Below are 55,710 nucleotides of genomic sequence, written 5' to 3'. Positions count from 1 at the left end.
GGAGAACAAGCCGGCCGCCGCGAAACTGGTCGTCGGCGACGTGGCCGATCCCGACGCGGTGCGCCACGCCATCGAAGGGGTGGACGGCGTGTTCCATCTGGCCGCCGTCGCCTCGGTCCAGCGCTCGCGCGAGTTGTGGGCCGAGACCCACCGCACGAACCTGCTCGGCACCGTCACGGTGTTCGAGGCGGCGCGCGACGCCCGCAACGGCGGGGCGGTGCCGGTGGTCTACGCCTCCTCGGCCGCCGTCTACGGCGACAACCCGGCGACGCCGCTGGGCGAGGAACTGACGCCCCGCCCGCTCTCGGCCTATGGCGTGGACAAGCTCGGCTGCGAGATGCACGCGAAGATCGCCTGGACGATCCAGGGCGTGCCGGCGATGGGCTTCCGCTTCTTCAACGTCTACGGGCCGCGTCAGGATCCGCTGTCGCCCTACTCCGGGGTGATCTCGATCTTCGCCCGCCGCGTCGCACGCGGCGAGGACGTGGAGATCCACGGCGACGGCCAGCAGGTGCGCGATTTCGTCTTCGTCGGCGACGTGGTGCGGATCCTGGCGCTGGCGATGGAGCGGCGCTGGTGCGGCGCCCCGGTCTACAACCTCTGCACCGGGCGGGCGACCTCGCTCGCCATGCTGCTGGAGGTGTTGCAGGAGCTGTGCGGCGCCCGCGTCCAGCGCCGCCACACCCCGACGCGGGCCGGCGACATCCGGGTGTCGATCGGCGACCCGTCGCTGATGCGCGGCACCTTCGACACCGTTTGCCAGATCGGGCTGCTGCAAGGGCTGAGCGCGACCCTGACCGGTCGCATGCCGTAAGCCCAGGCGGCATTGCGCCCGAATCTCCCCAGCCCGAATCTCCATTGAGCGCCGCGTCCGCGACGGTCATAACATCGCCCGATATGCAAGGGGTGGGACGCGCGCATGGCGGGACGGTGGGGTAATTCCGGCGGGGGATCGCGCAAGCGGTCGCTGACGCTGCGCGGGCTGTTCACGGTGCTGGCGATCCTCGCCGCCCTGGCGGTGGCGGAGCGGCTGCACATCCTGCCCGCCGGCACGCTGGAACGCCTGCTGGGACAGGAGGAGAAGAAGGGCCGCAACGCCCGCGTCCACACCCCTCCGCCGGTCGTCGCGCGGGCGTCGGACCGCATCGACTTCGACAAGACGCAACGCCTGCTCGACGGCATCCGGGTCGAGGAGGAGAAGCGCGGGGGCTACGAGCGCGAAGAGTGGCCGCATTGGCTGGCCCTCGACCGCGGCTGCCTGAACGCGCGGGAACAGGTGCTGATCCGTGATTCGCGACGCCCGGCCAAGCTGTCCGACAAGGGCTGCGCGGTGGCGTCCGGGGAATGGATCGATCCCTACACCGGCGACCGCATCACCGACCCGAACCTCGTGGACATCGACCACCGGGTCCCGCTGGAGGAGACCTACGCAAGCGGCGGCCATGCCTGGAGCCGCGACCGCCGGGCGGCCTACGCCAACGATCTGACCGACCCGCTGACCCTGCTGGCGGCGAGCCGCGAGGCCAACCGGGCCAAGGGCTCCAAGGGACCGGAGGACTGGCTCCCGCCCAAGCGGGACGGCATCTGCCTGTACGTCGCCGACTGGATCGCCGTGAAGGCGCGCTGGGAGTTGACCATGGACGAGCGCGAGCGCGTCACGGTGGGCAACATCCTGGCCGATTGCCGCGCCTCGGCGCGGTGAGGCGGAACAGAACGCGCAAACTCTCTTTCACCACACTGTGAGTGCGGCAATACAGGATCGGTACGAAGAGAAATATCGTTTCTATTGTTCATAGCATAAATTTCCAACGCCCCGGATGAAGAATTTTCTGAAAATCCCAGCCCCTTAATATTTGAGAATTGAAAAGCAATAGGGTTTTTCTCTCTCATCTTGGCGCTGGAATCGTCAAAATTGTTAAGTGTTTCTTTATCCGCTTCGTATTTTGATTAGGGGAATCAATGCCTCAAATCAGGACACGTCGATGCTGTCGTTTCGCAAGGTTCAAGACACCCGCCCGAACGAGGAAATGGCGCTGCTGGGCCGTTACGCCGGCGTCGGCCTGTGGGATGCGGTCATCCACAACGGCGATCCGATGCACCCGCAAAGCCGTTGGCGCTGGTCGCAGGAGTTCCGCCGCCTGGTGGGCTTCGACCGCGAGGACACGGCCGGCTTCCCCGACCGGGTCGGCTCCTGGGCCGACCGCCTGCACCCCGACGACGCCCAGCCGACCTTCGACGCCTTCGGCGCCTGCCTGAACGACCGCAGCGGCCGCACCGGCTACAACGTCGATTACCGGCTGAAGATGAAGGACGGCAACTACCGCTGGTTTCGCGCCATCGGCGGGGTGGCGCGCGACGCCAGCGGTCTGGCCCTACGGGCCTGCGGCTCGCTGATCGACATCGATTCGGAACGGAACGAGCTGGAGCGCGCGAAGCTGCTCGACCGGTTCTCCGGCGTCGGTCTGTGGGACGCGGTCATCCACAACGGCGACCCGATGCACGCGCGCAGCCATTGGCGTTGGTCCCCGGAAATCCGCCGCCTGATCGGCTTCGATCCCAACGACATGGTCGGCTTCCCCGATCTGGTCGGGTCCTGGGCCGACCGCCTGCACCCCGACGACGCCCAGCCGACCTTCGACGCCTTCGGCGCCTGCCTGAACGACCGCAGCGGCCGCACCGGCTACGACGTCGTCTACCGTCTGAGGATGCGGGACGGCGGCTTCCGCTGGTTCCGCGCCATTGGCGGGGTGGCGCGCGACGCCAACGGTCTGGCCCTGCGGGTCTGCGGCTCGCTGATCGACATCGACGCGCAGAAGCAGGCGGAGGTGCGGCAGACCGAGGCCGAAGGCGAGCGCCGCCAGATGGTGAGCGCCCTGGCGCAATCGCTCGACAGCGAGGTGGCGACCGCCGCCGACCGCGCCACCGCCAACGCGCAGACCGTCGCCGCCGCGACCGAGGAGCTGTCGGCCTCGATCACCGACATCAGCGCGCGCGCGACCGAGGCGTCGGGCGCCTCGGCGAAGGCGTCGGACGAGACCACGCGGACCAACGCCGCCGTCGAGGCCCTGGTGAACTCCGCCGAGCGCATCGGCGCGATCACCAAGCTGATCAACTCCATCGCCTCGCAGACCAACCTGCTGGCGCTGAACGCCACCATCGAGGCCGCGCGGGCGGGCGAGGCCGGGCGCGGCTTCGCCGTGGTCGCCAACGAGGTCAAGTCGCTGGCCCAGCAGAGCGGCAGCGCCGCCGACGACATCGCCGCCCAGATCGCCGCCGTCCAGCAGGAGGCGCTGCACGCCGTCGACGCGATCCGCCGCATCGGCACCATCGTCGCGGACGTCCAGCAGATTTCGATGACGATCGCGACGGCGGTGTCCCAGCAGGAATCCGCCACCAAGGAGATCGCGGTCAGCGTGACGCGGGTCGTGCGCGACATCGAGGTCGTCTCCCACAGCATCACCTCGACCTCGGAGCGGCTGCGGCGCTGATTCCCTTTTCCAGACGGCGGCGGTTGCGGGTCCTTGGTCGATGCCACCCCGCAACCGCCGCCGCTTGCCTGAAATTGTTCACAAATAAGTGTCGCAGCAACGCTTTAGAGTGGCCGGACGGCAGCCGGCCGAGCCCTCCAGACGACGTTGAGCGACCATGACGACCATCGCACCGGGATTCCTGCACACCGACGGCGGCCAGATCGTCGACAGCGCCGGCCGGAACATCAAGCTGACCGGCGTCAACTGGTTCGGGGCCGAGGGCTACGCCTTCGCGCCGCAAGGGCTGTGGATGGACAGCTACCAGAACCACATGAACAAGATGCAGGCGCTTGGCTTCAACGTCATCCGCCTGCCCTTCTCCGACGCCATGCTCGACGCCGGCCGCATGCCGACCGGCATCGATTATTCGAAGAACCCGGACCTCAAGGGCCTGACCTCGCTCCAGGTCTTCGACAAGATCATCGATTACGCCGGCAAGACCGGCATGAAGATCATCCTCGACCATCACCGTTCCGGCGACGGCGCGTCCTCCAACGAGAACGGGCTCTGGTACACCAGCCAGTATCCGGAATCGAAAATGATCGAGAACTGGAAGATGCTGGCCCAGCGTTACGCCGGCAAGGACGCGGTGATCGGCGCCGACCTGCACAACGAACCGCACGGACAGGCCAGTTGGGGCACCGGCGGCGCGGCCACCGATTGGGCGCGCGCCGCCGAGCGGATCGGCAACGCCATCCAGACGGTCAACAAGGACTGGCTGATGATCGTCGAGGGTGTCGAGATCGTCAACAACCAGTGGTACTGGTGGGGCGGCAACCTGCTCGGCCTGCCGAAATACGAGGTGAATTTCGACACGCCGAACAAGCTGGTCTATTCGGTCCACGACTACGGCCCGTCGCTGCACATGATGGACTGGTTCAAGGCTTCCGACTTCCCGAACAACATGCCGGCGAAGTGGGACCAGATGTGGGGCAATCTGATCAAGAACGATCAGCACCCGGTTTTGGTCGGCGAGTTCGGCAGCCGCATGGAAACCGCCATCGACAAGGCCTGGATGCCCAAGCTGATCCAGTACATGAACGGCGACTTCGACGGCAACGGCACCATCGACCTCGCCAAGGGCGACCAGGGGGCGAGCTGGACCTACTGGGCCTGGAGCCCCGGTTCGGGCGACACCGGCGGCATCATGACCAGCGACTGGCAGGTGGACACCACCAAGTACAACGCCATCAAAGCCGGCCTGTTCACCGGATCGACAGCGGCACCGGCGCCAACGCCGACAACGACGCCGGTGCCGATCCCGACGGAGACGCCGGCCACTCCGGCGCCCGCCGCGCCGTCCTCGCCAAGCGTCGCCGCGCCGGTGGCGAAGCCCTTCGACGCCCTCGCCTATGTCGCCAGCCACGCCGACCTGTCGGCGGGGTTCGGCGCCGACGCGGCGGCGGGCACGCGGCATTACCAACAGTACGGCCACGCCGAGGGGCGCACGGTCAGCTTCGACCCGCTGGCCTACACCGCGTCCTACCACGACCTGATCGCCGGGTTGGGCACCGACCACGACGCCGCCTCGCGCCACTTCATCGAACATGGCCGGGTCGAAGGCCGCGCCACCGTCTTCGACGCCTACAATTACCTTGCAGCCAACCGCGACCTCAGCAGCGCCTTCGGCGCCGACGCGGAGGCCGGGGCAGCGCACTACATCCGCCACGGCGTGCTCGAAGGGCGGGCGGCGAACGGCTTCGACACGCTGCGCTACGTGGCGAGCAACGCCGACCTGATCGACGCCTTCGGAACCGACGCGCGGGCGGCCGAGATCCATTACCTGACCCACGGCATCGCCGAGGGGCGCTCGGCGACCGCCTTCGACCCGCTCGCCTATCTCAACGCCCACGCCGATCTGCACGCCGCCTTCGGCAGCGACCGCGCGGCGGCGACGCTGCACTACGTCCAGCACGGCAAGGCGGAAGGGCGGGTCTCGGCGCCCGGTCTGGAAATCGCGGCGCTGGAACACCACGACGCCGGCGTGGAGGCGTGGGGCTGAACGACAGCGCACCCGGCCCCGCCCCGACCCTGAACGATCCTTTCGCGCAGCCGGAGGACAAACCCCCGGCTCCGCGACGTTCCTACAGAAAGCGAACGGGAGTTACCGTTCGATTTCCTTGTTCCAGCGCTGGTTCCAGTCCGGGCGCTTCTCGTTGATGACGTCCCAGTCCACCGTCACGGCGTTCTTCATGTAGCCCTGGAACTTGCCCATCGCGTCGGCGACCTCGGCCGGGGCCTGCACCTTGGTGTTGGCCGGGATCTGCGCGCCGAACTTCAGCGCGGCGAGCTGCGCCTCCTGGCTCAGCAGATAGGCGGCGAGCTTCTGGGCGGACTCGTTGTCGGGGTTCTTGGCGACGACGCATTCGCCGACCATCAGCACGACCGAGCCTTCCTTGGGCTGGGCGTATTCCACCGGAATGCCCTTTTCCTTCAGGCTGCCGACGCCGGTCGGGGTCAGCGGGAAGATCGCAGCCTCGCCGGTCTGCACCATCTCGGCGATCTTGGCCGAGCTGGGGATGTATTCCAGCACGTTCGGGCCGATGGTCTTGCGCCACGTGGTGAAGCCCGGATCGACGTTGGCCTCGGTGCCGCCCTGGACGCGGTTGTACATCAGGAAGGCGTGCAGGCCGAAGCTGCTGCTGGCCGCCGACTGGACGACGATCTTGCCCTTGTATTTGGGATCGGCCAGATCCATCCACGAGGTCGGGGCGGCCCAGCCCTTCTCGTCGAACATCTTCTTGTTGTAGGCCAGCCCCGTCATGCCCATGTTGACGCCGACCGCCATGTCGCCCTTCATGCGCGAGGATGGGTAGACCTCGTCCAGCACCGACGTGGTGTCCATCTTCTGGCACAGACCCATGCCGATGGCGCGGTACATCAGCCCGTCGTCGAGGAAGACGACGTGCATCTGCGGGTTGTCCTTCTGCGCCTGCAGCTTGGCGAGAATGTCGGAGGACGTGCCGGGAACCACCACCACCTTGATGCCGGTCGCCTTTTCGAAGGCGGGGAAGACGTTCTCGGTGTAGGTCTTCTCCATCGTGCCGCCGTTCATGCCGATGTAGACCGTCTTGGTCTGGGCGGCGGCGGGGCTGGAGAGCGCCAAGCCGGCGGCCAGACCGATGACGGCGGTGGCGGCGGCGGTGGCGACACCGGTGAAAGACAGCGAACGCGGGATGGGCATGCTCGTCCTCCTGGGGGTTTAAGGCGGGATTTTTTAAGGCGTGGTGATGGTGGTGGGCGGGAAACGGTCGATGCGGAAGGCGTCCAGCGGGGCCGAGGAGCGGCCGTCGCGGATCAGTTCGGCCAAGGCCTCCCCCACCGCCGGTCCGATCTGGAACCCGGCGCCGGAAAAGCCGAAGGCGTGGAACAGGTTGGGCGTGGTCCGGCTGGGGCCGATCACCGGATTGCGGTCGGGCGTGTAGCCCTCCACCCCGGTCCAGCAGCGGATGACGTGGGCGTGGCGGATCTGGGGGAACAGCTCCGCCGCGTCGTGCATCAGCGACAGCATGGCGTCGCGTTGCGGGCGGGCGCGGTCGGGGTCCAGCGCGAAGCCGCGCCCGCCGCCCACCACCATGTTGCCGCGCGGCACCTGCCGCCCGTAGACGCCGCCGCCCTCCACCCCGATGTTGACGTCGAGGAAACGCGGCAGCGGCTCCGTCACCGCCATGTTGGGGTGCAGGGAGACCAGCGGCACCGGCTCGCCGAAGGCGTCGGCGACGCGGCGCGACCACGCGCCCGCCGTGTTCAGCAGATGGGTCGCGCGGACCTCAAGCCCCTCGCCGCTCAACAGGACGAAGCGGCCGGCGTCGTCGCGCTCGACCCGGTCGACCGGGGTCTGCTCGCGCACCACGGCGCCCAGCGCCGCCGCCGCGCGGGCGAAGGCCGGCGAGACGAGGCGCGGGTTGGCGTGCCCGTCCTCCGGGCAGAGCGAGCCGCCCAGCGCCCGGTCGCCCAGCGCCGGGAAGCGGCGGCGGAACGCCTCGCCCTCGACGATCTCCAGGTCCAGCCCGAAGCCGGCGCTGCGCTCGCGGTAGTCGATCAGCGCCTGGAGGTCGGGGGCGCTGCGCGCCAGCTTCAGATGGCCGGAGCGGATGTATTCGGCGTCGGTACCGATCAACTCGGGCAGCCGGCCCCAGATTGCGTGGGCGCGCTGGGACAGCGGCAACTGCTCCAGCGGGCGGCCCTGGCGACGGACCCCGCCGAAATTGACGCCGCTGGCCTTGGCGCCGCACCAGTCGCGCTCCAGCAGCGTGACCGACAGGCCCATCCTGCGCAGGAACAGCGCCGCCGAGCCGCCGACGATGCCGCCGCCGACGATGGCGACGTCGCAGTCGAGGATCTCCCTCATGATGCGGCCTCGTCGCTCGGTCGGCCGGCGGCGACCGGCAGCGGTTTGATCGGGGGCTGGGCGCGCAGGCGGCCGACATCGCCGGGGCCGGCGTTGAGCGCGCGCGCCAGCAGTTCGGTGGTCGCGGCGCCGCACATGCGGCCCTGGCAGCGGCCCATGCCGGCGCGGGTCAGCGCCTTGGCACGGTTGATCTCGCGGGCCTGCCCGCTGGTCGCGACCGCGCGCAGGGTGCCGGCGGAGACGCCCTCGCAGCGGCAGACCATGGTGTCGTCGGCGATGGAACTGGCCCAGTCCTCGGGGAACGGGAAGGCGGCGGACAGCGCCCGGCGGAAGGCGGCGACGCGGGCGAGGCGCCGGTCGAGCACGGCGACGCGGTCCGCCTCGACGGGCAGGCCGGCGTCCTCCAGCAGGGCGAGCGCCGCGCGCTCCCCCCCCAGTTCGGCCGCGTCGGCCCCGGCGATGCCGCCGCCGTCCCCGGCGATGTAGACGCCCGGCACCGAGCTGCGCCCCGCCGCGTCGCGCTCGGGCAGCCACGCCCGGTCCATCTCGTTGAAGCGGAAGCGGCAGCCGGCGAGATCGGCGAGCTGGGTTTCCGAGCGCAGGTTCAGGCCGAAGGCCACGGCGTCGCAGACCGTGCGCTCCTCCCGCCCGTTGCGGCTCCAGACCAGCGCCTCGACCCGTTCGGTCCCCTCGGCGCGCAGCGGGCGGACGTTGTTGTGGATCGGCACGCCATGGGCGCGCAGCCAGCCGACGAAGAGCAGGCCCTTGGCCAGCGTCGCCGGGTCGCGCAGCATGCCGGGCGCGGCGCGGAGTTGTCCGTCGAAGGGCGCGGTGTCGAACACGCCGGCCACCGCGACCCCCGCCTTGAGATACTGGTAGGCCACCAGATAGAGCAGCGGCCCCGTGCCGAGGAAGGCCACCCGCCGGCCCACCGCGCAGCCCTGGAACTTCAGCGCGACCTGCGAGCCGCCCAGCGTGAAGACGCCCGGCAGGGTCCAGCCGGGGAAGGGCAGCACGCGGTCGGTCGCCCCGGTCGCCAGGATCAGGTGGGAGAAGGGCAGCGTCTCGGACACGCCGTCGCCCAGCAGGTCGAGCGCGCGGTCCTCGCAGTTCCACGCCAGCGTGCGCGGCTTGTAATCGACCCGGTCGCGGATCGCCGCCATGGCCTGGTGCACGGCGTCGGCCTTCCCGGCCTCAAAGCCGTAGAGCGCCGACTTCGGCCGCGTGAAGCCGCCGTCGGGCGGCTGGCGGTAGATCTGGCCGCCCCAGCGCGCGGCCTCGTCGACCACGGTCGGCCGCAGCCCGGCGGCGACCAGCCGCTCCGCCGCGCGGATGCCGGCCGGACCGGCGCCGACGATGACGGGACGCAAGCCGCTCACGATTCCGCCTCCCCCTGCCCCGGTCCGCCCTGGTCCCATTCGCCCCGGCTGACCAGCCGCATGCCGTCCTCGATGAAGGTGCCGCAGGAGCGCAGGCGTTCGCCCTCCTCGGTCCGCACCCAGCAATCCTGGCAGGCGCCCATCAGGCAGAAGCCGGCGCGCGGGGTGTCGGCGAATTCCGAGCGGCGCAGACGGTCGCCGTTGGTCAGCATGGCGGTCAGGACGGTGTCCCCCTCCAGCGCCTCGACCGGAATCCCGTCGAGCGTGAAGCGGACGACGCGCCGGCCCTGCTCGGCCACACGCTGCAACAAAGCCATGGCGAATGCTCTCCGAACGGGCCGGCGCGCCGTAGCGGGCGCCGGTCCAGGGTTCATTTCTGGCCGACCAGGATGCGGTCCAGGCCGTAGACGCGGTCGAGCAGCAGCACCGCGACCACCGTGATCCCGATGATGATCGCCGAGACCGCCGCCATCATCGGGTCGATGGATTCGGTCGCGTACATGTACATCCGCACCGGCAGCGTCACCGTGGACGGCGAGGTGATGAAGATGGACATGGTCAGCTCGTCGAAGCTGTTGATGAAGGCGATCAGCCAGCCGCCGGTGACGCCGGGCAGGATCATCGGCAGGGTGACGCGGCGGAAGACCGTCGCCTCGCTCGCCCCCAGCGAATAGGCCGCGTGCTCGACGCTGCGGTCGAAGCCGGTGATGGCGGCGATCAGCAGGCGCATGACGTAGGGGGTGACGATGACGATGTGGGCGGCGACCAGCCAGCCGAAGCTTCCTGTCGCGCCCACCAGCGCGAACAGCCGCAGCATGGCGACGCCCAGCACCAGATGGGGGATGATCAGCGGCGACAGGAACAGGCCGTTGAGGAAGCCCCGTCCGGGAAACTCCCAGCGCGTGATGGCGAGCGACGCCGGGACCGCCAGGGCGACGGCCAGCGTCGCCGACAGCAGCGCCAGCCACAGGCTGTTCCAGAAGGACTGGACGAAGTCCGGGTGATGGAACACCGCCTCGAACCAGCGCAGCGAGAGCCCCCGCGTCGGCAGCGACAGCGTGTTTTCCGGGGTGAAGGCGACGAGGCAGACGATCACCAGGGGCGCCAGCATGAACAGGACGACCAGGGTGTGGAAGAACAGCGCGACGGGTCCGTTTCGGGTCATGATGGCCTCACCCCAGCCGGCGGCGGTAATGACCTTCCACCACGCGGTGGTAGGTCAGCATGACGACGAGGTTCGCGGCCAGCAGCAGCACCGCGACCGTCGCCCCCATGGGCCAGTTGAGGTCGCTGAGATACTGGTCGTAGACCACCGTCGCGACCATCTTCAGCCGCCGCCCGCCGAGCAGCCCCGGAATGGCGAAGGCGCTGGCGCTGAGACCGAAGACGATCAGGCTTCCCGACAGGATGCCGGGCAGGATCTGCGGGGCCACGACGCGGACGATGGCGGTGGCGCGCGAGGCGCCGAAGGACAGCGCCGCCTGCTCCACCGCCGGGTCGAGCTTCTGCAGCGAGGTCCAGACCGGGATGATCATGAAGGGCAGCATGACGTGGACCAGGGCCACGATCACGGTCCATTCCGTGTAGAGCATCCGCACCCGGCCGATGCCCAGCGCCACCAGCGCCGCGTTGATCGGCCCCTCCGGCCCCAGCAGCATGCTCCAGCCGAAGGCGCGCACGACGACCGAGACCAACAGCGGCGCCAGCACCACCAGCAGGAACACCGAGCGCCACGGGTTGCGCATGCGGCTGAGGATGTAGGCCTCCGGCACGCCGACGATCACGCAGATCGCCGTGGCGAGCGCGGCGACCCGAAAGGTGCGCAGGAAGATTTCCAGGTAATACTCGTCGGTCAGCACCGCGAGGTAATGGCCGACCGTGAACCCATGGGTGCGGCCGGTCGCGTGCTCGAACTCGTTGAAGGAGAGCAGCGCGGTCAGCAGCAGCGGCGTCAGGATCAGCGACGCGAACAGCAGCGCCGCCGGGGCCGAGAGGATCAGCGGGGTGGAGCGCCGGGCGCCGGGGCCGGTCGCCTCCATCACTCCGCCTCCAGCGCCGGATCGGGCGCCTCGGCCATGACGCCGCGATGGACGCGCACCACCGAGGGCGACCAGTCGATGCCGACCGGCATGTCCACGTCGAGCGGCGCCGAACCGTCGTTCGGCGTCACCGCCATCAGCGTGCCGAGCGGCCCGTCGATGTGGTAGAGCCACTGACTGCCCAGGAAATAGCGCACCGACACCCGGCCCGGCAGCCGCCCCTGCCCCGCCCCGGCCAGCCGCAGCTTTTCCGGACGGATGCAGAGCGTCAGCGTCTCGCCGAGCGCCACGCCGGGCGCCTCGACCTCCACCGGCACCCCGGCCAGCGACACCGAGGCGTAACCCCCGTTGACCGTCTGGACGGTGCCCGGCAGCATGTTGGTCTTGCCGACGAAGCGCGAGATGAACTCGGTCTCCGGGTGCTCGTAGATGCGGTAGGGCTCGTCGATCTGGGTGATCCGCCCGGCCTCCATCACCACGACTCGGTCGCTGATCGAGAAGGCTTCCGCCTGGTCGTGCGTGACCATCACCGTGGTGGTGCCGACCTTGCGCTGGATGTCGCGCAGCTCGAACTGCATCGCCTCGCGCAGCTTGGCGTCGAGGTTGGACAGCGGCTCGTCGAGCAGCAGCACCGGCGGGCGGATGACGATGGCGCGGGCGAGCGCCACGCGCTGGCGCTGACCGCCCGACAATTCGCGGGGGTAGCGCCCGGCGTAGGCCGACAGATGCACCAGCCCCAGCGCCTCCTCGACCCGGTCCTTGCGGTCGGATTTGGGGACGCGCTGCATCTCCAGCCCGAAGCTGACGTTGTCGTACACCGTCATGTGCGGGAACAGCGCGTAGCTCTGGAAAACGATGCCGAGGCCGCGCGAGTTGGCCTTGGCGTGGGTAATGTCGCGGCCGTCCAGACGGATGGAGCCGGCGGTGACGTCGACGAAGCCGGCGATCATCTGGAGGGTCGTCGTCTTGCCGCAGCCCGACGGCCCCAGCAGCGACACGAACTCCCCCTTCTCCACCGACAAGGTGACGTCGCTGACGGCGTTCAAGGTGCCGTAGCGTTTCGTGATGTCTCTCAATTCGAGGAACGACACCGGGGTTACTCCCTCTTGCGACGTTAGGCCTCAACCTGTTGGCCCGATGGTTCCGTGTGTGACCGTTTGGCGTCAATCGTCATTTCCACGGAGAGAAAACAATTTGAGAAAGTTTCCGATATGCGGAATAGATGAGCGCCACGGACGCCACGGCTTTTAACGGGACCAACTCCATGACGGTTGATGACGCAGGCGCGAAATCCAGCCTGCAACGCGGCCTCGCCATCCTGCGCCTGCTGGCCGACGGCAACGAGACGGGCGCGCGGCTGACCGACATCGCCCGCGCGCTGAACCTGACCCCGCCCACGGTCCACCGCATCCTGAAGACCCTGGTCGAGGAGGGCATGGTGGAGGCCGACAAGGGATCCAAGCGCTACCGGCTGGGAATCGACCTGTTCGCCATGGCGGCGCGGGCCGGCAACCCGAACAACCTGCGCGACATCTGCCGTCCGATCATGCTGCGGCTGTCGGCGACGCTGCGCGACACGATCTTCCTGATGGTGCGCAGCGGCTTCGACGCCGTGTGCCTGGACCGTAGCGAGGGGCCGTTCCCGATCCGCTCCTTCACCGGCGACATCGGCGGCCGGGTGACGCTGGGAATCGGCCAGGGCAGCCTCGCCATCCTCGCCTTCCTGCCCGAGGAGGAGCGCGAGGAGGTCATCCGCTTCAACCTGCCGCGCATGCAAGGCGTGGGCATCCTGGACGAGGTCTATCTGCGCACGGAGATCGCGCGGGTGCGGGACGTGGGCTACGCCAGCCGGTCGACCGGGCTGCTGCCGGGCATGTCCGGCGTGGCCGTCCCGGTGCTCGACCGCCAGGGCCACGCGGTGGCGGCGCTCAGCGTCGGCACCATCAACGAGCGGCTGAACGAGGAACGGCTTCCCGTGGTGGTGGACATCCTGCGGCGCGAGGCCGCCGGGGTCTGCCGGCAACTGAACCCCTTCGACCCGGTCCTGCGCCGCCCGGCGGCCATCCTGGGCAGCGGCGCGGCGTAACGCTGGGGCGGCAGGGGATGGTCTTTTACGGCAATCGGCGCTCGACCGTGCACGGTCACATGTTCGACCGGAAGCAGGATAACGCGAGCGCCATGGCCGTGTTCGATAGCTGGAATTTGGGAAACTGTCGGACTGAAGGGCGCGCACATCACGTGCACGGGAAGTTTCCGCATGGAATTATAAAATGAAGATTTCCAATGGTTTGGCGTACCAAACGCGCGCATTCGGAGTGCGCCGAAAGCCGACGCTCCAGCTTCAGAACATCCGTTGTTTATCAGAGGATTGAGTTGGCTGGGGCGGGAGGGATCGAACCTCCGAATGTCGGTACCAAAAACCGATGCCTTACCGCTTGGCGACGCCCCAACCGTCGTGGCGATGCATGATCGCCCGAAGGAGCGGCACCATAAACGGAGAGGCCGCCGAGTGCAACAGGCTCCTTGCCAAATTTTTTCGTTTCAGCGCCCTTCCCGTCGCCACGCCATCAGCATCGCGCCCAGAACCAGCGCCAGCACGGCGCCGACCGGCAGCAGGGGCACGTCGACCACGCCCGTGACGGTGAAATCGCCGTTGGCGCGCAGGCCGATCCAGCCGCTGCCGGTCTGCTCGCGGTCGGGGCGTGTGCGGCGCACCTCCACTCCTGGACGGGGGCCGTCCGCCGTGTCGGCGATCCAATGGACGCCGCCGCCGGTCGCCTTGGTCACCGGGGCCATGCGGTCGCCGGTGGTGCGCACGTCGGCCAGTTCCGGCGGGTTCACCGCCCCCACCACGGCCAACGCGGTCCGCTCGCCGTCCGAGACGCGGTAGATGCCGGGGGCGTTCGCCGTCACGGTCGCGACGGCGCGGCCGGTCTTGTCGTCGGTCAGGGTCAGGGCCGTCGTCTCGTCCGACGGCGTGGTCAGGGTCACCGGGCGCGGGTCGGGCTCCAGGGAACGGCGCTCCACCGTGATGCGGTTGCCGTCGACGCGGGCGCGCAGGTCGTTCTCCTCGAGCTCCGGCTCCTTCATCAGCCAATGGGCCAGACGACGCAGCAGCTCGGCCTGCGGGCCACCGCCCTCGAAGCCACGGCTCCACAGCCAGATCTGGTCCGACGCCAACTGCGCGACGCGGCCCTTGCCGACGCGGTCCAGCACCAGCAGAGGGCGCTGGTCGGCGCCCTGCATCACCACCGCGCCGCCGTTCGGCGTGACCTCGACCTGATGGAACCAGCGGCCCCATTGCGGGTCGCCGTCCACCCGGTCGCCGGGCAGGCCGGCCGTCACCGGGTGGCGGCGACCGGTCTCCGTGATCGTCGGTCGGAAGGGACGGTCGATGGTCTGGCCGGTCGGCGCCGCCGGCAGGATCGAACCCAACGGCGTGCGGTAGAGCGACAAGGGCGAGGCGTAGCCCTGGCCCGAGGTCTCCAGCAGGGCGCCGCCCTTGCGGACATACTCGGCGATGTTCTCCAGATACATCTGCGGCAGCACGCCGCGCCGGCGGTAGCGGTCGAAGATGATCAGGTCGAACTCGTCGAGCTTCACCTCGAACAGCTCGCGGATCGGGAAGGCGATCAGCGACAGCTCGCGAATCGGGGTGCCGTCCTGCTTTTCGGGCGGGCGCAGGATGGTGAAATGGACCAGATCGACCGAGGGGTCGGCCTTCAGCAGGTTGCGCCACGTCCGCTCGCCGGCGTGCGGCTCGCCCGACACCAGAAGCACCCGCAGCCGGTCGCGCACGCCGTTCACCACCACGGCGGCGCGGTTGTTGGACAGGGTCAACTCCTGCCTGGCCGCCTCGACCTCCAATTCCAGCACGTTCTGGCCGCCGTGGTTGACCGGCAGCTCGATGCGGAAGTCGCGCCCGACGGGGACGCGGACGCTGCGCGGGGCGCCGCCGTCCTGGCGCAGCGTCACCGCCGCGTCGGGGGATTGACGGCCCGGCATGTCGTCGACCCGGATCGTCAGCTCCACCGGCTTGCCGACGAGGCCGTAGCTCGGCGCCTGGACCACGGCGATGCGTCGGTCGCCCTCGTCGCGGTCGCCGGTGAGCAGCGTGTGGATCGGGCCGATCTCGGCCAGCTTGGCAACGTTCTCCGGAACGTCGTGGATCTGTCCGTCGGTGATCAGGACCGCGCCGGCCATGCGGCGGCGGGGCACGTCGGCCATCGCGCGGTTCAGCGCGTCGAACAGATGGGTCTCGTTGATGGCCCCGGCCTCGCCCGCGCCGTCCCCGGCGCGCACGACGCGCAGTTCCAGATCGTCGAACGCCTTCAACCGCTCCGTCAGCTCCGCCAGCGCCTGTTCGGCGCGGCTCCGGCGGTTGCCGATGGCTTGGCTCGGCGAGTCGTCCACCACCACCACCGCGACGTCCTTGATTGGCTCGCGCTTTTCCTGAACCAGCGAGGGGTTCATCAGCGCCAGCGCCAGGACCAGCACCGCCAGCAGGCGCAGGGCCACGCCGCGCGCCCGGCGGATGGCGGCGACCAGAACCACCAGCGCCGCGACGCCCAGCAGAGGCGCGAGCAGCGCCCAGGGCAGCAGCGGCGCCAGCGCGATGGAGGTGCCGGAGAGAAGATCGACGGGCATCTACTGTCCAAGCCTTTCCAGGATGGCGGGCACATGGACCTGATCGGCCTTGTAGTTGCCGGTCAGCGCGTACATCACGAGGTTGACCCCGAAACGATAGGCCATTTCCCGCTGCCGTTCGCCGCCCGGAACGACCGCGAACAGCGGCTGGCCGGTGCGGCCGACGGCCCAGGCCGAGGCCCAGTCGTTGCCGCCCACCACCACGGGGGAGACGCCGTCGTTGGCGGAACCCTCGCGCGCCTCGATCCACAGCTCGCCGCCGGCCGATCGGCCGGGAAAGTCCGTCAGCAGATAGAAGGACTTGCGCAGCACGTGGTCGGGCGGCACAGGGGCCAGCGGTGGAATGTCGATACCGTCCACCAGCCGTTGCAGCACCGCCGATCCGCCGCCGGGCGCCTGGTCGCGGGTGTCGAACAGGATGGTGCCGCCGCCGCGCAGATACTCGTTCACACGGGTGCGGGCCTGATCGGACAGGGTCGGCTGGCGGTCGGACACCGGCCAGTAGAGCAAGGGGAAGAAGGCCAGTTCGTCGCGTTCGGGATCGACGCCGACGGCGCCCATCGTCTCGACCGCCGTGCGCAGGTTCAGCATGGCGACGAGGCCCTCCAGCCCGGCCTGGGCCGCCTCGTCCACGCCGCTGTCGCCGGTCCGGACATGGGCGAGGAAGGTTTCCGCCGTGACCTTCACCGCCTGCTCGTCGTCGGCGGCGCGCGCCGGTCCGGGGGCGGACAGGGCCAACGCCACCAGCAGCGCGGCGGCCCCCGCCCCGGCGCTGCGGCGCAGGGAGGGGCGGCTCAGCAGGCCGCGCAGGGCCAGCGCGATCAGCAGGTCGACGGTCAGCAGCGCGAGCGCCAGACCCAGCAGAGTCGGTTTCAACGGCACCTCCCCCCGGCCGTCGTAGCCGGAACGGGCGACGCCGCCGGGCAGGGCGCCCAGCGGCTCGATCTTCGTGACGGCGGACGACAGGTTCAACGCGCGGCGGGCGTCGTCGGTCCCGTAGAAACCCGGCGGGTGGCGCGGGCCGATCACCGAGGCGGTGGCGTTGCCGGGGATCGGGAAGGCGGTCGGCGGCGGCGGGACCAGCCGGCCGGTGCCGTCCAGCACCTCGACGGGATCGAGCGCGGCGGCCGACGCGGCGCCGGTCACCCCGCCGCTGAGCGCGACCAGACGGCGCAGCATGTCGACGAACAGGCCGGACAGCGGCAGGTTCGACCAGTCCGGGCTGGCGGTGGTGTGGACCAGCACGATCCAGCCGTCGCCGCGCTTCTCCGAGGTCACCAGCGGCGTGCCGTCGGCCAGCCGCGCCCAGGTGCGGTCGGCCAGATCCAGCGCCGGTTCGGCCAGCACCTGCCGGTTGACCTGCACGTCGGGCGGAATCGCCAGCCCCTCGAAGGGGGATTTCGCGGCGAAGGGCTGGAGCTTGGCCGGCTCGGACCAGGACAGGGCGCCGCCCAACGCGCGGTCGCCGATGCGCAGCCGCACCGGCACCAGTTGATCGGCGTGCTGGGCCAGACGCGGGCCGGCGAAGCGCAGCAGGACGCCGCCCTTGCGCACCCACTCCTCGACGCCCTGCGCCTCGCTGGCCGTCAGGGCTCCGATGTCGGACAGGATCAGCACGGCGAGGTCGCGCTTGAGCAGGTCCAGCGTGCCGCCACGCCGCACCTCGTTGAAGGGCGACAGCGCGCGGTCGAGGTAATAGAGATCGGAGAGGAGCGGCTGGCTCTCGCCCTCCGGACGGCCGGAAACGAGGCCGACCGGGCGGCGGCGCCAGCGCTCGTCGAGCAGGATGGTCGCCCCGGCGGTGGTGTCGCCCTCCACCCGCAGGCTGGCGGCGTCGTTGCGCAGTTCGGTCGGCACGTCGAGGCGGATTTCGCGGGTCGTCTGTCCCGGCTCGAAGGCGACGGTCTGGCGGGTCAGCAGCCGGCCGTCGGCGGCGGCGAGGCGCACCGTCACCGGCTCGGGACGCGAGGCGTCGGCGCGGGTCACGCGGGCGGTCAGCGCGGTGCCCTCGGTGGCCGGGGGAAGCAGGAGATGCGGGGGCTTCGCGACGGAGTCGTCGAGGATCTCGGCCGAGCCCAGACGTTGCAACCCCTCGGCCAGCGCACGGGCGGAGCGGTCGCCGAGGCCGTCGGTCAGCCACACCGCGTGGACGGAACCCTGGGCGGCGCGGGATGAGAGGCCGCGCACGGCCTCCAGCGCGGCGGCGCGGTCGGTCGGCCAGGGCAGCGGCTCCATGGCCTGGGCGAGGCGGCGGGCCTCCGGGGCCGGCAAGGTGGGCGACGGCTGGGGCTTCTCGCCGCCGGCCGGCGGGGCGGTGGCCAGCAGGATGACCGGACGGGACTGGCGGTCGGCCTGGGCGATCAGTTCGTCCATGGCGCGCTTGCGGGCGGGCCAGTCACGGCCGGCGGCCCAGCCGTTGTCCACGACCAGCAGCAGCGGGCCGCCGCCGGGCAGCGCGGCGCGCGGGTTCAGCAGCGGGCCGGACAGGGCGAGGATGACCAGGGCGGCCACGATCAGGCGCAGCAGCAGCAGCCACCACGGCGTGCGGGCGGGGGTTTCCTCGGGCGCGACGAGGTCGCGCAGCAGCCGGATGGCGGGGAAGCGCACCGTGCGCGGGGCCGGCGGCGTGACGCGCAGCAGCCACCACAGCACCGGCAGCGCGGCCAGCGCGGTCAGGACCCAGGGGGCGGCGAAAGCGATCGGTGCGAAGCCCAGCATTGGCGCGGATCTTAATGGGAGGAAGGGGAAGGACAGGAGGAGAGCGCGTCGCCCCCTCCCCAACCCTCCCCCGCTTCGCGGGAGAGGGGGCCAGGAGCTTTGCGGAAGTGCGGCGGCAATCCCCTCTCCCGCCAAAGGCGGGGGAGGGTCAGGGAGGGGGCAGGGCGCCGCCCGGTCACACCGGCTCCTGCGCCATGGCGCCCCACAGGCCCAGCAACGCGGTCTGCGGCGGACGGTCGGTGCGGTGCGTCGCGAAGCTCCAGCCCGCCGTCCGGGCGAGCGCCGCCAAGCCGTCGCGCTGCGCCTGCAAACGCTCGCGGTAGGCCTCGCGCACCGCCTCGACGCGGGGAACCAGCAAACCGTTCTCGCCCTCCAGCCCCTCGAAGGCGACGCGGCCGTCGTAGGGCAAGGTTTCCTCCGCCGGGTCGAGCACCTGCACCAGATGACCGCGCAGGCCGCGCCCGGTCAGCCCGGCGACGGCGGCGTGGATCTCCGGCAGGGGTGACAGCAGGTCGCCGAACAGCACCACCTGCGCGTGGCGCGGCAGAGCCTCCACCTGGGGCAGCGGTTCGGGCGCGGCGGCGGCGCGCGGGTCGGTCATCAGCCGGGCCAGCCGGTCGATCACCGTCTTGCCGTGGTCGGGCCGCACCCCGGAGTTCAGCAGCGCCACCCGCTCGCCGCCGCGCGCCAGCAGCACGGCGGTCGCCAGCGTCAGCAGGTCGGCGCGCTCGCGCTTGGTCGGCAATTCGGGCGCCGAGCGGAAATCCATCGAGGCCGAGCGGTCGCGCCACAGCCAGACGCTCTGCGCCGCCTCCCACTCGTTCTCGCGGACGTAGACCGGCTGGGTCTTGGCCGATTGCCGCCAGTCGATCATCGACGGCGCGTCGCCCGGCTGGTAGCGGCGGAACTGCCAGAAGGTCTCCCCCAAGCCCACCCGGCGCCGGCCGTGGACGCCCTGCGCGACGGTCGAGGCCACCCGCTCCGCCGCGACCAGCAGCGGCGGCAGAGCAGCGGCCAGATCCTCCGCCCGGTGGCGGGCCAGCAGCGACGGGGTTCCGGGGGCGGGGCTGCGCGGCATCGGCGGATCCGCGTCAGGCCAGCGGGGCGCAGAGGCGGTCGATGACGTCGTCCAGCGTCACCCCATCGGCCCTGGCGGCGAAGTTCAGCGCCATGCGGTGCTTCAGGATCGGCTTGGCGAGCGCCACCACATCATCCAGCGACGGCGCCAGCCGGCCGTCCAGCACAGCGCGCGCGCGGGCGGCCAGCATCAGCGCCTGGCTGGCGCGCGGCCCCGGTCCCCAGGCGACGTGGCGCCGGACCTCGACCAGATCGGAGCTTTCCGGCCGACCGCGCCGCACGAGATCGAGGATGCCGTCGACCACGCCTTCGCCCACCGGCACGCGGCGGACCAGACGCTGGGCGGTCTGGAGGTCGGCGGCGGACAGCACGGTCACCGCGCGCTCGTCGGAGGATCCGGTGGTGGCGATCATCATCCGGCGCTCGGCGTCGCGGTCGGGGTATTCGACGTCGATCTGCATCAGGAAGCGGTCGAGCTGGGCCTCGGGCAGCGGGTAGGTGCCCTCCTGCTCCAGCGGGTTCTGCGTCGCCAGCACGTGGAAGGGCTGGGGCAGCGCGTGGTACTGGCCGGCGACCGAGACGCGGTGTTCCTGCATCGCCTGCAACAGCGCCGACTGGGTGCGCGGGCTGGCGCGGTTGATCTCGTCGGCCATCAGCAGTTGGCTGAACACCGGGCCGGGCAGGAAGCGGAAGGAGCGGCGGCCGTTCTCGCCCTCCTCCAGCACCTCCGAACCCAGGATGTCGGCGGGCATCAGGTCGGGCGTGCACTGGATGCGCTTCTCGGCCAAGCCCAGCACGGTGCCCAGCGTCTCCACCAGCCGCGTCTTGGCGAGGCCCGGCACGCCGATCAGCAGGACGTGGCCGCCGGCCAGCAGTGTGACCAGCGTGCGGTCCACGACCTCCTGCTGACCGAAGATGATGCGGCCGATCCGGTCGCGGACGAGGCCCAGGCGGTCGCCCAGGGCTTCGATCTCCGCCATCAGCTGGTGGGGGTCCTCGGGCGTCGGGGAAAGGCCCCGCAGGGTGTCCTGTGCGCTCAAGGTCTTTTGCTCCCCTGTTTTCGAGCCTGTTCGAGGCGGGATCGGATGACCAACTCTAGTGGACCTAGCCGCCGAGTGTGGCGAAAATACGTAAACGACGAACGCGGGAACCGGGACGATGTCCATGAAGGTCGGTGGCGCAAGCGCAAATGACAAGCACCCAGATGGCGGGGGCGGACCGGAGCGTTCCGGCGGTTCCTCCCCTTTTCCGCGTCCTCATCCGGAAGAGGAATCCTACGACATACGCATTGCGCGTGACGGCACCTGGTTCCACAATGGCGATCCGATCCGCCGGATCGAGTTGGCGAAGCTGTTCTCCACCGTCCTCAAACGGGACGATTCGGGCGATTACTGGCTGATCACCCCGGTCGAGCGCGGCCGGATCGTGGTCGAGGATTCGCCCTTCGTCGCCGTGGAGATGACGGTGTCGGGCAGCGGCGCCGACCAGATCCTGTCCTTCCGCACCAATTTGGACCATTGGGTCCAGGCCGGGCCGGAGCATCCGATCCGCGTCGCCGACCACCCTGAAACCGGAGAGCCGTCCCCCTATATTGAGATCAAGAGCCGGCTGGAGGCGCGCATTCTGCGGCCCGTGTTCTACGACATGGTCGAACGCGGAGAGACGCGCCGCACCGAGGCCGGCGAGACCGAGGTGGGTGTATGGAGCAACAAGGTTTTCTTCGCGCTGGGCAGGCTGCTTGGCGACTGACCCTGGAGGACGTCCGGCGGCGGTTCCCCGCCAGCAGCCCCGATTTCCTGCACTTGGCCACCGACCCTCCGGCCTCCGTCACGGCCAAAATCCGTGGGGACCACGACCTCAATCCCGGCTTCGAACCGCCGCCCGACGCCTTGCGCGAGGCCGCCGTGCTGGTGCCGCTGGTGGACCGGCCGGACGGGCCGACGGTGATCTTCACCCAGCGCACCGCCACCCTGACCGCCCACGCCGGGCAGATCAGCTTCCCCGGCGGCCGGATGGAGCCGGAGGACGACGGCCCGGAGGACACGGCGCTGCGCGAGACCGCCGAGGAGATCGGGCTGGAGCGCGGGCGGATCGAGATCGTCGGGCGGCTCGACACCTATGTGACGCGGACCGGCTTCCGGGTGACTCCGGTGGTCGGCGTGGTGACGCCGCCCTTCATCCTCACCCCCGACCCGATCGAGGTGGCCGAGGTGTTCGAGGTGCCGCTGTCCTTCATCCTCGACCCCGCCAACCCGCAGCGCCACAGCCGGGAGTTTCTCGGCAAGCCGCGCTTCTTCTACGCCTTCCCCTACCAGCAGCGCTACATCTGGGGGGCGACCGCCGGGATGCTGGTCAACCTGCGCGACGTGCTGGGCGGGACGCTGGACCGCACGGCCGAACAGGGAAGCGGAACGGGCTGAGCGCGGTGTTTCCTTTGCCCCGCCCGGAGCGGATCGGGTAGCGTCGCGCCATGACGATCGCCGCCCGCCTCGCCCCGCAGCCCTGGATGACCGCGCCAGAGAGCCAAGCCGTCTTTGCCGCCCTTGCCGCCGGTGGGGCCGACGCGCGCTTCGTCGGCGGCTGCGTGCGCGACGCGTGGCTCGGCCGGCCGGTGAAGGACATCGACGTCGCCACCCATGCGCCGCCGGAACGGGTGATGGCATTGCTCGACGCCGCCGGGCTGCGCGCGATTCCGACCGGCGTCGCCCACGGCACGGTAACCGCGCTGTCCGGCGGCAAGCCTTATGAGATCACCACGCTCCGCCGCGACGTGGAGAGCTTCGGCCGCCACGCGCGGGTCGAGTTCACCGACGACTGGGTGGAGGACGCGGCCCGGCGCGACCTGACCATGAACGCGTTGAACTGCACGCTGGACGGGCTGGTCCGCGACCCGTTCGGCGGGCTGGCCGACATGGCGGCGGGGCGGGTGCGCTTCGTCGGCGACGCCCGGCGGCGGATCGCGGAGGACGTGCTGCGGCTGCTGCGCTTCTTCCGCTTCCACGCCCATTACGGGCGCGGCGCGCCCGATCCTGAGGCGCTGGCGGCCTGCGTGGAACTGGCGCCGCGCCTGCCGACCCTGTCGGGCGAGCGGGTGCGCGGCGAACTGTTCCGCCTGCTGACCGCGCCGGACGCGGCCGGGGTCTGGCAACTGATGATCGACCGGGGGGTGATGGCGCATCTGCTGCCCATGGCGACGGCGACCGCCCGCCTGGACCGGTTGGCGCGGCTCGAGCACGATCTCGGGACCGAGGCCGTTCCCGACCCGACGCGCCGCCTCGCCGCCGTGCTGGAAGCGGACCGGACGGGCGCGCTCGCGGTGGCGGACACCCTGCGCCTGTCCAACACGGAACGCGACCGGCTGGCCGCCCTGGTGGAGCCGCCGGTTCCCGTGTCACCGTCCGACGATGCGGTGAAGCGGCGGCAGGCGCTCTACCGCATCGGCGACGCCGCCCTGTACCGCGACCTTGTGCTGATGGCGGCGGTCGAAAGCGGCGGACCGTTGGATCTGACCGCCCTGCGCGCGGCCCTCGCCACCGCCGGGGATCTGCCGGATCTGCGGCTGCCCGTCGCCGGGCGGGATTTGCTCGCGTTGGGCGTCCCGCACGGGCCGGGCCTCGGCCAACGGCTCAAGGAGATCGAGGCGTGGTGGATCGCCGAGGATTTCCGGCCGGGACGGGAGGCCTGCCTGGACAGGGTTGCGAAGGTCCAGCCGCGCGTGCCCCCACCCCATCCCTCCCCCGCTGGGCGGGGGAGGGTTTAGGGAGGGGGCGAACGTCCCCCTCCCCTTTGCCTCACGAACTGGCGAACAGGAAGTTGGCGGCGGTCAACGTGGTGTGGTCCACGCCGATCAGGCGCATCGAGCTGGCGGCGCCGAAGTCCAGCGTCGTGTCGAGGCCGTCCTGCGTTGCGTGGCTCATGACGACGGCGAAGCTGGAATAGCCGCCGATCGTGTGCAGGTCGAGCACGTCTCCGCCCGTCCCCGCCTTGAAGTCGCCGATGCAGTCCCAGCCGTCGGCGGCACCCTGCGCGAAGACATCGACACCGGCACCGCCGTCCATGTAATCGTTCCCGGCGCCGCCGGTGATGGTGTCGTTCCCGCTGCCGCCGCTCAGGTAATCGCGCCCCGAGGTACCGGCCAGAACCTGCCCGGCCCCGGACGAGCCGCCGCCGGTCCCGCCGCCCGATCCGGATCCCGTGCCCGGCTCCGAACCGGTGCCGCCCCCCGCTCCGGAACCACTGCCGAAGACGAAGTTGGCCGTGGTGAGCGACGCCTTGGACACGCCGGCCAGACGCACCCCGTCCGTCGCGCTGAAGTTGAAGACGGTGTCCGCGCCCTCCTGCGTCGCGGTGGCCAGGGCCTTGCCCAGGTCGGACAACCCCGACCAGCCCTGCAGATTCAGCACGTCGCCGCCGCTGCCGGCTTGGAAGTCGCCGACGTAGTCCCAGCCGTCGCCGCCCTTGAACAGGAAGCTGTCGCTGCCCGCGCCGCCCTCCATGTAGTCGTTGCCGCCGTTGCTGGCGATCACGTCGTTGCCGGCGCCGCCGATCAGGTAATCGCGGGCCGCCGTGCCGGTCAGGGTCTGGCCGGGCGTGCTTCCGCCCCCCGTCGAGCCGCCCCCGGTGGAGCCGCCGCCCGTGCTTCCGCCACCGCTGCCTCCGCCTTGGCCGAGCGTCACGGTGGTTCCGGCGACGTGGATGTCCGAGGCGGTGAAGCCGCCGGCCAGCCGCAGGGTGACGTCGGCGCCCGCCGCCTGGTCCATGCCGATGTGGACCAGGGTGACGCCGTTCACCGTCTCCGCCTGGACCTGCCCGGCCAGCAGCTGCGCGCCCGTGCCGCTGCCGACGCTGCCGGACAGGTTGGCCCCGGCGATGGCGAAGGCGTCCCCCGTGGTGGCGCCGGTGATTCCGGTGAAGCCGTTGGCCTGGGCGGCCGTCATCGTCACCGTGTGGTGCCGGCTGCCGGACAGGGCCAGCGTTTCCACGCTGGTCAGCGTCATCCGCGAGATGTCGATCTGCGGGGTGCCGGGGCTGACCTTGCCTTCGGCGTCGGTGACGCTGTCGGAGTTGATGCTCAGCGTGTCGGTGCCGGCGCCGCCGTCGAAGCGGACCGTCCCTGCCTCGGTCTGGTTGGCGATGAAGTAGACGTCGTTGCCGCCGCCGCCGCTGATGCTGTCGGACTGGGTCTCCGAAAAGCCGCCGGACTGCACCTCGCCGGCGTAGAAGCTGTCGTTGCCGCTGCCGCCGATCATGGTGTCGGCGCCCCAGTCGCCGAACAGCACGTTGTCGCCCTCGCCGCCGTTGACCAGATCGTCGCCCGCCCCGCCGCCGATGGTGTCGTTGCCGGCCTCGCCGAACAACTGGTCGTTGTCGACCCGGCCGAACATCAGATCGTTGCCGCCGCCGCCATGGACGGTGTCGTTGCCGACGCCGCTTTCCAGCGTGTCGTTGCCGGCGCCGCCATACTCCAGATCGTCGCCGCCATGCCCCCAGAACCAGACTCCGCTGTCGTTGCCGATCAGCACGTCGGCCTGCTCCGACCCGATCCAGCGCTGGATGTTGACGAAGCGGTCGCCGGCCGCCTCGCCGGTGCTGTTGCCGGGGGTCTTCAGGTCCAGCGTCAGGCCGGCGGTGGCGTTCTCGTAGGTCACCACGTTGAAGCCGGAGCCGCCGACCAGGGAATCGGCGCCGAGACCGCCGTTCAGCGTGTCACCCAGCAGCCCGCCCGGATTGCCGCCGCCGATCAGCGTGTCGTTGCCCGCCCCGCCGACCAGCGAGTCGGTGCCGGTGCCGCCGACGATGGAGTCGTTGCCGCCCAGCCCGTCGATGGTGTTGCCGGCGTTGTCGCCGGTCAGCGTATCGTTCCCCGCCGAGGCCGTCCCCCGGTAGGCCAGCCGGTGCGGCCAGTCCTCCGCTCCGGCGAAGGGGAGCCCGGCGGTCGCCAACCCCGTGGTCATCGGCCCGGCGGTCACGTCCAGAATCCAGGAGCCGCCAAGATCGGCGTGCCCCACCGGGTGGCTGGCGGCGGCGACACGGGCGCCGGTGGCCGCCGCCAGCCGGTCGAGGAAGCGGCGACCGCTCTCGCCGGCCCCAACGTCGCAGGCATGAATCCGGATCTCCGTCCCCGACGCGTTCGGCCAGATGCGGTCGAGCACCGAGCCGGCGTCGAGGGGGCTCGCCCCCAGCCGGACAACGCCCGGCGCGCCATGCGCGACCAGATGCACCGCCGCCGGCCCTTCGGCCAGGGCTTCGGCCAACAAAGCGTGGGAATCGTCGCGTTCCGTGACCCGCACCACGCGCGAGCCGGCGGACTGCCGGCCGAGCAGGACATCGATGTCTTTCAAATCGGCATCGACGAGAATGACTGTGTGCATGGATGCCCCTCTCTGGGGATTTGGACGGTTGGCAAAGACCGTCCCTCATGTACCCCTTTGCAAGACCCCCACAATTCTCGATAAGGCGATAACACGGTCGAAGGCGGCGAACACACCGCCGGTGCCATTCGGCCTGCCTTCTTTTCCTGACGCTCCGAGCGGTGTGTTTCGAGATACTGGGGATTACTGCGCGAACCAGGGTAGAAACGCCTTGCGCGCTGGCGAAATCTTTCGGAGGGGATTGGACCATCGCAACCACCCCGATCTTTCGGGTATCTCTCGCCAACAGCGCGAAAAGAGGGGGTAGATCGGCCCCTGCCCGGTCGGACGTGCATCATCCCGCCCCCCTGCCGGTCCCACGCCGATCATAGGCTTGAACGCCCTTGGCGGGTTCGGCGAGGCGCTGCAAACAGGGTGGAGTGTGGAGCGCAGCCGGAAGCACACGGCCCCATGCAGGGCCGCCAGTACTCCCGGACATGGCTGCGGAGGTCAGGCCCGCGCGGCGGCGTTCTCGATGCCGAGCGCCTGCAGAGCGGTCGCCACGATATGACGGGCGGTAAGGCCGGCGGTCTCGTACTGCTTGGCCGGCGATTCGTGGTCGAGGTAGAGGTCCGGCAGTACCATCGGCCGGATCTTCAGCCCGCCGTCGAGCAGGCCGGAGGTCGCCAGGAAGTGCAGCACGAAGCTGCCGAAGCCGCCGACCGAGCCCTCCTCGATGGTGATCAGCACCTCGTGCTCCAGGGCGAGGCGGCGGACCAACTCCTCGTCCAGCGGCTTGGCGAAGCGGGCGTCGGCCAGCGTGGTGGACAGGCCGCGCGCGCCCAGCTCCGCCGCCGCCTTGCGGGCCTCGGCCAGACGGCCGCCATAGCTGAGGATGGCGACCTTGGTGCCTTCCTGAAGGATGCGCCCCTTGCCCAGCGGCAGGACGGAGCCGCGTTCCGGCATCTCCAGCCCCACCCCCTCGCCGCGCGGGTAGCGCAGCGCCGAGGCGCGGTCGTCGATGGCCGCCTGGGTGGCGACCATGTGCATCAGGTCGACCTCGTCCGCCGCCGCCATCAGCACGATGTCGGGCAGGCAGCCGAGATAGGCGACGTCGAAGGATCCGGCGTGGGTCGCCCCGTCCGCCCCCACCAGCCCGGCGCGGTCGAGCGCGAAGCGCACCGGCAGGTGCTGCAGCACCACGTCGTGGATGACCTGGTCGTAGGCGCGCTGGAGGAAGGTCGAGTAGATCGCCACGAAAGGCTTGAACCCCTCCGTCGCCATGCCGGCGGCAAAGGTCACCGCGTGCTGCTCGGCGATGCCGACGTCGAAGCAGCGCTCGGGGAAGCGCTCGGCGAACAGGTCGAGCCCGGTGCCGGACGGCATCGCGGCGTTGATGGCGACGATGGTCGGGTCGGCCTCGGCCTCCGCGATCAGCGACTGGGCGAAGACGCGGGTGAAGGTCGGGGCGTTGGATTTCGGCTTGGACTGGGCGCCGGTCACCACGTCGAACTTGGCGACCGCGTGCAGCTTGTCGGCCGAGGCCTCCGCCGGGGCGTAGCCCTTGCCCTTCTTGGTGACGACGTGGATCAGCACCGGCTTCCCGTCGTCGGCGTCGCGCACGTTCTGGAGCACCGGCAGCAGGTGGTCCAGGTTGTGGCCGTCGATCGGGCCGATGTAGTAGAAGCCCAGCTCCTCGAACAGCGTGCCGCCGGTGACCATGCCGCGCGCGTACTCCTCCGCCCGACGGGCGGCGTTGCGCAGCGGGCGCGGCAGCTGGTCGGCGATCTCCTTGGCGAGATGGCGCAGGCTGAGATAGGGCTTGGACGAGATCAGCCGCGACAGGTAGGCGCTCATGGCGCCGACCGGCGGGGCGATCGACATGTCGTTGTCGTTCAGAACCACGATCAGCCGCGACTTGGCCGAGGCGGCGTTGTTCATCGCCTCGTAGGCCATGCCGGCGCTCATGGCGCCGTCGCCGATCACCGCGATGACGTTCTTGCGCTCGCCCTTCAGCCCGCTCGCCACCGCCATGCCAAGACCGGCGGAGATCGAGGTGGAGCTGTGGCCGGCGCCGAAGGGGTCGTACTCGCTCTCCGTCCGCTTGGTGAAGCCGCTCAAGCCGCCGCCCATCCGCAGGGTGCGGATGCGGTCGCGCCGCCCGGTCAGGATCTTGTGCGGGTAGCACTGGTGCCCGACGTCCCAGATCAGCCGGTCGCCCGGCGTGTCGAAGACGTAGTGCAGCGCCACCGTCAGCTCGACCACCCCCAGCCCGGCGCCGAGATGGCCGCCGGTCACCGACACGGCGTCCACGGTCTCGGTGCGCAGCTCGTCGGCGAACTGGCGGAGCTGTTCGGGCTTGAGAGCCCTCAGCTTGGCGGGCGTCGGACAAAGGTCGAGCAGCGGGGTCTTGGTGGCGGTCACGTCTTGCGGATCCTCGTGCTCAAGTCAGGCGTGCTCGGGTCAGGCGCGCCGCGCGACGACGAAGTCGGCGACGGCCTTCAACATATCGGCACGCCCCTCGAAAATGTCCAAGTGCGCCGACGCCTGCGAGGCGAGTATTTCCGCCTGGGAGCGGGCGCGGTCCCGGCCGAGGATCGACACGAAGGTCGCCTTGCCGGCCTGGGCGTCGCGGCCAACGGTCTTGCCGGTCTCGGCCTCCGTCCCCTCGACGTCCAGCAGGTCGTCGACGATCTGGAAGGCGAGGCCGAGGTCGTGGGCGTAGGCGCGGAGCGCCGCGCGCTGGGGCGGGGCGGCCTTGCCGAGGATGCCGCCGGCCTCGCAGGAGAAGGCGATCATCTCGCCGGTCTTCATGCGTTGCAGCCGCGTGGTGGTGCCGAGGTCGAAGGTCTCGTGCTCGGCGATCAGGTCGAGCATCTGGCCGCCGACCATGCCGTGCCCGCCCGCCGCCTTGGCGAGCGCGGTCACCAATTGGCAGCGGATGTTGGGATCCTCGTGGGTGGCGTGATCGGCCAGAACCTCGAAGGCGAAGGTCAGCAGCCCGTCGCCGGCCAGGATGGCGGTGGCCTCGTCGAACTGGCGGTGGCAGGTCGGGCGGCCGCGCCGCAGTTCGCCGTCGTCCATCGCCGGCAGGTCGTCGTGGACCAGCGAATAGCTGTGGACCATCTCCACCGCCGCCGCGACGCGGATGGCGCAGTCGGGGTTGACCCCGAACAGGTCGGCCGACTTCATCACCAGGAAGGGCCGCAGCCGCTTGCCGCCGTTCAGGCTGCCGTAGCGCATGGCGTCGAACAGCCGCGCCTCGGCCAGGTCGGTGGAGGGCAGCAGCCGGCCGATGGTGTCTTCCACGGCGCGGGCGGTGTCGGTCATGGCGGCCTTCAGGGCCGCTTTCAAATCGCTCTGCACGTCAGTCGATCCGGGCGGGTTCGCTGCCGATGGAACCGTCGGCGCTTACGGTGATGCGGTCGATCTTGGCCTGGGCCTCGCGCAGCTTGGCTTCGCAATGGCGCTTCAGGGCGGTCCCGCGTTCGTAGGACGAAATGGCGTCGTCCAGCTTGCCGCGACCCTCTTCGAGCTGGCGAACGATCCGCTCCAGCTCGGCCAGGGCATCCTCGAAGCTGAGGGCGGCGATGTCGGTCGGGATGGGCGTGGCGGCGATGGATGACGGAGGCATGGATGGCGGAACCGTGGTGGACGTCCAAGTCCGCGAAGTTAGGCCCGGCCTTCGCCGCGCGCAAGAGCCGTGGCACCCCGCCTCCCCCGCCCTTGCGGCCTATGCGGTCGGTCGGGACGGGCGGAGGGCGGTGCTCAGCAGTACATCAGCTCGCGCACATGGGCCGCGCTGGCCGAGGCCAGCGCGCGCAGGTTGTATCCGCCTTCCAGCACCGAAACGATGCGGGCGCCGCAATGGGTGCGGGCCAGTTCGCCCAGCTTGCGGGTGGCCCAGACGAAATCGTCGTCGATCAGATGCAGCGACGCCATCGGATCGCGGGAATGGGCGTCGAAGCCGGCCGAGATGATCAGCAGATCGGGCCTGAAGTGGTCGATGGCCGGCAGGATGACGTGGGTCATCGCGTGGCGGAACTCCGGCGACCCCGCCATCGCCGGCAGGGGCGCGTTGACGCAGTTGCCGTACTCGCCCTTCTCGCCCGCGTCGCCGGTGCCGGGGTAGAGCGGCGACTGGTGGGTCGAGCAATAAAGCATGTCCGGGTCGAACTGGAAGATGTCCTGGGTGCCGTTGCCGTGGTGGACGTCGAAATCGACCACCGCCACCCGCTGCAACCCGTGGGCGGCGCGCGCGTGGTAGGCGCCGACGGCGGCGTTGTTGAACAGGCAGAAGCCCATCGGCTTCTCGCGCTCGGCGTGGTGACCGGGCGGACGGACGGCGCAGAAGGCGTTGCGCGACTGGCCGCTCGCCACGGAATCGACGGCCGCCACCACCGCGCCGGCCGCGCGCAGCGCCGCCTCCCCCGAGCCGGGCGAGACCACGGTGTCGCCGTCGATGCCGGCGTGGTCGGCGGCGGGAATCGCCGCCATCACCCGGTCGATGTGCGCCTGCGGGTGCGCGCGCAGCAGCTGCTCGACCGTGGCGCGCGGCGCCTCCTGCCGTTCGAGCATGTGGAACTCTTCGGTCTCCAGCGCCGCCAGCACGGCGCGCAGGCGGTCGGAGCATTCCGGATGGCCGAGACCGGTGTCGTGGTCCAGGCAGGCCGCGTGCGTGAACAGGGTGGTGAACATGGCGGTTTTCGGTCGTTTTTCGTTGGCGTTCAGGACGTTTCCCGTCACCATTCTTTCCGGATCGCTCCGGAATGTACAGGCCGATTCCAGGACGATTCGTCACAGCCAACCATCCGCATCTTCACGTATGCAGGGGTTGTTCAGACCAGCCTTTCGATCACGAACCGGTAGATCCCGTCCGCCTCGGCGCTCGACCGCAGGCGGCTGCCGGTGGCCTCGCAGAAGGCGGGGAAATCCCGCAACGCGCCGGGGTCGGTCGCCTCCACCGTCAAGGTGTCGCCGACGGCGATGGCCTTCAGCATCTTGCGCGCCCGCAAGACCGGCAACGGGCACTGCAAGCCCTTGGCGTTCAACGGATGATCGGTCATGGCGGAATGCTAGCCGACCCGTTCCCGGCTGTCCATGGCCGGGCGGAAGCCGGTCTGGGCGCCAAACATCAACCGCCGGATTTCCACAGGTGGACAAAAGCGTTCACGCATGAATAAGATCGCGTACGAACTATTTTGTGTCCCCGCCCTCGCGGCGGCCGGCGTGTTTGGAACGAAAACGGACGGGGCAACGGAAACGCGATGAAGATCGAGGATTTGCAAGCCAACGCCCGCCGCGCCAGCACGCTGCTGAAGGCCATGTGCAACGAGCGCCGCCTCCTGATCCTGTGCCACCTCAGCCAGGGCGAACGCTCGGTCGGCGAGTTGGAGGAGTTGGTCGGGCTCAGCCAGTCGGCCCTGTCGCAGCATCTGGCCCGGTTGCGCCGCGACAAGCTGGTCCGCACCCGCCGCAGCGCCCAGAACATCTACTACTCGCTGAACGGCCACGAAGCCCAGACCATCATGGCGACCCTTCACGGCCTCTACTGCGAGACGGCGGAGGGAGACGCCACCGACGCGCCGTCCCAACACCAACCCGCATCCGCCGTCGCCTGACCGGCTTCCGGACTTCCGATCGGACGGCCGGGGTCAGGCCTTCCGGCGGAACAGCAGCGCCGCGGCGCCCAGCGCCAGCCAGCCCAGCATGAGGGACGTGCCGCCGAGCGGCGCCGTCATGGCGAACGGCAGGGGGCCGCTCGCGACCAGGGCGTAGAGCGTCCCGCTGAACAGCAGAATCCCGGCGACGAACAGCCAGCCCGCCAGCCGCAAGGCCAGCCGGGCCACGCCCTCGGCGCGGCCCGCCAGCACCACCACGCCGATCAGCGCCAGCGCGTGCCACATCTGATACTGGCCGGCCAGCCGGAACAGCTCCTGGGCGTGGGGATCGCCGGCCAGACCGTGACTGGCGTAGGCGCCGCCGCCGACCGCGACCACACCGTTCAGCGCGGCGAAGACGATCCACCCACGGTCGATCACGTTCATGCCTAATCCCGTCTTTCCGTCGTCATAGGGGCCGACCCGGCCAATTGGCCCGTCCCTTGCTGATAATGGCTCGCAGGGCCGGAATTGGCGGCGCCACTGTGCGACGCCGGGACCGGCTGTGCAACCTGCTTTGCATTTTGCCAAAGGCCAGCCATGGACGGTGACATTTTGCATCCTGGAACCGTCGAGACGGGGCATCCCCCCGCCTCTCCCGCCTTGGCCCCCGCCCTGTCGCGGCTGGCCGGGCGCGCGGCCGACGGCGACCGGCTGATGGGCTGGGCGCGCGGGCGCGGCGGGCGCCTGCTGGTGGTGGACGACAGCGCGACCAACCGTCTGGTGATCGGCGGGCTGCTGGTCCGGGCCGGATTCTCCGTGGAGTTGGCCCAGGGCGGGGCGGAGGCGGTGGCCGCCGTCGCCACCGCCCCCATCCCGCACGAGGCCGTGCTGATGGACCTGTCCATGCCCGAGGTCGACGGGCTGTCGGCGACCGCGACCATCCGCTCCCTGGGCGGGGAGCGCGGCCGGATCCCGATCATCGCCGTCACCGCCAACGCCCAGCCGGAAGACCGTGACCGCTGCCTGGACGCGGGCATGAACGACTACGTCACCAAGCCGGTGCGCCGCAGCGACCTGCTGGCGGCGCTGGAACGCTGGCTGCCCCTCGCGCCCTCCTCTCAGAACGACGAATTGGGTTCCTGAAGGAACGCGGTCTCCTCCGCCGTGCTCTCGCGGCCCAGCACGGTGTTGCGGTGCGGGAAACGCCCGAAACGCTGGATGATCTCCCGGTGCCGCTCGGCGTAGCGCACCGTCTCCTCCGTGCCGACGCGCTCGGAGAACAGGGCCACGGAGCGGTCTTGGCTGGCCAAGTCCTCGTGATGCTCGAAGGGCAGGTACAGGAAGATGCGCTCATCCTCCGTGCATTCCAGGTCGAAGCCGCCGGCCAGCGCGTGGTCGGCCACCGCGCGGGCCTTGTCGTCGGTGGCGTAGGCGCGCGGGCTGTCGCGGAACATGTTGCGCGGCACCTGATCCAGCAGGATGCACAGCGCCAGACAGCCGTCGACGTCCTCCATCCAATGATCGAGATCGCCGCGCGCCGCCGCCGCGTGATGCGGGCCCAGCGTGTCGGCGACCGCCCGGTCGAAGCTGTCGGAACGGCGGAACCAATAGGGCTTCATCGCCTCGTCGAACCAGAAATCCACGATCTCGTCGATCAGTGTGTCCACCATCGCGGTCAACGCCCCTCTCTCCCGTTCGCCCGACGACACGATCCCCCGAACGAAACAGGGCGCCCGCGAGGGGCGCCCTGTCCAGTCGAAAATCACCCGTGAGGCTTAAGCCTCGGCACCGCTCAGTGCAGGGTGCTCCACATCTTGCGCTTGACCGCGTACATCAGCCCGGCCAGCACGATCAGGAACAGGATCACCTTGACGCCCATCTGCTTGCGCGCGTCCAGGTGGGGTTCCGCCGCGAAGGTCAGGAAGGTCGCGATGTCGTGCGCCTGCTGTTCCACCGTGGCCTTCGTGCCGTCGGCGAAGGTCACGCCGTCGGGCATCAGGATGTTCGGCATGCCGACCTGATGGCCGGGGAAGTACTTGTTGTAGTTCATGCCCGGCATCACGGTGACGCCGGCCGGCGCCTCCTCGAAACCGGTCAGGAAGGCGTGAATGTAATCCTCGCCGCCGACCCGGGCCTTGGCCATCAGCGACAGGTCCGGCGGCAGGGCGCCGCCGTTGGCCGCGCGGGCCGCCTGGTCGTTGGGGAAGGGCGACGGGAAGCGGTCGGCCGGAACACCCGGACGCATGAACATCTCGCCCGCGTCGTTCGGACCGGCCTGGACCTCGTAGCCGGAGGCCAGGGCCTTCAGCTCGTCTTCCGTGAAGCCGATGCCGGCCAGCGTGCGGATCGGCACCAGATGCATGGCGTGGCAGGTCGAGCAGACTTCCTTGTAGATCTGGAAGCCGCGCTGGGCCGACGCCTTGTCGATGGTGCCGAAGATACCGGCGTGCGGCCAGCTCTGCTTCGGGATGTGGACCCCTTCAGCCGCCTGCGCGGCCCCGGCGATGCCGAGAGCCAGCGCCGCCGAGAGGATGGCAGTCTTCAACGCGCGCATCAGGCCTTCTCCATCGGCTTCGCGTGGGCGCCCGCGGCGATGTGGCCGCCGCCCTTCAGAACGGACTCGCTGATGCTGTTGGGAAGCGGCCGGGGCCGCTCGATCTTGCCCAGCACCGGCAGCAGGACCAGGAAGTGGAAGAAGTAGTAGAAGGTGCCGACCCGCGCGATGATCAGCCAAGCGCCTTCGGCCGGCATGGCGCCAGCGTAGCCCAGCACCATCGCGTCGACCGCCAGGATCCAGAAGAACTGGCGGTAGATCGGACGGAACTTGCAGCTCCGCACCTTCGACGTGTCGAGCCAGGGCAGCACGATCAGCAGGGCGATCGAGCCGAACATGGCGATGACGCCGCCCAGCTTGTCGGGAATGGCGCGCAGGATGGCGTAGAAGGGCAGGAAGTACCACTCCGGCACGATGTGCGCCGGCGTCACCAGCGGGTTCGCCGGGATGTAGTTGTCCGGATGGCCCATGTAGTTCGGCATGAAGAACACGAAGGCCGCGAACACGATGAAGAACACGACGACCGCGAAGCCGTCCTTGATCGTCACGTAGGGGTTGAACGGCACCGTGTCCTGCGGGCCCTTGGGCTCGATGCCCAGCGGGTTGTTCGAGCCGCAGACGTGCAGGGCCGCCGTGTGCAGGATCACCAGACCCAGCAGCACGAAGGGCAGCAGGAAGTGCAGCGCGAAGAAGCGGTTCAGCGTCGGGTTGTCGACCGAGAAGCCGCCCCACAGCAGCGTGACGATGGGGTCGCCGACGATCGGGAAGGCCGAGAACAGGTTCGTGATGACGGTGGCGCCCCAGAAGCTCATCTGGCCCCACGGCAGCACGTAGCCCATGAAGGCGGTGCCCATCATGACGAGGAAGATGATCACGCCCAGGATCCACAGGATCTCGCGCGGCGCCTTGTAGGAGCCGTAGTAGAGGCCGCGGAACATGTGGATGTAGACGGCGATGAAGAACATCGACGCGCCGTTGGCGTGGACGTAGCGCAGCAGCCAGCCGTAGTTCACGTCGCGCATGATGCGCTCGACGGAATCGAAGGCCAGCGAGGTGTGCGACGAGTACTGCATCGCCAGGAACAGGCCGGTGGCGATCATCACCACCAGCATGATGCCGGCAATCGCGCCGAACGCCCACAGGTAGTTGACGTTCCGGGGCATCGGGTAGTGGTTGTACTCGTGATCCAGCATCGTGAAGATCGGCAGACGGCTGTCGATCCAGTTCACGACCGGATTCTTGAATTTAGAGGCTTGAGCCTGAGCCATTCTCGGGGTCTCCAGAACCTTGGGGCCGCTCAACCGAGCCGGATCTTCGTATCGCCGGTGAAGGCGTACGTCGGAACGACGAGATTGGCCGGGGCCGGACCCTTGCGGATGCGCCCAGCGGTGTCGTAGTGCGAGCCGTGGCAGGGGCAGAACCAGCCATCGAAGTCGCCGCGCGGATCGGTGACCTTCTGCCCCAGCGGCACGCAGCCGAGATGGGTGCAGATGCCGATGACGATCAGCCATTCCGGCTTCTTGACGCGGGCGTCGTCGGCCACCGGATCGCGCAGGTCGCCGAGGTTGACCGCCTTGGCCTCCTCGATCTCCTTGGCGTTGCGGTGGCGGACGAAGACGGGCTTGCCACGCCAGGTCACGGTGATCGCCTGGCCTTCCGCGACGGGGGCCAGGTCGACGTCGATGGACGCCAGCGCCAGCGTGTCGCGGGCCGGGTTCATGCTGTCGATGAAGGGCCAGGCCGCCGAGGCGGCTCCGACGACGCCAACCGCACCGGTGGCAAGATACAGAAAGTCGCGACGGGTGGCACCGTCGCCGGAGGCCGCGTGGCCACCCGTACCGGGCGGATGCGTGGTCTGAGCCATAAGCCTGTTTCTCCTCAAGGCATGCCCGGCGCGCGCGGCGGCGCCGGACGACCGATATGGACCGTTCTGTAGCACGACTGGACGGGCCTGTCCGCCGGGTGGATGAACCTCGGGCACGCCACGTCGCTCCGGAGTGGGTAGCTCCGGTCTTTCGGGGTGCGGTATACCGTCGCGCCGCCCTCTTGAAAAGTGTTTGTCGGCGGACATGATGTCGCGTTTCGCAACGCAGCATTAGTTTGTGTGCATAACCAAGGAATTTCCACGGGGTCCGTCATGCGTCTCGTCCTCTTCGAACCCGACATTCCACAGAACGCCGGCACGCTGATGCGGCTGGCGGCGGGGCTCGGCGTGCCCCTTGACCTGATCGAGCCCTGCGGATTCGTTCTGGACGACCGCCGGCTGCGGCGGGCCGGCATGGACTATCTCGACCATCTCGACTGGGTGCGCCACAGCTCCTGGGATTCCTACGCCGCCGGCCCGCAGGCCGGGCGTCTGGTGCTGCTGACGACGCGGGGCGCGGTTCCGTACACGGCGTTCGCCTTCGCCCCCGACGACCGCATCCTGGTCGGACGGGAAAGCGCCGGGGTTCCCGACGCGGTCCACGCCGCCGCCGACGCCCGGCTGGTGATCCCGCTGCGCCCGCCGGCCCGCTCCTTGAACGTTGCGATCAGCGCCGCGATGGTGTTGGGTGAGGCTCTGCGACAGACCGCCGCACTTGGATTCGCTCCCGCCAGTGCCCCATGATGAGTGCCCCATGACCGCCAGCGCGCCCGCCAGCCCCGACTCCAGCGTGACCGCCGATCCGGTGGAGGACCGAAAGGCCCTCGCCACCGCCTGGTTCGCCAGCCTGCGCGACCGCATCTGCGCCGCCTTCGAGGGGCTGGAGGACGAGTTGACCGGCACCCACGCCGATCTCCCCCCCGGCCGCTTCGAGCGCAAGACCTGGGCCCGCCCCGACCATGGCGGCGGCGAGGGCGGCGGCGGCACCATGTCGGTGATGAAGGGCCGGGTGTTCGAGAAGGTCGGGGTCAACATCTCGGTGGTGCACGGGGTCTTCAGCCCGGAATTCCGCGCCACCATCCCCGGCGCGGCGGAGACGGGGGAATTCTGGGCGGCGGGGATCAGCCTCGTGGCGCACATGCGCTCGCCGCTGGTGCCGGCGACCCACATGAACACCCGCCACATCGTCACCACCAAGGGCTGGTTCGGCGGCGGCGCCGACCTGACGCCGATGATGGAGGACGAGCGCGACACGGCCGATTTCCACGCCGGCCTGAAGGCGGCCTGCGACCGTCACGACCCGGCCTATTACCCGCGCTACAAGGAGTGGTGCGACCGTTACTTCTTCCTGCCCCACCGGAACGAGGCGCGGGGCGTCGGCGGGATCTTCTACGACGGGCTCGATTCCGGGAACTGGGACGCCGATTTCGCCTTCACCCGCGACGTCGGGACGGGGTTCCTCGACAGCTACGCGGATCTGGTGCGCCGCCACATGAACCGCCCCTGGACGGCCGAGCAGCGCGAGCACCAGTTGGTCCGGCGCGGGCGCTACGTGGAGTTCAACCTGCTCTACGACCGCGGCACGACCTTCGGCCTGAAGACCGGCGGCAACACCGAGGCCATCCTGATGAGCCTGCCGCCCGAAGTGAAGTGGCCGTGAGCGTCGCGGTGGGATGGGCGCCCTACCGCGCCAGTTCCACCCGGTTGCGGCCAGCCTTCTTGGCGGCGTAGAGCGCGTCGTCGGCGCGGCGGAGCGCCGCGTCGATGCCGTCGGCCCCCACCCCCGAGACGCCGATGCTGGCGGTGATGCGGAACGGCTCCGGGGCGTGTTCGACGGTCATCGCCTCGATGGCCTGCCGCAGGCGGTCGGCGATCCCCACCGCGACGTAGGCGTTGGTCTCCGGCAGCAGCACCACGAACTCCTCGCCGCCGAAGCGGCCGAGCAAATCGTTCGGGCGCAGGACCATGCCGCAGCATTCCACCAAACGTTTCAGCGCCTCGTCGCCCCCGGCGTGGCCGCGCGTGTCGTTGACCGACTTGAAATGGTCGATGTCCAGCAGCAGCACCGACAGCGAGCGCTGGCGCCGCTCGGTGTCGGCCGCCGCCGCCTCGGCGCGCTCCAGGAAGGAGCGGCGGTTGGCGGCCCCGGTCAGCGGATCGGTCTCGGCCAGCCGGATGATCCTGTTGCGCAGCTCGACGATCCGGGCGCCGGCCCGCACCCGCGCCACCAGCTCGGCCGGGACCAGCGGCTTGCGGATGAAGTCGTCGGCCCCGCCGTCCAGCGCCTGGATCAGGCTGTTCTGGTCGCTCCGCCCCGTCACCAGGATCAGGTGGCCGTAGGCGGTCCGGGGATGCTCCTTGAGCTGGCGGATGACCTCCATGCCGGTCAGCCGGGGCATCTCCCAGTCGATGACGGCGATGTCGAAGCCGTCCCGGAACGCGATCTCCAGGGCCTCGGCGCCGTCCTGGGCAAGGATCGGCTCGTAGCCCATGTCCCTTACCCAGCTCGACACCATCATCCGCGTGACGATGGTGTCGTCGGCGATCAGGACACGCATCCCACCCCCCGTTCCCATGAAACCCTTACGTTGAGTGCCACGCCTCTGGTTAAGGTGGAATGAAAAATGGCGGACCCTGCGCTCTTGCCGCCCACCCACGCCGCCGGATACACACGGTGGGAGACGCCCTCTCCCACCCGCGCGGCTCCATGGACGATCTCGACCGGCACCTCATCGACCTGCTGACGCTGAACGCGCGGACCAGCACGGCGGCGCTCGGCCGGGCGCTGGGGCTGTCGCGCTCCACCGTGCAGGACCGCATCGCGCGTCTGGAGCGCCAGGGCGCCATCGCCGGCTACACGGTCAAGCTGGGCGACGCGGCCCCCCGGCGCGGGGTGTCGGCGCTGGTGATGATCAGCGTCAACGCCAAGCTGGCCGACCGCGTCGTCCACGCCCTGCGCAAGATGCCGGAGCTGACCCGCCTGCACAGCATCAGCGGCCAGTACGACCTCTGCGCCACCGTCGCCACCGACACCCACGACGCGATGGACGCGGCGCTCGACGCCATCGGCCGGCTGGCGGGGGTGGAGAAGACGATGTCCTCAATCCTGCTGTCCACCAAGATGGAGCGTTGAGGCGATCCACCGGTCTTCTCGAAGGCGTTCCCCCCTCCGGCGGCAGCCCTTCCGGCGCGCGATGGGCACAAACCGGCCTTCCCGCTGTTGCTTCCCCATGAACCACGACGGATGGGGATCATGACCGAGCTTGCGGAAGACCTTCACCCCTTGAATGACAACCGGCGCCAGGGCGGCGCCTTTCCGCCGGTGCGGCCCGAAATCCAGGAGACGCTGACCGAGGCCGGCTTCCGGCCGATGGAGGTCGGCGAGGGTCGTCTCGCCTGGTACCGCCGGGGCGAGGATGGCGGCCACGCGCTGGTGTCGCATCACAGCGGGCTGGACGGCGATCCGGCCACGACGGACTGGATCGTCGGTCAATACGGCGAGCGCGGCGGCTATGTCGAGGTGGGGGGGCTGTCGCTGTCCCGCGCTCTGGTCGGGGCGGACACGCTGCCGGTGCCGGTCCGGCCCGACGGCTCGCTGGTCGAAGCGCTCTACCCCTCCCTGCAACAGGCGCTCGATGATCTGGGATGATAGCCGTTCGGCGACCACCCCTCCCTATGGGTGATGACCAAGGTCGGAATGGACAAAGGGACGGGGGGTCGCGAAAGCTTTCCCGTCATCCTTCCTCCCTTCAGAGATCAGGCAACCGTCGATGGAATCCGCCCCGCCGAAGCCCTTGCGCATCCTGCTCGTCGAGGACGAGCCGCTGGTCGCCATGGCGATTGAGGATTCGCTCGAAACCCAGAACGTCGGCGTCGTCGGCCCCGCCGGCACGGTGGCGGAGGCTTTGGCGCTGATCGACCAGGGCGGCATCGACGCCGCCCTGCTGGACGTGACCCTGCGCGGCGAACGGGTCGACCCCGTGGCCGACGCGCTGAGCGAACGGAACATCCCCTTCGTCTTCACCACCGGCCACGGCGCCGCCGGCTTGCCCAAGGCGCATCAGGGCCGCCCTGTGCTGTCCAAGCCCTTCCGCGAGGTCGAGATGACGGACGCCATCGACCGCCATCTGCGCTGATCCCTCAAGGCCGTCCCGTCAGCCCGGCCGGCCGTCCACGCGCGGGGCCAGCAGGACCGGCGCGTAGGCCACCAGATACAGCGCGAAGGCGACGACCCAGGCCAGCCCGGCGCCTTGCAGGGCGGGCCACATCCACTCGCCCGGCAGCAGCGGCGCCGCCACGCGGGCCAGCGCCGCGACGGTCAGCAGCAGATAGGCCGCGACCGTCACCGGCGTCACCACCAGCGCCCGCCCGGTGTGGCCCAGCGAAGCCCGGCTCATCACCGCCAGGATCAGGGTGGAGAACGCCCCGGCGGTCAGCGCGTGGGTGGCCGAGGAGGCCGGAAGCTCGGTGACGGCGGACAGCGCCTTCAACAGCAGGGCCGCCGGGATCCACAGGTAGCCGAGGTGGAGCACCCAGAGGATCGGCGACCGCCACGCCAGCCAGCCGCGCCAGCCGAACAGCCGCACGCCATGCGCCAGCGCCGCTGCCAGGGCCAGCGCGCCGAGCGTCAGGCCCGCCGGCAGTACCAATTCCCCCAGCACCAGCGCGGCGGTCGACAGCAGCGCCGCCTTCTCCACCCAGGGCCAGGACCGGACGGCGGCGCCGCGCGGCCCCAGGCCGTTGCGGGTGAAGGCCGGCAGGATGCGCCCGCCGATCACCGTGACCATCATCAGAACGACGCCCAGCCCCAGGGTGAGGCCCGGCTCGATTCCGTTCCCGAGCACCCCCAGCCATTCCAGATGGATCAGCAGGTTGGCGAGCGTCAGCAGGCCGAGCAGCACGAGGAAGGCGCTGTTCCGCGCCTTGCCGGCGGCGAAGAGCGGCCCGGCCAGCGCCACGCCCAGGGCCGGCAGGAAGGCGAGGTCGAGCAGCGCCGCCACGGGCTCCGACACCCCCGACCAGGGGAAGACCGCGACCCGCCCGGCCAGCCACAGCGCGGTCAGGGCGACCAGCGGCGCGCCGGAGCGCGCCTTGGTCCCGGTCCAACTCGGCACGGCGGTGAGCAGGAAGCCGGCGACGGCCGCCACCACGGTGCCGAACAGCATCTCGTGGCCGTGCCACGCGGCGGCGCCGACCGGGCCGGCCGGCCAAGCGCCGGTGATCAGGATGCCCAGCCACGCGGCGATCAGGCCGCAGCCGGTCACCCCGGACAGCAGGAAGAAGGGGCGGAACCCGTACTGGAACAGCACGGGCGTGGGACAGCGGGCGGGCCGCGCCGCAAGGTCGGGGGAGGAGGTCATGGGCAGCATCTCCGGTTCGATGCCGCCGATCCTGCGGCAGGACGGGGAAGGACGCCTTGACAATAGTCAAGCGTCTATCAGGCCCGCCCCTGCACCGCCATGCCCGCCAAACCGGCACCCGCCCGCACCGACGCCAGCGTCAGGGCGTGCCAATACAACGCCAGCAGCGCCGCCGGCATGCCGCCCTCCTCATGACCCGGCATCGGCAGCACCGCCGCCGCGTGGGCCAGCGACGCCGTCGCCGCGTTGACGCTGCGGGTGGCGGCCTCGCCGATCAGCCCGAGGGTCTGGTTCAGCGCCGCCGCGTCGAAGCGGAGCAAGGCCGGCGCCACCGTCATCTGCGCCTCGCCGCCGCGCAGCCGCCCGACCGCGACGTAGACGTCCAGCAGATCCGCCCGGTCCTCCGGCCGCAGCAGCGCCGCGACCACCCGGTTGCCGGTCAGCGGGCCGGTGCCGTCGAATTCGTACATTGCCGCCCGCTCGCTCTGGCGCGTGGCGGCGAGTTGGATCACGCGGGCGGTCAGCGGCTCGCCGGCCCGGCGGTTGGCCTCGTCGAACAGCTCGGGGTGGCCGCCGCTCTCGCTCAGCACCACCAGCGGCGCGTCGGTCGCCGCCGCCGTCGCCAGCAGCCGCGCCAGGAAGGCGAAGGGATCGCCGCCATCCGCCGGAGCCTCCTCCTGCAGCAGGCCGGCGCCCCGGCGCAGCATGGCCTCGGCAAAGCTGATGTCGATGTCCATGGGCGCCTCTTCCGTTTCCCGACTCCGCTTGTTTTAGGACGAGCGGGCGCCGTGGCTCAATGATAACCGAAGCTGCCCGTCACCTTGCCGCGGAACACCCAGTAGGAATAGGCGGTGTAGCCCAGGATCGACGGGATCAGGAAGGCCATGCCGACCAGCAGGAAGACCTGCGTCTCCGGCGGCGAGGCCGCCTGCCACACCGTCACCGAGGGCGGGATCAGGTTCGGCCACAGGCTGATGGCCAGCCCTAGATAGGACAGCGCGAACAGCGCCATCGACAGCAGGAAGGGCGCCACCTCTCGCCCGTTGTCGAGCGCCCGCCACAGCGCCACCGCCAGCACCGCCGTCACCAGCGGCACCGGCGACAGCAGGATCAGGTTCGGCATGGAGAACCAGCGCTGCGCGATGTCCGGCAGCAGGAAGGGCGTCCACAGGCTGACCGCCGCCACCCCGACCAGCACCACGACCATCAGCCGCCGCGCCACGCGGAAGCACCAGTCCTGCAACCGCCCGATGGTCCGCCAGATCAGCCAGGTCGCCCCCAGCAGCGCGTAGCCGACGACCAGCGCCGCGCCGCAGAACAGGCTGAAGGGCGTCAGCCAATGCAGCATGGTCCCGGCGAAGTCGCGCCCCTGCACCGGGATGCCCTGCACGAAGGAGCCCAGCACCACCCCCTGCGCGAAGGTCGCCAGCACCGACCCGGCGAAGAAGGAGCGGTTCCACCAATAGCGCCGCGCCCGCGCCTTGAAGCGGAACTCGAAGGCGACGCCCCGGAAGATCAGGGCGACCAGCATGACCAGCAGCGGGATGTACATGGCCGGTAGCAGCACCGCGTAGGCGATGGGAAAGGCGGCGAACAGCCCCGCCCCGCCCAGCACCAGCCACGTCTCGTTGAAGTCCCAGACCGGCGCCACGCTGTTCATCATGGTGTCGCGGTCCTCCTCGCGCGGGGCGAAGGGGTAGAGGATGCCGACGCCCAGGTCGAACCCGTCCATCAGCACGTACATGAACACCGCGAAGCCGACGATGCCGACCCAGGCGAGCGTCAGGAGGCTACCTTCCATGGCGGGTCACTCCGGGTTGGTGATGGTGTGGGCGGGCGTCTCGGCCCCGGACATCGGCCGCATGCCGTGCCCGGCGCCCTCGGCCATCGGCGGCTCGCGGTTCACCGCCGGGCCGATGCCCAGCAGGCGGATCAGGTAGTAGGTCCCCGCCCCGTAGATGATCGTGTAGGCGACCACGAAGGTCAGCAGCGAGGCCAGCGCCGCCTCCCCGCTCAGCGACGGGGTCAGCGCGTCGGCGGTGCGCAGATGGCCGTAGACGACCCAGGGCTGCCGCCCGACCTCGGTCGTGAACCAGCCGGCCAGGATGGCGACGAAGCCGATGGGCATGCAGCCGACCAGCATCCACTGGAACCACCGCGTCTGGAACAGCGCGCCGCGCAGGCGCAGCACGACGTGGATCGCGGCGACCGCCAGCATCACCATGCCGATGCCGACCATGACCCGGAAGGTCCAGAAGACCAGGCGCGGGTCGGGGCGCTCATTCGGTGGGAACTGCTTCAGGCCGGGGACGACGCCGTTGAGATCATGTTTCAGGATCAGGCTCGACAGCCCCTCGATGCCCAGCTCCCAGCGGTTGGATTCGGTGGCGGGGTCGGGGATGGCGAAGAGGATCAGCGGGGCGCGCGGCCCGCCCTCCCAATGGCCTTCCATGGCGGCGATCTTGGCCGGCTGGTGCTCCAGCGTGTTCAGCCCGTGCAGGTCGCCAAGGAAGATTTGCAGCGGCGCCAGCACCGTGATCATCGCCAGCGCCATCTTCAGGCCGAGGCGCGCGTGCTCGTGGTACTTGTGCTTCAGCAGGTACCACGCGCTGATGCCCGCCACGACGAAGCTGGTGGTCAGGAACATCGCCGTCAGCATGTGGGCGAGGCGGTAGGGGAAGGACGGGTTGAACACCACCTGCCACCAGTCGGTGACGAAGTAGCGCCCGTCGCGGATCTCGAAGCCGGCCGGGGTGTGCATCCAGCTGTTGGCCGAGAGGATCCAGAAGGAGGACAGCACCGTCCCCAGCGCCACGAGGCAGGCCGCCATCAGGTGGATGCCCCGCGGCACCCGGTCGCGCCCGAACAGCAGGATGCCGAGGAAGGCGGCCTCCAGGAAGAAGGCGGTCACCACCTCGTACTGGATCAGGGGGCCGAGCACGTTGCCGACGGTGTCGGACCAGCGGCTCCAGTTGGTGCCGAACTGGTAGGACATGACGATCCCCGACACCACCCCCAGCCCGAAGGACAGGGCGAAGATGCGCGTCCAGAACTCCGACAGGCTGCGGTAGATCCATTTCCCGGTGCCGACCCACAAGCCTTCCAGCAGCGCGATCCAGCAGGCCAGCCCGACCGTGAAGCTCGGGAACAGGATGTGGAACGAGATGGTGAAGGCGAACTGGATGCGCGACAGGATCAGCGGATCGAGTTCCATGGCCACGTCCCTTGTTCGGCGCGCGTCTTTCGGCGCGCGTTTCCAGGCGCGCCGGGCGGCTGCCGGGCGCTTGCTCCCCACAACACCGTGACCGTGGCCGTTGTTCCCGGACCGTGTCCGTCCGATCAGTGCGGCGGATAGACGCTGGTGATGCCCGAGATGATGGTCTGGGCGGCCAGCGCCGCCAGCACGATGCCCAGCACCCGGCTGACCGTGTGGATGACGGTGCGGCCCAGCACCCGCCGCACCACGTCGGCGCCCAGCAGGATCAGCGCCACCCCGCCGATGACCGTCGCCGCCGCCCCCAGCACCGCGACCTGGCCCGCCACCGTGCCGCCCGCCCGGTCCATCAGCAGCAGGATCGAGGTGATCGCCCCCGGCCCGGCGATCAGCGGCACCGCCAGCGGGAAGACGGCGACGTCGTGGGCGTCCTCGTCGGTCATCGCCTCGCCGGTGTCGCGCTCCTTGCGCTCGGAGCGCCGGCCGAACAGCATCTCGAAGGCGATCCAGAACAGCAGCGCCCCGCCGGCGATGCGGAAGGCCGGCATCTCGATGGACAGCGTCTCCAGCACCACCTTGCCGAAATAGGCGAAGAAGACCAGCACGACGAAGGCGATGGCGGTGCCGCGCAGCGCGATGATGCGCTTGTGGCGGGTGTCGAAGCCGCGCGTCAGCGCGATGAACAGCGGCACCAGCCCCGGCGGATCGACGACCACGAAGAACACGACCAGATGGCTGATGTAGTCGGACACGGCGCGCCACCTCGTTGCGGTCTGGAGGGCCGATCATAAGCGTTGCGGTGAAAAGCGTCACGCCTCGGCGAGGGCATGGGCGAAGGCGTCCAACCCGACGAGCCCGGCGGGGGTCAGGGCGTAGGTCCCGCGCGCCACCCGCTCGAACCAGCCATAGACGTTGCGTTGCAGGAGGGCGGCCACGTCCTTCGGCGCCCCGGCGGCCCGCAGCGCCGCGACCGTCAGCGGCCCGCCGCGCAGCAGCCGGGCGCAGCGCAGCGCGTCCTGGCGGTAGGCGGTGACGATGGGCACGCGGGTCGAGCCGCCCCGGTTGGGGTCGCCGACACGGCGCGCGTGCTCGCCCAGCAGGCGGGCGGTGCGCTTTTTGTCCTTGCGCGGCGCGTAGGGGACGGGGTCGAGCAGCACCGTGACCCGATGCCCCTCCGCCAGTCCCGGATCGACGGCCAGCAGCCCGAGCCCGAGCCGGCGGCAGAGCTTCTTCACGTCCGCATCCAGCGGCGACGGACCCACGACCCGCCGCCCCGGCTGGGGCACCGCCAGATAGACCAGATCGGTCAGCGCCAGCCGGTCCACGCCCTGGAGAACCAGATCCAGGGTGAAGCGCTTCTTCAGTTCGACGATGACCGGCGGCTCGCCGCCGCGCGTGGCGACGAGGTCGCAGCGGTGGATCTCGGCCTTGACCGCGTAGCCCTGGGCTTCGAGGAAGGCTTTGACGGGCTCGTACAGCTCGGTTTCGGCGGTGACGCTCAAAAGTCGCCCGTCAGCACGTCGATGGCGCGGCGGATTTCCGACTGGGCTTCCAAGGCGGACGACACCACCGGCCCGATCCGGGTCACGGGGACGGAACCCATCTGGGGCGTGACGGCGATGAAGCGCTCCCCCCCGACCACGACCGTCGGCATGATGTCCCGAATAGGGGTTCCAGCGTCCGATGGCCTCACCAGAGGCACGACAATACGGGAGGCCGAGACCGCAACATAATTGCCTTGCACGACCAGCAGATACGGGATCGGATGAGTCGGCTTCCCGTCAGCGGCCGGATTGCGGCACACATCCAGAAACCGCATCAAAAAAGCCGATGCTCGTCGCCGAAGACGCCGTGCTTCTCGACAAACGCGTCATACGCCGCAAAGGCCTCGCGGTTTTCTTCCATCCAACGCTGTTTCTCGGCCTCCGTCAGCCGAGGCCGTCTGTCCTTCGCGGACTCCGGCGGTGCGGAGGCATCCTCTCTTACGGCTCCGCCCGAGGTCATCGCTCCACTCCCACCAATCCGTTCAGGGACAGACTCTAGGCGCGCGAACCGAGACTGTCCAGGGGGGGGACCCGTGCTCAACCAGAAGGGGAGGAGTTTCCCCTTCCCTTTTCGCCTCGCTCAGGCCGCCGCCTTCTTCTTGCGCAGGATATCGAGGATGTCCGCCGCCGCCTTGGGGATGTTGGTCCCCGGCCCGTAGATCGCGGCGGCGCCCGCCTTGTAGAGGTAATCGTAATCCTGCGGCGGGATCACGCCGCCGCAGACCACCAGGATGTCGCCGGCGCCCTGGCGGCGCAGTTCCTCGACGAGCTGCGGCACCAGCGTCTTGTGGCCCGCCGCCTGCGAGGACACGCCGATCACGTGCACGTCGTTCTCCACCGCCTGCCGCGCCGCCTCGTCCGGGGTCTGGAACAGCGGGCCGATGTCCACGTCGAAGCCGATGTCGGCGAAGCTGGTGGCGATCACCTTGGCGCCCCGGTCGTGGCCGTCCTGGCCCATCTTCACCACCAGGATGCGCGGCCGGCGGCCTTCCTCGGTGGCGAAGGCGGCGACGTCCTCCTGGATCTTCTTGAAGCCTTCGTCCCCCTCATAGGCCGAGCCGTAGACGCCCGACACCGAGCGGATCACCGCGACGTGCCGCGTGAACGCCTTTTCCAGGGCGTCGGAGATCTCGCCGACCGTGGCGCGGGCGCGGGTGGCCTCGACCGCCAGCGCCAGCAGGTTGCCGGTCTTGTCGGCCGCCGCCTGGGACAGGGCGTCGAGCGCGGCGCGGCACTTGGTCTCGTCGCGGCTGGCGCGGATCGCCTTGAGCCGGGCGATCTGCGATTCGCGGACGGCGGTGTTGTCGATGTCCAACACGTCCACGCCCTCGGGGTTCTCCGGGCGGTACTTGTTGACGCCGACGATGACCTCCTCGCCCCGGTCGATGGCGGCCTGACGGCGGGCGGCGGCCTCCTCGATCAGCAGCTTGGGCATGCCGCTCTCGACGGCCTTGGTCATGCCGCCCATCTCCTCGACGCGGTCGATCAGCTCCATCGCCGCCTTGGCGAGGCTGTGCGTCAGGTTCTCCACGTAGTAGGAGCCGCCCAGCGGATCGACCACCTTGGTGACGCCGGTCTCCTCGGCGATGACGAGCTGGGTGTTGCGGGCGATGCGGGCCGAGGTCTTGGTCGGCAGGCCCAGCGCCTCGTCGAAGGCGTTGGTGTGCAGCGACTGGGTGCCGCCCAGCACCGCCGCCATCGCCTCGATGGTGGTGCGGATGACGTTGTTGTAGGGGTCCTGCTCGGTCAGCGAGACGCCGGAGGTCTGGCAGTGGGTGCGCAGCGCCAGCGAGCGCGCGTCCTTGGGCTGGAACTTCTGCTGCATCAGGGTCGACCACAGCAGGCGCGCGGCGCGCAGCTTGGCGATCTCCATGAAGAAGTTCATGCCGATGGAGAAGAAGAAGGACAGGCGGGGCGCGAACTTGTCGACCGGCAGCCCCTTGGACATGGCGGCGCGGACGTATTCGAGGCCGTCGGCGATGGTGAAGGCCAGCTCCTGCACCGCCGTGGCCCCGGCCTCCTGCATGTGGTAGCCGGAGATCGAGATCGAGTTGAACTTCGGCATGTGCTGCGAGGTGTACTCGATGATGTCGGCGATGATCCGCATCGAGGGCTCGGGCGGGTAGATGTAGGTGTTGCGGACCATGAACTCCTTGAGGATGTCGTTCTGGATGGTGCCGCTCAGCTTGTCTTGGGCGACGCCCTGCTCCTCGGCCGCGACGATGTAGCCGGCGAGGATCGGCAGCACCGCGCCGTTCATCGTCATCGACACCGACATCTTGTCGAGCGGGATGTCGTTGAAGAGGATCTTCATGTCCTCGACGCTGTCGATGGCGACGCCCGCCTTGCCGACGTCGCCGACGACGCGCGGATGATCGCTGTCGTAGCCCCGGTGGGTGGCGAGGTCGAAGGCGACCGACAGGCCCATCTGCCCGGCCTTGAGGTTCGCTTTGTAGAAGGCGTTGCTGTCCTCGGCGGTCGAAAAGCCGGCGTATTGGCGGATCGTCCAGGGCTTGACCGCGTACATCGTGCCGCGCGGGCCGCGCGTGAAGGGCGGGAAGCCCGGCAGGGTCTCCAGTTCCAGCCCTTCGAGGTCGGCGGCGGTGTAGAGCGCCTTGACGTCGAGCCCCTCCGGGGTCTTCCAGACCAGAGTGCCCGCGTCGCCGTCGGACCCGAGATCCTTGGCGGCCAGCTTGTCCCAATCGGCAAGGGTCTTCTTCGGGAACTCGGTCATCGACGCCTCCTGAGAGCTTCTCATACGCATGGGCAATGTTTGGAACCCGTCCCCCGCCGCCGTGCGAGCAACGGCGGGGGACGGGTCGTGCAGGGCGTTTCCAACCCCGTTTACGCGAATTCCACGATCTTCTGATCGACCGCGAGGCTGGACCCCGGGGCGGCGTGGATTTTCGCGACCGTGCCATCCTGCGAGGCACGCAGGATGTTTTCCATCTTCATGGCCTCGACCACGGCCAGCACCTCGCCGGCCTTGATCTCCTGGCCTTCCGCCACCGCCAGCGAGACCAGCAGGCCCGGCATCGGCGACAGCAGGAACTTCGACATGTCCGGCGGCGCCTTCACCGGCATCAGGGCGTCCATGCGGGCGGCCAGCGGCGTCAGCACCTTCACCATCGCCTGCGCGCCGGAATGGTGCAGGCGGTAGCCGATGCCGACGCGGTCGACCTGGATGCAGACCGGCTCGCCGTTCACCGTGCCGTGGAACAGCGGCTCGCCGATCTGCCAGTCGCTCCACACCGTGTGGTGCTTGGACCCGATGTCCACCGTGTAGCCGACGCGCTGCGGGCTGCCGTCGGCCGGGTGCAGATGCACCGGGTGCGGCGTGCCGTCGAGCACCACCACCCAGTCGTCGCGCACCTTGACCGTGTTGCCCGGCATCTTGCCGGAGATCTGGATGTCGCGGTCGTTCAGGCTGCGGTGGATGACGGCGGCGACCGCCACCAGCACCGCCGGGTCGTCGGGCGGCAGATCCGAGGCGTGGAAGCCGTCGGGGTATTCCTCGGCGATGAAGTTGGTGGTCAGCCGGCCGTCCACGAAGCGCTGGCTCGCCATCAGCGAGGCCAGGAACGGGATGTTGTGGCTGACGCCGCGGATGTAATACTGGTCGAGCGCCTCACGCATCCGGGCGATCGCCGCGTCGCGCGTCGAGCCCCAGGTGCAGAGCTTGGCGATCATCGGGTCGTAGAACATCGAGATCTCGCCGCCCTCGAACACGCCGGTGTCGACGCGGACGTGCGGATCGTTGGCGGGCGGGCGGTACTGCGACAGGCGGCCGGTCGACGGCAGGAAGTTGCGGAAGGGATCCTCCGCGTAGACCCGCGCCTCGATGGCCCAGCCGTGCAGGCGGACGTCCTCCTGTTTGATCGTCAGCTTCTCGCCGGCCGCGACGCGGATCATCAGCTCGACCAGATCGAAGCCGGTGATCAGCTCGGTGACCGGGTGCTCCACCTGGAGGCGGGTGTTCATCTCCAGGAAGTAGAAGTTGCGGTCGGCGTCGACGATGAACTCGACGGTGCCGGCCGACTTGTACTGCACCGCGTCGGCCAGCGCCACGGCCTGCTCGCCCATCGCCTTGCGGGTCGCGGCGTCGAGGAAGGGCGACGGCGCCTCCTCGATGACCTTCTGGTGGCGGCGCTGGATCGAGCATTCGCGCTCGCCCAGATAGAGCGAGGTGCCCTGCCCGTCCGACAGAAGCTGGATCTCGATGTGGCGCGGCTGCTGGATGTACTTCTCGACGAAGACGCGGTCGTCGGCGAAGCTGGAGCGCGCCTCGTTGGTCGCCGAGCGGAAGCCCTCGCGGGCCTCGTCGTCGTTCCAGGCGACCCGCATGCCCTTGCCGCCGCCGCCGGCGGACGCCTTGATCATCACCGGATAGCCGATGTCCCGCGCGATGGTCACCGCCTCCTCATCGTCGGCGATGACGCCCAGATAGCCGGGGACGGTCGACACGCCGGCCGCCTTGGCCAGCTTCTTCGATTCGATCTTGTCGCCCATCGCCTGCATGGCGTGGGCGTCGGGGCCGATGAAGGCGATGCCGGCGGCGGCGAGCGCCTCCTGGAAGGCCGGCTTCTCCGACAGGAAGCCGTAGCCGGGATGCACGGCCTGGGCACCGGTCTTCCTGCAGGCCTCGACGATCGTCTCGATCAGCAGGTAGCTCTGCGCGGAGGCCGGCGGGCCGATGTGGACGGCCTCGTCGGCCATCTCGACGTGCAGGGCGTTCTTGTCGGCGTCGGAATAGACCGCGACCGTCTTGATGCCCATGCGGCGCGCCGTGCGGATGACGCGGCAGGCGATTTCGCCACGGTTGGCGATGAGAATCTTCTCGAACATGCTGCCGGCCCTCACAGCGGAATGTTGTCGTGTTTGCGCCAGGGGGTCTGGAGCTGCTTGTTCTTGAGCATCGAGAACGCCTTGGTGAGGCGGCGCCGGGTGCCGTGCGGCATGATCACGTCGTCGATGTAGCCGCGCGAGGCCGCCACGAAGGGGTTGGCGAACTTCTGCTTGTACTCCTCGGTCCGCGCGTCGATCTTCGCCGTGTCGCCGATGTCGCCGCGGAAGATGATCTCCACCGCGCCCTTCGACCCCATCACCGCGATCTCGGCGGTCGGCCACGCGTAGTTGATGTCGCCGCGCAGATGCTTGGACGACATCACGTCGTAGGCGCCGCCGTAGGCCTTGCGGGTGATGACGGTGACCTTGGGCACCGTGGCCTCGGCGTAGGCGTAGAGCAGCTTGGCGCCGTGCTTGATGATGCCGTTGTATTCCTGGCTGGTGCCGGGCATGAAGCCGGGCACGTCCACCAGGGTCAGGATCGGGATCTCGAAGGCGTCGCAGAAGCGCACGAAGCGCGCCGCCTTCTTGGCGCTGTCGATGTCCAGGCACCCGGCCAGCACCATCGGCTGGTTGGCGACGATGCCGATGGTCGAGCCGTTCATCCGGGCGAAGCCGATGATGATGTTCTTGGCGTATTCGGGCTGAAGCTCGAAGAAGTCGCCCTCGTCGACGATCTTGAGGATCAGCTCCTTCATGTCGTAGGGCTTGTTCGGGTTCTCCGGCACCAGCGTGTCGAGCGAGAAGTCCTGGCGGTCGAGCGGGTCGGCGCAGGGACGGACCGGCGCCTTCTCGCGGTTGGACGAGGGCAGGAAATCGACGAAGCGGCGCAGTTGCAGCAGCGCCTCCACGTCGTTCTCGAAGGCCAGATCGGCGACGCCCGACCGGGTGGTGTGGGTGACGGCGCCGCCCAGCTCCTCGGCCGTCACGACCTCGTGGGTGACGGTCTTCACCACGTCGGGGCCGGTGACGAACATGTAGGAGCTGTCCTTCACCATGAAGATGAAGTCGGTCATGGCCGGCGAATACACCGCGCCGCCCGCGCAGGGTCCCATGATCAGCGAAATCTGCGGGACGACGCCCGACGCGTCGACGTTGCGCTGGAACACCTCGGCGTAACCGCCCAGCGAGGCGACGCCCTCCTGGATGCGGGCGCCGCCGGAATCGTTGAGCCCGATGACCGGCGCGCCGACCTTCAGCGCCTGGTCCATGATCTTGCAGATCTTCTCGGCGTGGGCTTCCGACAGGGAGCCGCCGAACACCGTGAAGTCCTGGCTGAACACGAAGACGAGGCGGCCGTTGACGGTGCCGTGGCCGGTCACCACGCCGTCGCCGGGAACCTTCTGGCTTTCCATGCCGAAATCGATGCAGCGGTGTTCGACGAACATGTCGAACTCCTCGAACGACCCTTCGTCGAGGAACAGGTCGATGCGCTCGCGCGCGGTCAGCTTGCCTTTGGCGTGCTGGCCGGCGATGCGCTTCTCACCGCCGCCCAGCCGGGCGCCGGCGCGCATGGACTCCAACTTGGCCAGAATGTCTTGCATCGGGCGTTCCCAATCCTGTCGCTTGCGCCTTGTTCGTGCTCCGCCCCGGTTGCGGCAGCGCATTCCCTCACCGGACCGTCGCGGATTATTCACAAACTTCGCAGGCGTTCAAACGGCTCTTCGCAAAAACGTGCGAAGTTGCGAATGTCTTTGCAAACAGGGTCCGTGCTTTGCCAAGATTGCGAAGGCCTCCAGCGTTCCGGGGATGGGACAGTCCGCATGCAGAAGAAGCTCTTCCTCGGCTACAAGCTGCGCCGGCTGCGCGAGCAGCGCGGCCTGACCCAGGCCACGCTGGCCAAGACGCTGGAGCTGTCGCCGAGCTACCTCAACCAGTTGGAGAACAACCAGCGCCCGCTGACCCTGCCGGTGCTGATGCGGATCTCCGCCGTGTTCGAGGTGGAGCTGTCGGCCTTCCTGGAGGACGAGGACAGCCGTCTGGTCGCCGACCTGCGCGAGGCGCTGGCCGACCCGCTCTTCGTCGGCGCGCCGCTGACCGCGACGGAGCTGCGCAGCGCGGTCGGCTCCAGCCCCGAACTGGCACGCCGGGTGCTCAGCCTGCACCAGGCCTACCAGAAGCTCCACGAGCGGGTGCAGTCGCTGGCCGACAGCCTGTCGAACCAGGAGCCGGGCGACAGCTTCGCCGGCCCGCAATTCCCCTACGAGGAGGTGCGGGACTACTTCCACTACTGCAACAACTACATCGGCCCGCTGGACGAGGCGGCGGAAGGGCTGTGGAACAGCGAGAAGATCCATTCCGGATCGCTGCTGAACGAGCTGGCCGCCTATCTCAAGCGCCGCCACGACGTGCGGGTGAAGATTGTCGCCGACGAGGCCGGCGAGACGGCGATGCGCAGCTACGACGCCACCACCGGCACGCTGCGCCTGTCGGCTCTGCTGAACGGGCCGAGCCGCGCCTTCCACATGGCCAACCAGATCGCGCTGCTCGGCTTCGGCGACGTCATCGACACGCTGGTCGATCAGGCGAAATTCTCCAGCGAGGACGCGCGGTCGATCTGCCGGGTCGGCTTGGCGAACTACTTCGCGGGGGCGCTGGTCATGCCCTACCGCGCCTTCGCGGCGCAGGCCCGCGCGCTGCGCCACGACGTCGAGCAGTTGCAAAGCCGCTTCTCGGCCAGCTTCGAGCAGGTGTGCCACCGGCTGTCCACCCTGCAACGGCCGGGGGCGCGCGGCCTGCCCTTCTACTTCGTCCGCGTGGACATGGCCGGAAACATCACCAAGCGGCATTCGGCGACGCGTTTCCACTTCGCGCGCTTCGGCGGCGCCTGCCCGCTGTGGAACGTCCACGAGGCCTTCGCCCAGCCTGGCAAGATCCTGGTGCAGTTCGCCGAGATGCCCGACCGCGCCACCTACATCAGCATCGCCCGCACCGTGACCAAGCGCGGCGGCGCCTATCTGAGGCCGTCGCGGCAGTTTGCCGTGGGGCTGGGCTGCGAGGCGAGCCACGCGCCGGAGCTGGTCTACGCCGCCGGCATCGACATCGCAGACCGCAAGGCCGCCGTCCCCATCGGGGTGAACTGCCGCCTGTGCGAGCGCACCGACTGCCAGCAGCGCGCCTTCCCGCCCATCGGCAGCGAACTGCGGGTGAACGAGCACCATCGGAGTTTCGTGCCGTATCTGTTCGATCAACCGGGAGCGGGGGGAGGCGTCGGCTGACGTCGCCCTCATCCCAAAATCACCGGTCGGGCATCACCAACCTCCGCTGGCCTCCTTCCCTGTTGGGAAGCCCCTTTCTCCAGCCCGCTGTCAGCATGATCCAGCCGTCTGCGCCTCGGCTGAAGGAACCGCCGAAATCCGGCAGGACATTCCAGACGCTCGATACCGTGACCGTGAGACGAAGTGGCTTCCGCCGCCCTGAGCCCTGCCGGAGCTTCTGGAAGCGCGCTTCCAACCGTCAAATATGATAAAAAGTCTATTTTTTAAATTAACAATATGGGCAGTCAGCCTCCCAATTGATCGTGAATAAGGCATCCCGGCAACAGCCACTATGCGATGGCGACGGTCCAACCGAGCAGCGCACGAGTTCGAGCTTCACCCCACCCCGGCCGAAACGGCAAAAATAGAACATAATTTTCACGTTCTATTTTTTGTCGTTTCGGAGATTTTCCGGAAAATCCATAAGCGCCGTTGACTAAACCCTATTCAAAAACTAGCCTTCACTAGAAATAGACAGACAGGTTTGTATATCAATGCCCGCGCCGCTGCTTTCCGTCCAGAACCTCGGCCATCGCTACCGGCACCGCGCCGAGTTGGTGCTGCGGGATGTCAGCTTCGATGTCGGGGCGGGCGAGGCGGTGGCGGTGGTCGGGCGCAGCGGCTGCGGCAAGTCCACCCTGTTGCACCTCATCGCCGGGCTGGCGCAGCCGACGGCGGGCACGGTCCACATCCATGGCGAACCGGTGCGCAAGCCCTCCGCCCGCTGGGTGGTGATGTTCCAGCAGCCGCTGCTCTACCCCTGGATGACCGCCTTCGAGAACACCGCCCTCGGCCCGCGCTTCGCCGGCCGTCGGCGCGAGGCACCGAAACTGGTCGGCGACCTGCTTGCGCTGGTCAACATGGCCGACTACGCCGGCACCAACGTCCAGCGCCTGTCCGGGGGGCAGCAGCAGCGGATCGCGCTGGCCCGCTCGCTGGCCGCCCAGCCCGAAATCCTGATGCTGGACGAGCCGTTCTCGGCGCTTGACACCTTCACGCGCCGCGCGCTCCAGGTGGAGGTGCGGGCCATCGCCAAGCGGCTCGGAATCACCCTGCTGCTGGTCACCCACGACATCGACGAGGCGGTGCTGATGGCCGACCGCGCCCTGGTGATGGACGCGCGGCCGGGCCGCATCCGCGCCGACCTCGCCTTCCACCATCTGCCCGATGAGCGCGCCATCGACGACCCGGCGGTGCAATTCGAGCGGGGCCGCCTGCTGGCCGCGCTGGGTGAAACCACGCAAGCGCCGCAGCCCGGCGACTTCCACCAGATCTGACTCGAGGAACACCACCGATGTGCGAGAACTGCGACGACTGGAGCCTGCACCATTCCTCTCTTTCCCGAGCCCCCGTCTCCCGGCGGCGCACGCTGGACCTG

General features: G+C 69.5%; 52 protein-coding genes and 1 tRNA gene (2 of these 53 only partly in view). 18 read left to right on the top strand and 35 right to left on the bottom strand.

The window, feature by feature from the left end:
• The 4 genes from EJ913_RS18865 to EJ913_RS32665 form a co-directional block, all read left to right on the top strand.
• Positions 1 to 814 carry the 3' portion of an SDR family NAD(P)-dependent oxidoreductase gene (locus EJ913_RS18865; RefSeq protein WP_127000675.1) on the top strand. 116 nt of this gene lie to the left of the window's left edge, so the window shows 814 of its 930 coding nt (coding positions 117-930); its start codon lies off the left edge, out of view; it ends in the stop codon at positions 812 to 814.
• Positions 815 to 919: 105 nt separating this feature from the next.
• Positions 920 to 1,702, top strand: coding sequence for an HNH endonuclease family protein (locus EJ913_RS18860; RefSeq protein ID WP_127000673.1), 783 nt, complete (start codon positions 920 to 922; stop codon positions 1,700 to 1,702).
• Positions 1,703 to 1,982: 280 nt separating this feature from the next.
• Positions 1,983 to 3,488 carry a methyl-accepting chemotaxis protein gene (locus tag EJ913_RS18855; protein WP_127000671.1) on the top strand — a complete coding sequence of 502 codons (1,506 nt, stop codon included), beginning with the start codon at positions 1,983 to 1,985 and terminating at the stop codon, positions 3,486 to 3,488.
• A gap of 157 nt (positions 3,489 to 3,645) precedes the next feature.
• On the top strand, positions 3,646 to 5,532 hold the full coding sequence (locus tag EJ913_RS32665) for a glycoside hydrolase family 5 protein (RefSeq protein ID WP_244939412.1): 1,887 nt from the start codon (positions 3,646 to 3,648) through the stop codon (positions 5,530 to 5,532).
• Between the two features lie 102 nt (positions 5,533 to 5,634).
• Here EJ913_RS32665 and EJ913_RS18845 read toward each other — a convergent pair whose 3' ends face one another.
• Genes EJ913_RS18845 through EJ913_RS18815 form a run of 7 tightly spaced genes read right to left on the bottom strand, consistent with a single transcriptional unit; the run spans position 5,635 to position 12,390 of the window.
• Positions 5,635 to 6,714, bottom strand: coding sequence for an ABC transporter substrate-binding protein (locus EJ913_RS18845; protein ID WP_127000669.1), 1,080 nt, complete (start codon positions 6,712 to 6,714; stop codon positions 5,635 to 5,637).
• 33 nt (positions 6,715 to 6,747) lie between these two features.
• Positions 6,748 to 7,881, bottom strand: coding sequence for an NAD(P)/FAD-dependent oxidoreductase (locus EJ913_RS18840; RefSeq protein ID WP_127000667.1), 1,134 nt, complete (start codon positions 7,879 to 7,881; stop codon positions 6,748 to 6,750).
• On the bottom strand, positions 7,878 to 9,260 hold the full coding sequence (locus EJ913_RS18835; protein ID WP_425321118.1) for an FAD/NAD(P)-dependent oxidoreductase: 1,383 nt from the start codon (positions 9,258 to 9,260) through the stop codon (positions 7,878 to 7,880). The genes EJ913_RS18840 and EJ913_RS18835 overlap by 4 nt, the downstream gene beginning before the upstream one ends.
• Positions 9,257 to 9,577 carry a (2Fe-2S)-binding protein gene (locus EJ913_RS18830; RefSeq protein WP_127000665.1) on the bottom strand — a complete coding sequence of 107 codons (321 nt, stop codon included), beginning with the start codon at positions 9,575 to 9,577 and terminating at the stop codon, positions 9,257 to 9,259. The genes EJ913_RS18835 and EJ913_RS18830 overlap by 4 nt, the downstream gene beginning before the upstream one ends.
• 53 nt (positions 9,578 to 9,630) lie before the next feature.
• On the bottom strand, positions 9,631 to 10,425 hold the full coding sequence (locus EJ913_RS18825) for an ABC transporter permease (protein ID WP_127000663.1): 795 nt from the start codon (positions 10,423 to 10,425) through the stop codon (positions 9,631 to 9,633).
• Positions 10,426 to 10,432: 7 nt separating this feature from the next.
• The gene (locus tag EJ913_RS18820) at positions 10,433 to 11,299 is read right to left on the bottom strand and encodes an ABC transporter permease (protein ID WP_127000661.1); all 867 of its coding nucleotides are present in this window, start codon (positions 11,297 to 11,299) and stop codon (positions 10,433 to 10,435) included.
• Entirely contained in the window at positions 11,299 to 12,390 is a 1,092-nt protein-coding gene (locus tag EJ913_RS18815; protein WP_127000659.1) for an ABC transporter ATP-binding protein, read from the bottom strand. Before EJ913_RS18815 ends, EJ913_RS18820 begins: the two co-directional genes overlap by 1 nt.
• Before the next feature lie 173 nt (positions 12,391 to 12,563).
• Between EJ913_RS18815 and EJ913_RS18810 the strand changes: the two genes are divergently transcribed.
• Positions 12,564 to 13,385, top strand: coding sequence for an IclR family transcriptional regulator (locus EJ913_RS18810; protein ID WP_127000657.1), 822 nt, complete (start codon positions 12,564 to 12,566; stop codon positions 13,383 to 13,385).
• A gap of 288 nt (positions 13,386 to 13,673) precedes the next feature.
• Here EJ913_RS18810 and EJ913_RS18805 read toward each other — a convergent pair.
• The 5 genes from EJ913_RS18805 to EJ913_RS18785 form a co-directional block, all read right to left on the bottom strand.
• Positions 13,674 to 13,748, bottom strand: a tRNA-Gln gene (locus tag EJ913_RS18805).
• Positions 13,749 to 13,840: 92 nt separating this feature from the next.
• Complete coding sequence (locus EJ913_RS18800) at positions 13,841 to 15,946, bottom strand: hypothetical protein (RefSeq protein WP_127000655.1); 2,106 nt, start codon at positions 15,944 to 15,946, stop codon at positions 13,841 to 13,843.
• Entirely contained in the window at positions 15,947 to 18,664 is a 2,718-nt protein-coding gene (locus tag EJ913_RS18795; RefSeq protein ID WP_127000653.1) for a DUF4159 domain-containing protein, read from the bottom strand.
• Between the two features lie 175 nt (positions 18,665 to 18,839).
• Positions 18,840 to 19,742: a DUF58 domain-containing protein gene (locus EJ913_RS18790; protein ID WP_127000651.1), complete on the bottom strand. Its 903-nt coding sequence runs from the start codon at positions 19,740 to 19,742 to the stop codon at positions 18,840 to 18,842.
• 13 nt (positions 19,743 to 19,755) lie between these two features.
• The gene (locus tag EJ913_RS18785) at positions 19,756 to 20,721 is read right to left on the bottom strand and encodes an AAA family ATPase (protein ID WP_127000747.1); all 966 of its coding nucleotides are present in this window, start codon (positions 20,719 to 20,721) and stop codon (positions 19,756 to 19,758) included.
• 178 nt (positions 20,722 to 20,899) lie between these two features.
• Between EJ913_RS18785 and EJ913_RS18780 the strand changes: the two genes are divergently transcribed.
• Genes EJ913_RS18780 through EJ913_RS18770 form a run of 3 tightly spaced genes read left to right on the top strand, consistent with a single transcriptional unit; the run spans position 20,900 to position 23,501 of the window.
• Positions 20,900 to 21,490: a DUF1285 domain-containing protein gene (locus EJ913_RS18780; RefSeq protein ID WP_244939411.1), complete on the top strand. Its 591-nt coding sequence runs from the start codon at positions 20,900 to 20,902 to the stop codon at positions 21,488 to 21,490.
• The gene (locus EJ913_RS18775) at positions 21,442 to 22,161 is read left to right on the top strand and encodes a CoA pyrophosphatase (RefSeq protein ID WP_425321117.1); all 720 of its coding nucleotides are present in this window, start codon (positions 21,442 to 21,444) and stop codon (positions 22,159 to 22,161) included. The genes EJ913_RS18780 and EJ913_RS18775 overlap by 49 nt, the downstream gene beginning before the upstream one ends.
• Positions 22,162 to 22,211: 50 nt before the next feature.
• Positions 22,212 to 23,501 (top strand): CCA tRNA nucleotidyltransferase, encoded by a 1,290-nt coding sequence (locus tag EJ913_RS18770; protein WP_127000649.1) that lies wholly within the window; start codon positions 22,212 to 22,214, stop codon positions 23,499 to 23,501.
• Between the two features lie 31 nt (positions 23,502 to 23,532).
• Here EJ913_RS18770 and EJ913_RS18765 read toward each other — a convergent pair whose 3' ends face one another.
• From EJ913_RS18765 to EJ913_RS18740, 6 genes are all read right to left on the bottom strand, one after another.
• Positions 23,533 to 26,112, bottom strand: a complete 2,580-nt coding sequence (locus tag EJ913_RS18765) for a DUF4347 domain-containing protein (RefSeq protein WP_127000647.1) — start codon at positions 26,110 to 26,112, stop codon at positions 23,533 to 23,535.
• A 489-nt stretch (positions 26,113 to 26,601) separates the two neighbouring features.
• Positions 26,602 to 28,515, bottom strand: a complete 1,914-nt coding sequence (gene dxs, locus EJ913_RS18760; protein WP_127000645.1) for a 1-deoxy-D-xylulose-5-phosphate synthase — start codon at positions 28,513 to 28,515, stop codon at positions 26,602 to 26,604.
• A gap of 39 nt (positions 28,516 to 28,554) precedes the next feature.
• Complete coding sequence (locus tag EJ913_RS18755; protein WP_127000741.1) at positions 28,555 to 29,421, bottom strand: polyprenyl synthetase family protein; 867 nt, start codon at positions 29,419 to 29,421, stop codon at positions 28,555 to 28,557.
• Positions 29,422 to 29,458: 37 nt separating this feature from the next.
• On the bottom strand, positions 29,459 to 29,725 hold the full coding sequence (locus EJ913_RS18750) for an exodeoxyribonuclease VII small subunit (protein WP_127000643.1): 267 nt from the start codon (positions 29,723 to 29,725) through the stop codon (positions 29,459 to 29,461).
• A gap of 134 nt (positions 29,726 to 29,859) precedes the next feature.
• Positions 29,860 to 30,789, bottom strand: coding sequence for a histone deacetylase family protein (locus EJ913_RS18745; protein ID WP_127000641.1), 930 nt, complete (start codon positions 30,787 to 30,789; stop codon positions 29,860 to 29,862).
• Between the two features lie 140 nt (positions 30,790 to 30,929).
• Positions 30,930 to 31,157 carry a sulfurtransferase TusA family protein gene (locus tag EJ913_RS18740; RefSeq protein WP_127000639.1) on the bottom strand — a complete coding sequence of 76 codons (228 nt, stop codon included), beginning with the start codon at positions 31,155 to 31,157 and terminating at the stop codon, positions 30,930 to 30,932.
• 201 nt (positions 31,158 to 31,358) lie between these two features.
• Between EJ913_RS18740 and EJ913_RS18735 the strand changes: the two genes are divergently transcribed.
• Positions 31,359 to 31,712 carry an ArsR/SmtB family transcription factor gene (locus tag EJ913_RS18735; protein ID WP_127000637.1) on the top strand — a complete coding sequence of 118 codons (354 nt, stop codon included), beginning with the start codon at positions 31,359 to 31,361 and terminating at the stop codon, positions 31,710 to 31,712.
• 33 nt (positions 31,713 to 31,745) lie between these two features.
• Here EJ913_RS18735 and EJ913_RS18730 read toward each other — a convergent pair whose 3' ends face one another.
• Entirely contained in the window at positions 31,746 to 32,138 is a 393-nt protein-coding gene (locus tag EJ913_RS18730) for a DUF423 domain-containing protein (RefSeq protein ID WP_127000635.1), read from the bottom strand.
• Between the two features lie 153 nt (positions 32,139 to 32,291).
• On the opposite strand from EJ913_RS18730, the gene EJ913_RS18725 reads away from it, so the two are divergent.
• Positions 32,292 to 32,837, top strand: coding sequence for a response regulator (locus EJ913_RS18725; protein WP_127000633.1), 546 nt, complete (start codon positions 32,292 to 32,294; stop codon positions 32,835 to 32,837).
• Here EJ913_RS18725 and EJ913_RS18720 read toward each other — a convergent pair.
• From EJ913_RS18720 to petA, 4 genes are all read right to left on the bottom strand, one after another.
• Positions 32,813 to 33,364, bottom strand: a complete 552-nt coding sequence (locus EJ913_RS18720) for a DUF924 family protein (protein ID WP_127000739.1) — start codon at positions 33,362 to 33,364, stop codon at positions 32,813 to 32,815. The genes EJ913_RS18725 and EJ913_RS18720 overlap by 25 nt on opposite strands.
• 122 nt (positions 33,365 to 33,486) lie before the next feature.
• Complete coding sequence (locus EJ913_RS18715) at positions 33,487 to 34,248, bottom strand: cytochrome c1 (protein WP_127000631.1); 762 nt, start codon at positions 34,246 to 34,248, stop codon at positions 33,487 to 33,489.
• Entirely contained in the window at positions 34,248 to 35,516 is a 1,269-nt protein-coding gene (locus EJ913_RS18710) for a cytochrome b (RefSeq protein WP_127000629.1), read from the bottom strand. Before EJ913_RS18710 ends, EJ913_RS18715 begins: the two co-directional genes overlap by 1 nt.
• A gap of 29 nt (positions 35,517 to 35,545) precedes the next feature.
• Positions 35,546 to 36,112, bottom strand: a complete 567-nt coding sequence (gene petA / locus EJ913_RS18705) for a ubiquinol-cytochrome c reductase iron-sulfur subunit (RefSeq protein WP_127000627.1) — start codon at positions 36,110 to 36,112, stop codon at positions 35,546 to 35,548.
• A gap of 273 nt (positions 36,113 to 36,385) precedes the next feature.
• Here petA and EJ913_RS18700 point away from each other — a divergent pair, with 273 nt between their 5' ends.
• Both EJ913_RS18700 and hemF read left to right on the top strand, forming a co-directional pair.
• Positions 36,386 to 36,856 carry a tRNA (cytidine(34)-2'-O)-methyltransferase gene (locus EJ913_RS18700; RefSeq protein ID WP_127000625.1) on the top strand — a complete coding sequence of 157 codons (471 nt, stop codon included), beginning with the start codon at positions 36,386 to 36,388 and terminating at the stop codon, positions 36,854 to 36,856.
• Positions 36,857 to 36,866: 10 nt separating this feature from the next.
• Entirely contained in the window at positions 36,867 to 37,772 is a 906-nt protein-coding gene (gene hemF, locus EJ913_RS18695; RefSeq protein ID WP_127000623.1) for an oxygen-dependent coproporphyrinogen oxidase, read from the top strand.
• Positions 37,773 to 37,794: 22 nt separating this feature from the next.
• Here hemF and EJ913_RS18690 read toward each other — a convergent pair whose 3' ends face one another.
• On the bottom strand, positions 37,795 to 38,670 hold the full coding sequence (locus EJ913_RS18690) for a GGDEF domain-containing protein (RefSeq protein ID WP_185909842.1): 876 nt from the start codon (positions 38,668 to 38,670) through the stop codon (positions 37,795 to 37,797).
• Positions 38,671 to 38,786: 116 nt separating this feature from the next.
• Here EJ913_RS18690 and EJ913_RS18685 point away from each other — a divergent pair, with 116 nt between their 5' ends.
• The 3 genes from EJ913_RS18685 to EJ913_RS18675 all read left to right on the top strand — a co-directional run bounded on the left by EJ913_RS18685 (position 38,787) and on the right by EJ913_RS18675 (position 40,248).
• Positions 38,787 to 39,245: an Lrp/AsnC family transcriptional regulator gene (locus EJ913_RS18685; protein ID WP_238518893.1), complete on the top strand. Its 459-nt coding sequence runs from the start codon at positions 38,787 to 38,789 to the stop codon at positions 39,243 to 39,245.
• 120 nt (positions 39,246 to 39,365) lie between these two features.
• Positions 39,366 to 39,761, top strand: coding sequence for a hypothetical protein (locus EJ913_RS18680; protein ID WP_127000619.1), 396 nt, complete (start codon positions 39,366 to 39,368; stop codon positions 39,759 to 39,761).
• 121 nt (positions 39,762 to 39,882) lie between these two features.
• Complete coding sequence (locus tag EJ913_RS18675; protein WP_127000617.1) at positions 39,883 to 40,248, top strand: response regulator; 366 nt, start codon at positions 39,883 to 39,885, stop codon at positions 40,246 to 40,248.
• Between the two features lie 18 nt (positions 40,249 to 40,266).
• Here EJ913_RS18675 and EJ913_RS18670 read toward each other — a convergent pair whose 3' ends face one another.
• The 11 genes from EJ913_RS18670 to EJ913_RS18620 form a co-directional block, all read right to left on the bottom strand.
• Positions 40,267 to 41,472: an NnrS family protein gene (locus EJ913_RS18670; RefSeq protein WP_127000615.1), complete on the bottom strand. Its 1,206-nt coding sequence runs from the start codon at positions 41,470 to 41,472 to the stop codon at positions 40,267 to 40,269.
• A 77-nt stretch (positions 41,473 to 41,549) separates the two neighbouring features.
• The gene (locus tag EJ913_RS18665) at positions 41,550 to 42,209 is read right to left on the bottom strand and encodes a hypothetical protein (protein ID WP_127000613.1); all 660 of its coding nucleotides are present in this window, start codon (positions 42,207 to 42,209) and stop codon (positions 41,550 to 41,552) included.
• Between the two features lie 56 nt (positions 42,210 to 42,265).
• Positions 42,266 to 43,273 carry a cytochrome d ubiquinol oxidase subunit II gene (gene cydB / locus EJ913_RS18660; protein ID WP_127000611.1) on the bottom strand — a complete coding sequence of 336 codons (1,008 nt, stop codon included), beginning with the start codon at positions 43,271 to 43,273 and terminating at the stop codon, positions 42,266 to 42,268.
• A gap of 6 nt (positions 43,274 to 43,279) precedes the next feature.
• Positions 43,280 to 44,686 (bottom strand): cytochrome ubiquinol oxidase subunit I, encoded by a 1,407-nt coding sequence (locus tag EJ913_RS18655; RefSeq protein ID WP_127000609.1) that lies wholly within the window; start codon positions 44,684 to 44,686, stop codon positions 43,280 to 43,282.
• Between the two features lie 125 nt (positions 44,687 to 44,811).
• Positions 44,812 to 45,438: a MarC family protein gene (locus tag EJ913_RS18650; protein WP_127000607.1), complete on the bottom strand. Its 627-nt coding sequence runs from the start codon at positions 45,436 to 45,438 to the stop codon at positions 44,812 to 44,814.
• 57 nt (positions 45,439 to 45,495) lie between these two features.
• Positions 45,496 to 46,188: a DUF2161 domain-containing phosphodiesterase gene (locus EJ913_RS18645; RefSeq protein ID WP_127000605.1), complete on the bottom strand. Its 693-nt coding sequence runs from the start codon at positions 46,186 to 46,188 to the stop codon at positions 45,496 to 45,498.
• On the bottom strand, positions 46,185 to 46,505 hold the full coding sequence (locus tag EJ913_RS18640) for a CcdB family protein (protein WP_127000603.1): 321 nt from the start codon (positions 46,503 to 46,505) through the stop codon (positions 46,185 to 46,187). Before EJ913_RS18640 ends, EJ913_RS18645 begins: the two co-directional genes overlap by 4 nt.
• Positions 46,505 to 46,690 carry a type II toxin-antitoxin system CcdA family antitoxin gene (locus EJ913_RS18635; RefSeq protein ID WP_127000601.1) on the bottom strand — a complete coding sequence of 62 codons (186 nt, stop codon included), beginning with the start codon at positions 46,688 to 46,690 and terminating at the stop codon, positions 46,505 to 46,507. Before EJ913_RS18635 ends, EJ913_RS18640 begins: the two co-directional genes overlap by 1 nt.
• A gap of 120 nt (positions 46,691 to 46,810) precedes the next feature.
• Positions 46,811 to 48,964 (bottom strand): methylmalonyl-CoA mutase, encoded by a 2,154-nt coding sequence (gene scpA / locus EJ913_RS18630; RefSeq protein ID WP_127000599.1) that lies wholly within the window; start codon positions 48,962 to 48,964, stop codon positions 46,811 to 46,813.
• Positions 48,965 to 49,074: 110 nt separating this feature from the next.
• Positions 49,075 to 51,075, bottom strand: coding sequence for an acetyl-CoA carboxylase biotin carboxylase subunit (locus EJ913_RS18625; RefSeq protein ID WP_127000597.1), 2,001 nt, complete (start codon positions 51,073 to 51,075; stop codon positions 49,075 to 49,077).
• 11 nt (positions 51,076 to 51,086) lie between these two features.
• Positions 51,087 to 52,619 carry an acyl-CoA carboxylase subunit beta gene (locus tag EJ913_RS18620; protein WP_127000595.1) on the bottom strand — a complete coding sequence of 511 codons (1,533 nt, stop codon included), beginning with the start codon at positions 52,617 to 52,619 and terminating at the stop codon, positions 51,087 to 51,089.
• Between the two features lie 219 nt (positions 52,620 to 52,838).
• Here EJ913_RS18620 and EJ913_RS18615 point away from each other — a divergent pair, with 219 nt between their 5' ends.
• The 3 genes from EJ913_RS18615 to EJ913_RS18605 form a co-directional block, all read left to right on the top strand.
• Complete coding sequence (locus EJ913_RS18615; RefSeq protein WP_127000593.1) at positions 52,839 to 54,293, top strand: helix-turn-helix domain-containing protein; 1,455 nt, start codon at positions 52,839 to 52,841, stop codon at positions 54,291 to 54,293.
• A 533-nt stretch (positions 54,294 to 54,826) separates the two neighbouring features.
• Positions 54,827 to 55,609, top strand: a complete 783-nt coding sequence (locus EJ913_RS18610; RefSeq protein WP_127000591.1) for an ABC transporter ATP-binding protein — start codon at positions 54,827 to 54,829, stop codon at positions 55,607 to 55,609.
• Positions 55,610 to 55,626: 17 nt separating this feature from the next.
• A protein-coding gene (locus tag EJ913_RS18605; protein ID WP_127000589.1) for an ABC transporter substrate-binding protein crosses the window boundary here: on the top strand, positions 55,627 to 55,710 show its beginning. Its footprint extends 1,155 nt past the window's final position; 84 of the gene's 1,239 nt are visible here — the first part of the coding sequence; the start codon lies at positions 55,627 to 55,629; its stop codon lies beyond the right edge, outside the window.

This window comes from Azospirillum doebereinerae (assembly GCF_003989665.1).
Classification (GTDB): domain Bacteria; phylum Pseudomonadota; class Alphaproteobacteria; order Azospirillales; family Azospirillaceae; genus Azospirillum; species Azospirillum doebereinerae.
This window is presented reverse-complemented; position numbering and strand designations above follow the sequence as displayed.

Excerpts from the sequence above, each read along its gene's own strand:
- EJ913_RS18860 (WP_127000673.1), top strand. The coding sequence starts at position 920 with ATGGCGGGACGGTGGGGTAATTCCGGCGGGGGATCGCGCAAGCGGTCG.
- EJ913_RS18745 (WP_127000641.1), bottom strand. The coding sequence starts at position 30,789 with ATGTTCACCACCCTGTTCACGCACGCGGCCTGCCTGGACCACGACACC.
- scpA (WP_127000599.1), bottom strand. The coding sequence starts at position 48,964 with ATGACCGAGTTCCCGAAGAAGACCCTTGCCGATTGGGACAAGCTGGCC.
- EJ913_RS18715 (WP_127000631.1), bottom strand. The coding sequence starts at position 34,248 with ATGCGCGCGTTGAAGACTGCCATCCTCTCGGCGGCGCTGGCTCTCGGC.
- EJ913_RS18655 (WP_127000609.1), bottom strand. The coding sequence starts at position 44,686 with ATGGAACTCGATCCGCTGATCCTGTCGCGCATCCAGTTCGCCTTCACC.
- EJ913_RS18800 (WP_127000655.1), bottom strand. The coding sequence starts at position 15,946 with ATGCCCGTCGATCTTCTCTCCGGCACCTCCATCGCGCTGGCGCCGCTG.
- EJ913_RS18740 (WP_127000639.1), bottom strand. The coding sequence starts at position 31,157 with ATGACCGATCATCCGTTGAACGCCAAGGGCTTGCAGTGCCCGTTGCCG.
- EJ913_RS18700 (WP_127000625.1), top strand. The coding sequence starts at position 36,386 with ATGCGTCTCGTCCTCTTCGAACCCGACATTCCACAGAACGCCGGCACG.
- EJ913_RS18855 (WP_127000671.1), top strand. The coding sequence starts at position 1,983 with ATGCTGTCGTTTCGCAAGGTTCAAGACACCCGCCCGAACGAGGAAATG.
- EJ913_RS18730 (WP_127000635.1), bottom strand. The coding sequence starts at position 32,138 with ATGAACGTGATCGACCGTGGGTGGATCGTCTTCGCCGCGCTGAACGGT.
- EJ913_RS18795 (WP_127000653.1), bottom strand. The coding sequence starts at position 18,664 with ATGCTGGGCTTCGCACCGATCGCTTTCGCCGCCCCCTGGGTCCTGACC.
- cydB (WP_127000611.1), bottom strand. The coding sequence starts at position 43,273 with ATGGAAGGTAGCCTCCTGACGCTCGCCTGGGTCGGCATCGTCGGCTTC.
- EJ913_RS18665 (WP_127000613.1), bottom strand. The coding sequence starts at position 42,209 with ATGGACATCGACATCAGCTTTGCCGAGGCCATGCTGCGCCGGGGCGCC.
- petA (WP_127000627.1), bottom strand. The coding sequence starts at position 36,112 with ATGGCTCAGACCACGCATCCGCCCGGTACGGGTGGCCACGCGGCCTCC.
- EJ913_RS18790 (WP_127000651.1), bottom strand. The coding sequence starts at position 19,742 with ATGCCGCGCAGCCCCGCCCCCGGAACCCCGTCGCTGCTGGCCCGCCAC.
- EJ913_RS18780 (WP_244939411.1), top strand. The coding sequence starts at position 20,900 with ATGTCCATGAAGGTCGGTGGCGCAAGCGCAAATGACAAGCACCCAGAT.
- EJ913_RS18765 (WP_127000647.1), bottom strand. The coding sequence starts at position 26,112 with ATGCACACAGTCATTCTCGTCGATGCCGATTTGAAAGACATCGATGTC.
- EJ913_RS32665 (WP_244939412.1), top strand. The coding sequence starts at position 3,646 with ATGACGACCATCGCACCGGGATTCCTGCACACCGACGGCGGCCAGATC.
- EJ913_RS18615 (WP_127000593.1), top strand. The coding sequence starts at position 52,839 with ATGCAGAAGAAGCTCTTCCTCGGCTACAAGCTGCGCCGGCTGCGCGAG.
- EJ913_RS18620 (WP_127000595.1), bottom strand. The coding sequence starts at position 52,619 with ATGCAAGACATTCTGGCCAAGTTGGAGTCCATGCGCGCCGGCGCCCGG.
- EJ913_RS18845 (WP_127000669.1), bottom strand. The coding sequence starts at position 6,714 with ATGCCCATCCCGCGTTCGCTGTCTTTCACCGGTGTCGCCACCGCCGCC.
- EJ913_RS18830 (WP_127000665.1), bottom strand. The coding sequence starts at position 9,577 with ATGGCTTTGTTGCAGCGTGTGGCCGAGCAGGGCCGGCGCGTCGTCCGC.
- EJ913_RS18710 (WP_127000629.1), bottom strand. The coding sequence starts at position 35,516 with ATGGCTCAGGCTCAAGCCTCTAAATTCAAGAATCCGGTCGTGAACTGG.
- EJ913_RS18825 (WP_127000663.1), bottom strand. The coding sequence starts at position 10,425 with ATGACCCGAAACGGACCCGTCGCGCTGTTCTTCCACACCCTGGTCGTC.
- EJ913_RS18635 (WP_127000601.1), bottom strand. The coding sequence starts at position 46,690 with ATGACCTCGGGCGGAGCCGTAAGAGAGGATGCCTCCGCACCGCCGGAG.
- EJ913_RS18725 (WP_127000633.1), top strand. The coding sequence starts at position 32,292 with ATGGACGGTGACATTTTGCATCCTGGAACCGTCGAGACGGGGCATCCC.
- EJ913_RS18670 (WP_127000615.1), bottom strand. The coding sequence starts at position 41,472 with ATGACCTCCTCCCCCGACCTTGCGGCGCGGCCCGCCCGCTGTCCCACG.
- EJ913_RS18775 (WP_425321117.1), top strand. The coding sequence starts at position 21,442 with ATGGAGCAACAAGGTTTTCTTCGCGCTGGGCAGGCTGCTTGGCGACTG.
- EJ913_RS18735 (WP_127000637.1), top strand. The coding sequence starts at position 31,359 with ATGAAGATCGAGGATTTGCAAGCCAACGCCCGCCGCGCCAGCACGCTG.
- EJ913_RS18610 (WP_127000591.1), top strand. The coding sequence starts at position 54,827 with ATGCCCGCGCCGCTGCTTTCCGTCCAGAACCTCGGCCATCGCTACCGG.
- EJ913_RS18640 (WP_127000603.1), bottom strand. The coding sequence starts at position 46,505 with ATGCGGTTTCTGGATGTGTGCCGCAATCCGGCCGCTGACGGGAAGCCG.
- EJ913_RS18680 (WP_127000619.1), top strand. The coding sequence starts at position 39,366 with ATGACCGAGCTTGCGGAAGACCTTCACCCCTTGAATGACAACCGGCGC.
- EJ913_RS18840 (WP_127000667.1), bottom strand. The coding sequence starts at position 7,881 with ATGAGGGAGATCCTCGACTGCGACGTCGCCATCGTCGGCGGCGGCATC.
- EJ913_RS18770 (WP_127000649.1), top strand. The coding sequence starts at position 22,212 with ATGACGATCGCCGCCCGCCTCGCCCCGCAGCCCTGGATGACCGCGCCA.
- EJ913_RS18755 (WP_127000741.1), bottom strand. The coding sequence starts at position 29,421 with ATGACCGACACCGCCCGCGCCGTGGAAGACACCATCGGCCGGCTGCTG.
- EJ913_RS18750 (WP_127000643.1), bottom strand. The coding sequence starts at position 29,725 with ATGCCTCCGTCATCCATCGCCGCCACGCCCATCCCGACCGACATCGCC.
- hemF (WP_127000623.1), top strand. The coding sequence starts at position 36,867 with ATGACCGCCAGCGCGCCCGCCAGCCCCGACTCCAGCGTGACCGCCGAT.
- EJ913_RS18720 (WP_127000739.1), bottom strand. The coding sequence starts at position 33,364 with ATGGTGGACACACTGATCGACGAGATCGTGGATTTCTGGTTCGACGAG.
- EJ913_RS18690 (WP_185909842.1), bottom strand. The coding sequence starts at position 38,670 with ATGCGTGTCCTGATCGCCGACGACACCATCGTCACGCGGATGATGGTG.
- EJ913_RS18820 (WP_127000661.1), bottom strand. The coding sequence starts at position 11,299 with ATGGAGGCGACCGGCCCCGGCGCCCGGCGCTCCACCCCGCTGATCCTC.
- EJ913_RS18625 (WP_127000597.1), bottom strand. The coding sequence starts at position 51,075 with ATGTTCGAGAAGATTCTCATCGCCAACCGTGGCGAAATCGCCTGCCGC.
- EJ913_RS18785 (WP_127000747.1), bottom strand. The coding sequence starts at position 20,721 with ATGGCGGAGATCGAAGCCCTGGGCGACCGCCTGGGCCTCGTCCGCGAC.
- EJ913_RS18810 (WP_127000657.1), top strand. The coding sequence starts at position 12,564 with ATGACGGTTGATGACGCAGGCGCGAAATCCAGCCTGCAACGCGGCCTC.
- EJ913_RS18675 (WP_127000617.1), top strand. The coding sequence starts at position 39,883 with ATGGAATCCGCCCCGCCGAAGCCCTTGCGCATCCTGCTCGTCGAGGAC.